The organism is Bacillus sp. NH11B (assembly GCF_001884205.1).
GTDB lineage: Bacteria > Bacillota > Bacilli > Bacillales > Bacillaceae_G > Bacillus_A > Bacillus_A proteolyticus.
In genome coordinates this window covers 1-44,606 of record NZ_MAOG01000052.1, presented here as the reverse complement: position 1 = coordinate 44,606, position 44,606 = coordinate 1, and the positions used below count along the sequence as shown (strand labels likewise).

Below are 44,606 nucleotides of genomic sequence, written 5' to 3'. Positions count from 1 at the left end.
AGATAGCCTAATAAATTAGAGTTCGATAGAACTCTTTACTTAGGAATCCCCCTCTTCTAAACGAAGTGAAAGGGGGGGTAGTTCAAATCAGAATGGACCATATCCTATGAAGTGAGCTATGATAACAGCTACTAATCCGATGAGATAGTGAATGAACACAAGTGGCAGAATCCACTTTGCCCATTTTGTCCAAGAAATTCCTGCAATCGCCAAGCCTGCCATTAAGGTCGTAGCGGTCGGAAAAATCATATTTCCGATTCCATCAGCAAAAGAGAAAGATAACACTGCAGTTTGGCGTGTAATACCCAATAAGTCTGCAAGTGGCACCATAATCGGCATTGTCAGCATCGCATGACCAGTGCCAGATGCTAGAACAAAATGAATAAGAGCCTGGAAATTGTACATGCCAACAACGCTTAAATAGTCCGGAATATGCTTGATTGATACAGATAATTGGTGCAGCATAGGGTCAACGATATGTCCCTCATTCAATACAACAAGAATGGCGCGCGATACACCAATAATCAAAGCACCGCCGAGCAAGGATGCAGAGCCGTTAATAAAAGAGTTAACAATCTGATCTGCAGATAGCTTGCCGATGATTCCAATTATTATTGTCAATAAAAGGAATAAAGATGTAATTTCTGTAATATACCATTGGAATTTGATTACACCAAACGCCAAAACGATATAATTAATTACAAAAGCTCCTAAGATGAACTTATGTCTTGTTGTTAACTTCCCACTTGATTGCAGTAACTTTTTCGCGTCTTCTTTTGTGTACTTTCCGTAGATTCCTATAGAAGGATTTTTCTTTACCTTCATTGCGTAACGATAGATATAAAGAACTGAAACAACGTAGATGATAACAAATAAAATAAGACGAAACACTATGCCTGAGAACATCGGTAATTCTGCGATTCCTTGGGCAAGTCCTACTGTGAAAGGATTCATGATGGCAGTTGTAAACCCTGACAATGCTCCTACTATGACGATAGCAGTTCCTGTAATTGCATCAAATCCCAGAGCCAACGCCAGCGGAATGATAAGAGGAAGGTAAGCCAGTGTTTCTTCCGCCATCCCCATTAAAGAGCCACCTACAGCGAAAAACAGCGTCACGACAGGAATCAATAGTTTTTCACGTGTCGCCAACTTCCTAGCCATTGTAGCGATAAGCACATCAACCGTACCTGTTGCTCTTAAGACGCCGAAAAATCCTCCGATAATCAATAAGAAAAATATAATATTGCCGGCTTCTACCATTCCCGTATGAACAGCTTTTATCATATCGAAAAATCCGACCGGAGTTGATGCTATCGATTTAAAAGAATTTGGGTCTACAGTTGTCCGGTCATTTACTTCAATCCGTGCATATTCTCCGGTCGGCAAAAAATAAGTTAATAGGGTCGCTATTACGAGAATGCCGAACAGCAATACAAAAACATTAATTTTTTTCTCTTTTTTTCCAAGCGAAATAGTCTGTTCGTGTAGTTGGCTCATATGTGTTCCTCCTTTGTATTTAAAATAAATGGGTTGAAATAGAATGCTTACCGTGCCGCCAATAGACTATGTTCTTTTTCGCGTATTCTGCTGTTTACCTCCTTTTCATAACCTCGGACACTTCATCGATTTATATATGCAATATCTGTGCCAGTATTAATAGATTGATTTTTAAGGGGATTTTTATGGTAAGATTCGAGTTTTTGGTTTTTATTGTTCTTTTTTGGCGATATAATAGAACCAATTTAAACGTAGGCAGGTGTTTTAATGTCAAAATTTTCACTTACACTCATAGCTGGAAGCTTAAAAACAAAGCAAGCCTTACAGGAGCAACTGGAACAATTGCTTGGGGACTATGTTCATATTAAAAGCTATGCTGCGGATGAGGGAATACCGCAGTCCCTTGAAGATACAATTATCTTGTATTCATCAGCTTCTGTTTATGATCAAACAAATGATATGTATAGCGTGAATGCTGAGGAAATAATTGTGGGAAAGAGAACAGTTCATCATGAATATATTGATAAACTTTTAAGAATACCTGAAGATTCATCAGTTCTGGTGGTGAATGATAATGATGATGCAACTATAAATCTTATTGAATCCTTATATCAACTTGGTATCGATCATATTCAATTTATCCCTTTTCGGAAGGGGGTATTGTTTTATGATGATGTTCGAATTGCCGTTTCGCCAGGAGAAACACATCTGTGCCCTTCTTACATAAAAGAAGTAATCGATATAGGCGTACGTCTTTTTGATATGACAACAATCCTGGAGGTTGTAGAATGTTGCGGTTTGAACAAGGATATATCCTCGAAGGTTTCAGAAAGGTATATTAGCAATATCATTGAATTACAACGTAAGCTATTACATGCAGAGCGGGATGCTAAGCAGATGAGCGAGCATATCCAAAATGTGTTGGGAACTGTCGATGATGGAATATTGGTCGTTAACCAGGAAGGACGGATTACGGTAATCAATGAACGTCTTACGGCATTGTTTCATATTGTGGCACAAGATGTGGTTAATGAGCATATAGAACATGTGATGAGCCGTCGGGATATTACCGATTTCATCATGAATGGAAAGGATGAAAGCAAGTTCTTCAACATAGATGGCGTGGATGTTGTAATTTTTCGATTGCAAATGGTGCAAGAAAATACAATTGTCGCAACTTTTAAGAGTGTACATCAAGCCTTTGAAATTGAAAAAACAGCGCAAAGAGAAATGCGTAATAAAGGATTTCATACTAAATACGGATTTCAGGATATTATCGGCGAACATACTATAATGAAAGAGCGTAAGCGAATCGCCAAGAAACTTGCATTATCAGAACATCCAATTTTAATTCAGGGTGATACAGGAACAGGAAAAGAACTGTTTGCCCATGCTATTCATGAGCATTCATTGCGAAAAAACGGACCGTTTCTGGCTGTAAACTGTAGCGCATTAACAGAGAACCTGCTTGAAAGTGAATTGTTCGGTTACGAAGAAGGGACATTTACAGGAGCACAAAAGGGGGGCAAGAAAGGTCTGTTTGAATTAGCGGATAACGGAACTATCTTTTTGGATGAAATCGGCGACATAAGTCTTACAGTTCAATCACATCTGCTGCGCGTTCTGCAGGAGGGAGAAATCCGAAGAATCGGCGGTGTAAGAATTATACCTGTTAATGTTCGAGTGATTACCGCAACAAATAAAGATCTTCAAGGAAAGATACGTGCCGGTTCATTCAAAGCCGATTTATTTTACCGACTGAATGTACTTAATCTCTGTATTCCACCACTCATTGAGAGAAGGGCGGATATACCAATTTTGATTAAGCATTTCATCACAAAGAGCGGAAAATGGGTAAAGATAGAACAAGATGTACTGGAGTATTTCATGCAATATGAATGGCCTGGAAATATACGAGAACTAAAAAGCACAATTGATTATATGCTAACGATTTGTGAGGGAAATATCGTGACGATAGGAGATCTTCCGTCCATGATGGGACAAGAGGGGGGCAGCGTGACATCCGAACATTCCATATGTGGAAGTATACTGGAAATGAAGGAGCATGTTTTTATCTTGGAAGTAATCAAGCAATGCAACGAAAAGGGAAAAGCGGCAAGCAGAGATCTGCTTTCAAATAAAAGCAAAGAATCAGACTTTATTTTATCTCCTCAGCAAATTCGCCGTCGCCTGGATATTTTAGAAAGTGAAGGATTCGTCGTAAAAGGCAGAGGACGGGCAGGTACAAAGATCACTGATGCAGGAATAGAGTATTTGTATTATCTTAAATCAAAGTCTGCTGTGTATTGCTAAAGAAATCATTCCTATATTTTGATTGTGAATGGAAATGATATAATTAGCCATTACTAAAAGCGATAATACGAACATTTGAACTTTTTTATAGCCGTATAACAAAAAAGCGCTATTCTTTCTGTAGAATCAAAGGAAAGGATGGCGTTTTTTTTAGGTACTGGGCCATAAAAGATGGTTGATGTTAAGCCATCTTTTATTTTTTATTTAGCTGTAGAGATAAATAAATTTCACGTACCGCATTTTATATTAATAAAAAAAATTCAGTAATACGTGGAGCAGTTAGCATTTTAAAGTTGAGAGACTTGTATGATGAGCCCTATATTATAATTATATATGTTATGAAACCTATGTCTAAAAAGGAGTGATTTTGATATGTACAAACTTAAAACAAAAGAAACTAACAATAGTGTAATTGAATTTATTGAAAGTGTTAAAAATCTTAAAAAACGAGAAAACGCATATCAATTATTAGATATATTTACTGAAACAACAGGTTATACAGCAAAAATGTGGGGACCAAGCATTATCGGCTTTGGAACATACCATTATAAGTATGCATCTGGTCATGAGGGAGATGCTCCATTAGTAGGCTTTTCCCCAAGAAAGGCTAAAATTAGTTTATATTTTGCAGCTGGTGATCCTAAGAGAGAGGAACTATTAAAAAGCTTTGGAAAATACACCTCTGGAAAATCGTGTATTTATATTAATAAAATGGCAGACGTTGATAGCAATGTTCTAAAAGCGCTAATCAAACAATCTGTAAGTTTTTTGAAGGAAACGTATCAAAATCATTAATGAATTTTATAGAATTACTTTGAACATTTTCCTAGAGTGCCCCTTCATACCCAGAATCGTGTCCGTATTCCTTAAGGCGTAAGTATCAACATAAGGAGACGATAAAAATATTATGTTAACAATGTAAGGTGTCACAAATTTTTAACGTATTCCCCGAAAGAATTCTCCTTCCTCAAGCGTGTGAAGGGCGTAGCCCAACGATAGGTGGGAGATGAATTTCGGTTTGGTGTAGCCAAAAGGCTTTGCTTTTTATTTTGCCTCTGATAGAATCAGTCTTATAGAGAATAAAGGTTGGTATACAAATGAAATTAGATAGCAATAATCATTCAGTGTTCTTGTTGTATTATCATCTTGTGTTGGTCGTGAAATACAGAAGAAATGTGTTCGATGATGATATATCAGACTATGCAAAAGACATGTTTGTCAGGTTATCCGAGAATTACAACATAACACTGATAGAGTGGAATCATGATGTAGACCATGTTCATATTTTGTTCAAGGCACATCCGAATACAGAAATGACAAAATTTATTAATGCTTATAAAAGTGCAAGTTCTCGACTAATCAAGAGAGACTTTCCACAAGTGAAAAAGAAACTTTGGAAAGAGATGTTTTGGTCAAGAAGTTTTTGCTTACTAACTACTGGTGGTTCTCCAATAGATGTAGTAAAGAAATATATTGAAAACCAAGGTGAAAAGTGAGGTGAAATGATATGACAAAGCATAATAAAGCATAATAAAGCAATGTACATAATTAAAGATTATTTTTCACTTTTTCACCAAGCATTACACAAAAACACCCAAGAGCTATCAAAGGTTCTCCTTCGTCTGTTTAACCTCCTACAGCACAACGGACGAAAATCTCATCGATACGAGAAAAAGACAGTCTTTGATATTTTGGGTGTTGTGTATGAGTATATCACTTCTACTCATCAGGTAGCATAGTAAAAAAATTCAAACCCGTCAGGGTTTATTTGATATGCCTACTTTTATAACATCTATAAACGATAATAAAATACTACGTGGAAAGATCGCATTTTGTATAAAAATATCCCTTAAGTTGATGGGTGTGGGGTACCACCACATGCCCATCAACTTGGGATGCCGCCCACATTTTAACGAAAATATACTCTAAGCAAATTTCGACATAAAATGAGCCGGATTTTCTACTCTAAGAAAAATCCGGCTCTTATTTTTAGGCTTGTTGTAAAGGACGAAGAGATTCTAACGTTATAGTATCTTTCATATTAAATCGGTACTCACCTAAAAAATTGATATGCACCCATCCTAGTGGTGAGAGATGTTTTAATAGTTCTTCGTTAAACCCTTGCGTACTTTTTAACATCTCTACAGCCTTACTTAAATATACGGTGTTCCATATAATGATGGCATTAATGAGAATACTTAATACACTTGCTCGTTGCAACTGATCTTGGAGAGCACGTTCACGGAATTCCCCGTGTTTCCCCAAAAATATTGCTTGCTAGTGAATTCATTGCTTCCCCTTTGTTTAATCCTCGTTGAACTTTTCTACGTAACGTTTTATCTGAAAGATAATCTAAAATAAAGATAGTCTTTTCAATTCTACCCATTTCTCTTAATGCCTTTGCTACTTTATTCTGGCGAGTATAAGAACTTAACTTTCCCATAATTAGTGCACCGGACACATAATCATGTCATTATCAATGAAAGATTAAATTGTCTAAAAATAACATTGTCAAAGTAACTTAAATTGGTTATCATAAAAACGAATAAAACAGGAGATGAGCAGATGAATATAAACTCAAAAAAGTCTTTTTCGAAAGTTTCTCATAGGAAGTTAGTGGATGAGGTCTTAGAACGTCTACAAGAAAAAATTTTTTCTGGTGAGTACGCAGTAGGCGATCGACTTCCTACAGAGCCACAATTAATGGAAGAGCTAGGCGTAGGACGCTCGACGCTAAGAGAAAGTATAAAAATCTTAGTACATGCCGGCATACTAGAGGTTCGGCAAGGACACGGTACTCGTATTGTATCACTAAGTATGGTACAAGATTCATTTGAAAAACGGTTACAAGATGCCAATATAGACCATGTGTATGAAGCAAGAAATATGTTAGATAAAGAAGTAGCTATGCTGGCTGCAAAACGCCGCGATGAGGAAGACCTTTTACTCCTAAAAGGATATTTAAATAAGAGGAAGAACGCTTTTCACGAGGGAAATTATTTAGAATATATAGATGCAGATATTCAATTTCATCTATCTATTGTAAAAGCAAGTAAGAACCAGGTTATGTTGGATTTGTATCAATCATTTGTACCCGTTCTTCGTCATATCCTAACCCAATTGATATTAAATACAAATGACTATCAAGACAACTCTGTTATTCATGAAAAATTGTTCCAGGCTATTTCAAATCAAAATGCAGAGAAAGCACAAACATACGCTATTCAAAATTTGGAGCTGAAATAAGCTCCTTAAATAACAACTAAAAACATCAGATGATATTATGAATTATGAAGGGAGATAGAAAATGTCAGGAACTATTTTTCAAGTAAAGTCCATCAATATTGGCAAAGTTGAAAATCTAAGCTATGGAAAAACTGTTATTTCAACAGCGATAAGAAAGCGTTCTGTCCAAGGAAGGATTTTTTTAACGAAAATAGGTTTACTTGGAGATGAACAAGCCTATAAAGACCATGGCGGAAAGGATAAAGCTTTGTGTGTGTATTCTTATAATCGTTACGCCTATTGGAACAATATAATCCATAACATGATAGATGATTCACTCTTTGGAGAAAATATCACGGTATACGGTTTGACTGAAGAAAAGGTTCATATTGGGGATATCTTCGCTTTCGGAGAAGCAGTCATACAGGTTTCCGAGCCAAGGAATCCATGTTATAAGCTTGCTAAAAAATATGACGTTCCTAATCTAGCGTTTGAAATGCAACAAACAGGATATACCGGTTTCCTATGTCGAGTGCTACAAGAAGGTAATGTGTCGGCAAGTGATTGTTTACAACTTGTTGCATCGCATCCTAAAAGGGTATCGATTTCACAAGTCAATCATGTTAAATTCCACAATAAATACAATAAAGAAGCACTAGAAAGAATTATTGAGGTGGATGCACTATCGGACAGTTTAAGAGAGTTACTATTGAAACGATTAAATAAATAATTACACCGTAAAACATCAGATGATATACTCAATATTGATGTTTTGAGAGAGGAGATATATAATTTGAAAAATAGAAAACGAACCTATATCTATATATTGGCATTATTTTTTGCTTCTATTAATTTACGTATAGGAATCACATCAATCTCACCTTTATTAGAGACAATTCGTCAGGACTTAAACATGAGCAACTTTTCCGTTAGTTTTCTGACATCTATTCCCGTATTATGTATGGGTGTGTTTGCATTACTTACAGGTAAGGTGAACAAGAAGTATGGAGCAGAAAAGGCAATTTTAGCTTGTCTTATTTTAATTGGAGTTGCAACATGTATGAGAGTTTTTACTTATTCAGTTCTCACATTGCTTATTAGCTCTCTATTTATTGGTATTGGTATTGCGGTTGCTGGTCCATTGCTATCCGGATTTATTAAGGAGAAGTTTCCTACTAAGATTGGTTTAATGATAGGAGTATATTCAGTTGGAATGGGAACAGGTGCTTCCTTAAGCGCAGGGATGACTATCCCTTTACAACATGTATTGAAAGACTCTTGGAATATGGCACTTGCATTTTGGAGTGTGTTTACCATTGTTGCTCTTCTCTTCTGGTATCCCGTTATGAGACTAGATAAAACTACTAAAACACATAATAAACAAAACAATATATTACCATTAAAAAATAAGAAGGTATGGTTGTTTACAGTCTTTTTTGGACTGCAATCAGGTATTTTTTATTGTATTACCACTTGGCTTGCTCCAGCAACTCAAAGTGTAGGGTTAAATAGTCAGCAAGCTGGAACTCTGGTTACCGTCTTTACATTTGTTCAAATGGTATGTAGCTTTGTCATTCCAACTTTAGCGGATTTTTATAAAAATCGAACATTTTGGTTATTAGGTAGTGTGTGTTTTGTGGTAATAGGTTTGTCACTCATGATATATCCATTGACTACAGCATGGATCCCTTCTATTTTACTTGGAATTGGGCTTGGTGGGTTATTTCCGTTGGCTCTTATGTTACCGTTGGATGAAACAAATACACCGGAAGATGCAAGTGCATGGACTGCCATGATGCAGTCAGGAGGATATATGATTGGTGGACTTATTCCTGTTTTAGCAGGTATTATACGTGACTTTTCTCAAGGTTATCAACAGGTGTTTCTCATGATATTATTTTTAAGCGTGATTTTGTTCATTTTAACTTTAGTAATGAATCAGAGAAAAGTAGAAACTAAGGTCTTACAGTGATATCCAGTTGTTATAATAAAAACTTAGAGTAGGCTTTTCCTTAGAGTAGAAAGCCCATATTCTTTTTTATCGAATTTGCTTAGCGTATATTTTCGTTAAAATGTGGGTGGTACCCCATTGCTATCAACTTAAGAAATACATTCTTCCCCAAAATGAAAAAATAAGTTGAATGTCCACAAATAAGCGTAAAGATATAAAATTTTCTTTTTGGGATATTTCAAAATCTTAGTGTGATGAGTATGTGATTGCATCCCGAATGCTTTTATTTCATTTCATGTAAGATTACAAAATCGTAATCTTTTTGTAATCTTATTCGATTTTCCAATTATTAAAACAGCTATATACTCTCTGAAGGAACATAAAAAGGAGTGAATGGCATGAAAAGAATTTTAACTATCTTTGCAGTATTTATACTGTTTTCTAGTTTAGTTATAGGATGTGAAAGAGCTTCTCTAAATAGGATTGGAAAAGATATGTATTATGTACAAATAAAAGGAGAAGGTGAAGTAGAAAAGATAGAGGGCTACACCTTACGTAATTACACCTTACCTGCCTATGATGAAAATGGAGTGAAAAAAAAGGTTACATTTAGAAGTAAAAAAGCATCAAAAGATCATAAATTAAATGAAAATGCATTTTTATGTCTTTATATTAGCCAAGCTGATGAAAACAAAACAGAGATATCTTCTAAGGAAGTTAAATCCTATGAAGAAATTCAAAAAGATGATGTACCTTCAAAAGTAAAAGAAAAGTTAAATGTTAAATAATTATATAACTAATACAAAAATAGTTAACATATAAGCATCTTTTGTATTATCTTCTCAAAATAAGTTCGGAGCCATTCATTTATAATCACTTCAATAACAAACACATGTAAATGCTACTATTTAGATTTTAAGCTTCTTTAGGAGCACATCACTATCAATCTAAGGTTTTGTACTATCCATAAAGCGAAAAAGACGTTATCCTTTCTGTATAATCATGGGAAAGGGTGGCGTTTTTTTTATGAATTTGTCAATTTCTGATGAACTAGAATTGTTTTCTAAAGAGTTACTGCATTTCTTAGCTTGATGGTGATGGGGTGGTACCCCTACTAGAAAAATTGTCTCCGCGTGAACGTGAAGAACTTGAAAAATTTAAAAAAGAAGCAAGTATCTCTAAACTAGAGGAAAGTAAAAATAAAGAAAAGAGGTTGCCCAAAAGTAACTATTCAGCGATTTTTGAGACAACCTCTTCTTTTTGTTCTATACTTTCAAGAAAATTTAGAATAAAATAAAAATACAGCCATCTACCTATTATTCACTAATGAAAAGAAAAGGGGTAGCGAAATGCACTTGAAGTATGGGAAGCACATTAATATATCATCTATTGTTCTAACTTTGTTCTCTTTTTTAGCAATTGTAAGTTTCTCTACCTGGTTGAGTAAATATTCAATTCCCAACCTTTCTAATATGCTTAAGGTAACGATGTTGAGTGCATTTATTCTTGGAATTATAGGGTTTAGACAAGAGAAAAGCGCACTAGCGATTATTATTATGGGAATATGTGCCTTTGCCCTAGTCGTTCTATATACTTATGCGGTTATAAGTTTTCTTGAGCATTAAACACCATGAAAAAGAAACGAACATTTTTGTTCGTTTCTTTTTTTGAGATGATTATTATAAAATAGCCTCTTCTAATAATTGAGTGCTGAATCCAAGAATTGATTTTTGAGTGTTATTTTCATGATCTTTTACAATGATATATGGAACGCCCTGTATTATACTTTTCTTTTCCTTCTGGGGTATTAGGGGTACCACCCCATCGCCATCAAGCTAAAATTTTATAACACCCCAAAACAAAAAAATGTACATTTTCACATGAAGATGTCAATTCTCTCGTTTTGGGGGTATTTGTATTTCTTAGCTTGATAGCGATGGAGCGTGCCCCCCTTTTAGAACAAAAAAATAGGATTCCCCTGGCCAGGAAAATCCTATTATATACCTTGAAATTATAAAAAAAATATATCGCAAATAAATTATTTTATCAAGTGAAAATCACTGATTACAGCTTTTTTCGTACAAATATTGACACCTAGCAAGCGTTAAATGGATAAAAAGACTTTTCTTTAATTGGCTCAAAAAAGAAGGAATTCTTGCCGTACTCCTTTTTGAATTCCGTTTCTATAACTTAGGAATCCCATGATTATGGAAAAATTCTATAATTCTACTTATTTGAATGCTTTTCCGATGGGATATTCCGCTGCAACTCATTAATAAATTTATAAGTTAATGGAGCTTTTTCTTCTAACTCAGCCTTCGTGTCTGGACCAGCATAAAAATAGGCAAAGGCTTCGGCGAAATATTCTTCCTTGTAATCGAAATATGGATTGTCATTAAAATCATCATGCTCCAAAGCGTGAATTTCAGTAAACTCATCCGAATAACTAATATTGTCAAATACATAACGATCAATGGAATGGGCTGTTTCATGCAGCTCAAGGCTTACAGAATTATGCATCTTTTTATAGCTGTAACCGATTCGAGCAACAACTGTTTGCCCACCTGCACCTGGAACATCATCCCACGTATATGGAGTATGTTCCCATCCCCTTGGAACGGTTCCCCTTAAATATTCATACTCCGGCAAATCAGTAAGAGGGAAATTAATCAGTTTAACCTGAACTCCCTGTTTATGCATGGTGATCAATATATTAGTTGGGATGCTCCAGAGACGATCAACCATATTTTGGGTCTCTTCATGATCAAATGCACCCTTTGTTTCAACCGTCACAACCCTTTCAAGAACATTGTTCATTTTAAGTGATTGGGTAGTTCCGGATTCTCCAAATGCAGCAGTAGAAAATGAGAATGTTAAAACTGTGGTCAATAATAACGCGGAAAATGCTTTTTTCAATAAAATCCTTTTCATAAGCTCCTCCTAAATTTAGTATATTATAGTTAAATATTCGAAAATTAATTCTTTTTCCCTTTATGGGGTACGACGCATGCCCATAAACTTAAGAAAACAAAGCCACCCCAAAACGAAAAAATGAGCTTTTTTATTACAAATTAGGACAAAATCTCGTTCTGGGAGAGTTGTATTTTTCTTAGCTTGATAGCGATGGGGTACCGCCAGCATTTCGGAAAAACCCACGTTAGGCAAAAAATAAAATAAGCCATCGATATGGACAGCTCATTTACATAATTATCGTTGTAGGAAGTTAGTTATTCACCGACATAAAACAGACTTTGTGCAATACTCGTAAAAAATTCTGGTTCTTGTATAGGAGAATCCTCTTCTATCTCTAAGTATGTTTTAAACCATTCTGATGTCTTCATTCTCCACCTTGCTATTTCTTTACCTTGATAATAAAATTTTGCCCAATCCATTGGTGCTTTCTTTATTGTGAGTTCACAGGACTCAGATTTAATAAGAAGCTCAGGGGTTATAACTTGCCATGTAATATAACTTACTTCATATTTTTTACTCGTCAGACAGTTAATAACTTTATACGTAGGTTTTCCTAACCATTTGGTATTCTTTATGCACTGATAAACTATATCTCTATCGTTGGAATAAACATCGATTTGAACGTTCCAATCAATATTCCATACATAGGTTGCCATTCTTGTTAATATATTTTTGTAATTTCTTTTAAATGTGAATACTTTATTTCCAGATTCATCCATAACATCAACCGATTTAGTAGAGTCTTTTACCTTAGGAGGTAAGTATGTATATTTCTTCATTTTATAGAAGCTATTTTGAACGTAAGTAATTTGTAATAAATGGGTAAGAAAAAAGAAATTTCCATTTTGTATGATAAAAATATAAAGAGGCGTGAAAGGCGGAACAGATATGACTTATATATGAAAAACAAACCAGTAACAAGAGTGTTTCAAGGAAAAGAAGTAATTTCTGTGGTTAACATTTATGTGGAAAAAGAGGGATTTACCCAGGACAGAATGACATTTGTAAAAATAATAATTATGAAGATGATTACGAATTCAATGTTGACCTTTTGTCATTGGTGGAGATGGTAGCTGTGTGGTTAATACGAAATAGCAAGCAACTAACTATACAATATAAATAGAGAAGAGGAATACCTTATGAAAACACGTAGCCAAATTACATTTGCAAGTCTTGCCCTTTTAATAGCTGGAAGTTCCCTGTTATACACAATGCCAACCTTAATTGTAAAAGCAGAACTTACTCAAAGTGTATCTAGTTCGTTACAAACAAGTACTCAACAAGATCGTAATTCTGTCAAGCAAGCAATGCGGGATACATTGCAACTTGGATTCCCGGGGATACTTGCTAAAACTTCTGAGGGTGGAAAAACATGGAGTTATGCCGCTGGGGTAGCGAATCTGAGCAGTAAAAAACCAATGAAAACAGATTTTCGCTTTCGCATTGGTAGCGTGACGAAGACGTTCACTGCAACAGTTGTACTTCAATTAGCCGAAGAGAACCGCTTGAATCTAGACGACTCTATTGAAAAATGGTTGCCTGGTGTCATTAAAGGAAACGGGTATGATGATAAACAGATTACTATCCGACAATTATTGAACCACACAAGTGGTATTGCTGAATACACAAGGTCAAAAGACTTTAATCTTATGGATACTAAAAAATCGTATACGGCTGAAGAACTAGTAAAGATGGGGATTTCTCTTCCACCAGACTTTGCTCCAGGAAAGGGCTGGTCTTATTCAAACACAGGATACGTATTACTGGGTCTCCTTATTGAAAAAGTAACTGGAAACAGCTATGCGGAAGTGATTGAAAATCGGATTATTGAACCGCTTGAATTGTCGAATACATTCCTACCTGGCAATTCAAGCGTTATTCCAGGTACCAAGCATGCCCGTGGATATGTTCAACTGGACGGAGCAAGTGAGCTAAAAGACGTTACTTATTACAACCCAAGTATGGGTAGCTCGGCTGGAGATATGATTTCTACTGCTGACGACTTAAACAAATTCTTCTCTTACTTACTTGGAGGTAAATTACTGAAAGAACAGCAACTAAAACAAATGCTTACTACAGTTCCTACAGGAGAAGCTGAACTCGGGAGATATGGTCTTGGAATCTATGAAACTAAGCTTCCAAACGGTGTCTCAATATGGGGACACGGAGGTAGTATTCCAGGGTTTGTTACTTTTGTTGGAGGCACACTGGGAGGCAAGCATACATTGGCCGTCAATTTGAACTGCCTTAAAGCTGATAGTCCTGATCCTTTTAAAAATATTTTACTTGCTGAATTTAGCAAGTAGGCCAAAAGGAAGAACGGATAAATTTTATCATATTTTCATGGTTAAACAAATAAATGATGAAATCGATCACTTATCTAAGGAGGAAATTCCCTCATGAAAAATAAGCTAACTGGTGTGTTAGCCGCTTCATTAGCGCTAACTATGATCCTACCAACAGGGGCGAAAGCATTTTCTGACAGTAAGACTACAGTTGTATCTAACGAAGAAGTAGCTAGCCAAGAACTGAAGAAGATTGCAGCAGAGAAGGCTGAGCTACTCACGAAGTCCCATGGGACGACTAGCGTGCAGTATGCGCTAATTGATAATGGCAAACTTACTTTGTCGGGGCAGGCTGGAAAGAACGATATGGAAGGGGAACAGCCGCTAACCAAAGATACTCTATACGGGATTGGTTCAGTCAGTAAAATGTATGCAACAGCGGCTGTAATGAAATTGGTCGACGAAGGAAAAGTCGATTTGGATGCCCCTGTCGTCAACTATGTTCCTGATTTTAAGATGAAAGATGGGCGATACAAACGCATTACCCCGCGTATGTTGTTGAATCACTCCTCTGGCTTGCAAGGTTCCACGTTAAGTAATGCATTTTTATTTAACGATAATGATACCTATTCCCATGATTTCTTGTTGCAGCAATTGTCCAACCAGAGCCTGAAAGCAGACCCTGGCGAGTTCTCGGTATACTGCAATGATGGCTTTACGCTGGCCGAAATTTTGGTGGAAAGAGTCAGTGGTATGAGCTTTACCGAATTTCTACATCAACGGTTTACAGAACCCTTAAAGATGGATCATACAAGAACGCCGCAGGACAAATGGAGAGATGAAAAGCGGGCTGGACTTTATTTTCCGGCGTACCAAGGGCAGCTTCCAATTGAATCGGTGAATGTGATTGGTACGGGAGGGATCTCTTCCACTGCAGAAGATATGGTGCGATTCTCACAATTATTTATGGGACAGGGAAAAGGGATCCTCTCTGATAAGGTAGTCAAGGCGATGGAGCAAGAGGAATATAAAAAAGGAATGTGGCCGGGGGATGGAGATAATATTTTTAACTATGGTCTTGGCTGGGATAGTGTGAAACTATACCCATTCAGTGAATATGGGATAAAAGGCTTGGCTAAGGGCGGCGACACGGCACTGCAACATGCTATACTGGTCGTGCTTCCGGAACAGAAAATGGCAGCAGCTGTGTTGTCATCCGGTGGACGAAGCTCTACAAATCAACTGATGGCAACTGAATTGCTGCTCGCCGCACTTAAAGAGAGGGGTACAATTAAGAACATCAAGCCGAATAAATCTTTTGGCAAGCCGGTCAAGGTCAGGATGCCTCAAGACGTGGCAAAGAAAGCGGGCTTTTATGGCAATAGCGAAACTCATTTCAAAATTGAAATTACGAATAATGGAGAGCTGTTCTTACCATCTAATCGAGAAGAAAAATATGTATATACTGCGGATGGAAGCTTTATTAATGAGAAGGGTACTTCTAAGCTCAACTTCGTCACCGAGAAGAATGGAAGAATTTATTTGAGGGAGAGCACATATAAATCGACACCAGACTTAGGGCAAGGTGCGATGACTCACTATTTAGCCGAGAAACTAGAAGACAATGTGCTATCAAAGAAAACTGCTGCCGCATGGGCGAAGCGGGAAGGTGTCAAGTTCTATCTCGTGAATGAGAAATTTAGTTCTATTGAATATCTTGTACAACCGAAACTTATTACCACACAAATTACTCGTAAGGAAGGTCTGGCGGGCTATTGGGAGGGCAGAAAAATTACAGGTCCGAACACCGCGACGCATCAGCTCCAGATCCCCGTGATGAATGGCCGTGATACGACGGAAACGCATTTCTATACAGAAGGCGGCAATGAATATATGGAAATGGCCGGGTTGTTATATGTAAGTGGAACCAACGTAAAACCACTTGATGCAGGCCAATCATCCAAAGTTACGCTGCAAGCAAATGGGCATGCTAAATGGTTTACGATCCCGCAAGCGGCAGCAGGGAAAAGGATGACCGTGACATTGCCATCAAAGGGTGCGTTCGCGGTGTATGATGAGAATGGAGTATGCGTCAACTTTACCATCGTGAGCGGCAATAACAAAGTAAAACTGCCGAAGAACGGAACGGTTGTAATTGCTGGGGCACCGAACTCAGAATTTGCAATTACGTTGAACTAGGTAAAATTCAAGATGGACTTCAACAAAACCAGTACGACATAGGGACGGTGTTTTGCTGGTTTTGTTTGTATTTACGTATTAACTTTAAGAATAGAATTTCAACGAATAATATCGCGCTCAAACTCTGCAAAAACAGCTATCATACCAATTCTGGGCAATCATCATTTGCTCCATTAATCTTCTTGATGTAAATACGTTCGCAGCCGGTATTATGATGTACAAGCCCTATAGGATACAGGAATTATCCGAGGTGTTTCAGCTACTAAGTTTACCCCATATGGCAAACTCACACGTCAACAGGCTGCACTTATGTTAGAACGAACTTTAGAATATTTAGGTGTAGAAAAAGAGTCAAATATAGGGCCCTACCACATCTCCATCAAGCTAATATTTAGAGTACCCCCAAAACGAAAAAACAAGCCATTTTCTGTCAAAAATACACGGAATTTTCATACTGGGGATTTTATAAAATTTTTAAATTGATGGCTATGGGATAATGATTTATCTTAGCTTGATGGGCATGTGGCGGTACCCAAATATTACTTAACATGGTAAAATAATATTTGGATGGGAGTCCAATACATATTATTAAAATTAAGATGGTTCAAGTCGGAGGAAGGCACCTTAGGGTGTCTTTTTTTTATTTTCAAAAGGACCTGCTCAATTCATGCGTTAAAACATAAAGTAAATTGAATCCATTAAAATACATGAGTGACCCCGTGTTTTCCCCTCTTATCTAAAGGAGGAACTATTATGGGCTTTGGTGGTAGTTGTGGCGGCTTTGCTGGAGGATTTGCTTTAGTAGTTGTATTATTTATTTTATTAATCATAGTTGGAGCTGCTTGCTTCTGCTAAAAAAACTATCAGAAAAGACACTCATATAAGAGTGTCTTTTCTTTAATTAATTTACATTAAATTAATTAAACCTAATAAATATATATAAAATGTAAATTAGGTGGGAACCTAGATATATTTGTGCTGTATCCTTAATAAGAACATAGAAATTCCTTTGAATCAGGTCAGAAAGATAACGAGCGGAAAGCCGTTGCAAAATTTCTTAACAAATAAAAAGGTGTTTTCAAGTATGGAAAGTACCTTTTCAGTCTACAACTATTTTTTAAAACAAACATTAAAGTACAGAAAATCGGATGATTTGTCTCTAAATTATATCTAAACTTACAATTTCCCCAAAATGATATAGTGACTCTTATTAAGGGCTTTGGTGGTAGTTGTGGAGGATTTGCCTTAGTAGTTATATTATTTATTTTATTAATTATAGTTGGAGCTGCTTGCTTCTGCTAAAAAAACTATCAGAAAAGACACTCTTATATGGGTGTCTTTTCTTTATGGGGTACTGAAGGCAAAATGCAGATTTTATACGCTAAGGATATGCAGGATTTCATGCAGACTAAAAGAACGGTTTGAACTGCCAGATGCTGTTGTGACAGGAATGTATGAAATTTTGCATACAGAGAAGGGAACGGAAAGCTAGAAAACTATTGATATGAATGACTTTCTGGGATTTGGTTACTACTTATAATTGATGCGTTATGTTTACTTCACATGTATGGAATATACAGGGATTTAAAACTTGATATAGAACATAAAAAGAGGAGTTTATACTGTAAAAAAGGGGACATACATATGGAACTAGAATCCGAGATTAAAGCAATCGTTTTAGATTTAGATGGTACTTTATTAGATTCACAAAAGAAAGTGTCAGAAAGAAATAGAAAGGCTATACTGGCCTGTCTGAAGAAAGGAATAAAAGTTATTTTTGCTACGGCAAGGGCACCACGATCAGTTAAAGTTTTTCTTCCTCACGAACTTCAAAACATTGCAACTATGATTTACTACAATGGAGCTTTGATAGTAGATAACACATTAGGTTAGAGACAACATTACCCAATTGAATCAGCAATCACAGATGAAATTATAGAATTTGTTATTACTCACCAGGCTAATGCATGCCTCTCAGTTGAATCGGAAGATACATGGTACAGTAATAAAACATTGGATTACAACAAAACCATGAATGCAGTTGTAAATCCAATTGTAGTTCCATTAAATGAATTAAAAAAAGTTAGTGCTTCAAAATTATTAATCTCACAATATACTCATTATGAAAAACTACAAAAACAGTTTGCACATAAAGTAAGTACGATATGTACCGATGCAGGAACTTTAACTCAAATCATGGCAAAAGGTGTTTCTAAAGAACGGGCTGTAAGGGAAATCTGCACCCAAAATAATATCCCTATGGGTAACATGATGGTCTTTGGAGACGATTGGAATGATTTAGAGCTATTCTATACGTGTGGTTTTCCAATTGCTATGGGGAATGCAATACCTAAATTGAAGGATGCTGCATATTTTATTACCGATACCAATGATAAAGATGGTGTAGCTCAAGTATTAGAAAAATTAATTTGTACTGTTAACAACAGTTAAAAGGATAGAATGGTTACTTCCTATATCGAGAAGTATGTGAAATATGCCCTTTTTATAAAAACTATTAAGTTAGGATTTTTATTTTTGGATATATTATACCATTTATTTAATGGTATAATATGGTTTGTATTCTATGGACCGGAGTTGAATGAGTGAGTATTATAAATCCAAAAGTTAAAATTAAAAAAACAAAAAGAAAAGTATTAATAACTATACTTACTATGTTAGTAATTATAATTGGATTTGGATATTGGAAATTTTTTAGTTTGCAAGGTGTTCCAAAAGGTGAATTAATCCGAACAGTGAAATCTCCAGATGGAAAATATCTCATTAAGACTTATTTTCATAATGCAGGATCATTAAGTGCGGATGCTGTTAGGGGTGAATTAGTTAACCTTGATACAGATTCAGAGAAAAATATATATTGGAACTATCCAGATACGGATCCATATATTCAATGGGTAAATAAGAATATTGTTAGAATTGGAGATCAAACTTTAGATATTTCACAGAAAGAAACCTATGATTGGCGTGATGATGATAAGCACGTTAAAGAAATGCCTAAACAATTTATTAGATAAAACAAGAAAAATTAAATTTATTCAATCTTATTTGTTTAACTATAGATAGGATTATATGAGTGAAAAGGGTTCTGTTGCAAAGTTTCAACAGCATAAACAGGTGTTGATAAATGGTGGAACCATTTAGGCAGTGATTAATAATTTGTGTAATTCATTATACGCTGAAAAACCGAAGTCTGAGCCAAGACTTCGGTTTCTTTTATATAGAGCATGAATGGTTTCGATTCCTTTTATTGTACGTGAAGCATGCCGAAGGTTCTGAAATCCTGCGGATTTGGCAAAACGCCTCTTGACATGCCTATGATCCTGTTCGATGAGATTGTTCAAATGTTTGATTGTACAATGCGTTTTATTTGAATAAAAACCTTGTTTTCTTAATTTCTTAAATGCGCAAAGTAATGCCGGCGCTTTGTCTGTTATTAGAGCCGTTGGTTCGCCAAATGTTTTCATAAATCTATAAGCAGCCTGATAATCACGTTCTTTTAAAATTTCAGAGACATCACGATAACTTAAAGAAAAACGACAGCAGTAGCCGACGGCTACCAAAATAATATCTTTCTTGAACTGTTTTCATCGCACTTGTGTTTCGCCTTACTCTTTTTGTAGAGTGTAGTCTCATTTAGAAAAATTTGCAACAGAACCTCTTAATTTATATGTAATAAATCTCATTTTAAAGCTTTATTGCTATAACAAATAAAACTTTCTCAATATTATTTTGTTTAATAACTATATTCATCTGCTTTCCAATCCATTACAATAATTTCACATTGAAAATACATGAATATTCCCAATGTTTTAAAAGGTTTATATTTTATGGGATTACTCAGGAAAAGGATGTGAAATGCTCAATAAAAAATAGTGTTTTATGATGAAATAAAAGATTTTAAAGAAAAAAAGTTATTTTATTATCCTCAGGCGGTCTTGAAGTACATGCATTCATAGTTGCTATGGGACAAGAAATACAATCTGAAATTTTGTGGATTGGAAGTAAAATAAGTTAATCATTTATGGAGGGGAATATGAGCGAGCAAATTTATTACTGGTCTCCTATTAAGCATTGGGAGAAGTTGCATAATGAAGTTTTGATAGGAGAAACGAGATTTACAGGCGTTTTATCTGAGTGGTTTCCTGAGTTTTATTTTTTGACTCAAAAAGGTGTGACGATTAACGAGCTAGTAGATCGTTTTTCGTTAGGAAATGAAGAAGAGACACAAAAAATAATAGAACTTATGATCAAAAATCGTGTGTTAGTAAGTAACATATTACATCCAAGAGAAGTATTTTCCACACAAGAAAAAATTTTTCCGAATCCATATAGCAATAAGATTCGCTTTTCTAAAGAGGACTTAGATAAGTATATTAGTGAACAATTAAATCGAACGCACCATGCTGCGCGGTCAGCCGAAATTCAACTTGAAACAACAAATGAGTTACCCACTATAATCAAGGAGCGTAGGTCTTGTCGCCAATTTGATATGAAAAAACATATTAGTTTTTCGGAATTTTCCCAATTCATATCCACTCTAAAACAGGTTAAAGAAGAAAAAATAAACTATCATTACGCAAGTGCAGGCGGGCTCTATCCTATTGATATCTTTGTTTATATAAAACCAAAACGTATAGAAGGTATGAAAGCTGGTTTTTATTATTTTAACCCATCAAAGAATAGTCTTGTGATTGTAAACAATATTGATCAAGTAATCAAAAGTGATCATGAGTTAATTAACCAGGAGTTATTTACTCAGTCTGCCTTTTCAGTTTATTTAGTATATAATGCGAGCGCTTCCATGCCGAAATACGGTTCAGATGGATATTTATTTGCTTGTATTGAGTCAGGCATCATCACTGCTACCTTAAATATGGTAGCTGAGACATTAAATTTAGGAGTTTGTTCCGTTGGTCATATGAAATTTGAAGAGATTCAGCGCTTTTTAAGTTTAGATAACCATCAAGTATTTCTCCATGGGCTTGAAGTTGGCTTAAAAGTTAACGAATAGATGAAATGAATATTAGGGGGCTAAAGATAAAAATGCACATTAAAGATCGAACTTCAATTCATGAGAATAAAAGGATAGAAACGTTTTGGAAGGAGCAATTATCTTCCGAGGTTCTCGATTTTTCTTTATTTAATAGTGGTTATCAATTGAATAAAGACAATCCGTGCGACCATATTCAAGTCATTATGGATTCAGAGCTTAGTCAAATTATACAAAAAGAAAGTAAGTCTCAGGATATACTTTTATTTAGCTGGTTACAGACAACTTTAAGGGTTTGCTTGGCACATTATACAGATCAAGAAAGGATTACAATTGGGGTTCCTGTAATTGGAAAAAATGATGAACAAAGGAAAAATCATAATAATTTTCTTCCTATAGGAAGTGAAATCCAACCGAATCACTCTTTTAAGCAAGTGGTAGATCAAGTTGAACAAACGACTTTATTTGGGTATGACAATCAGAGTTATCCACTCTCTGAATTATTAGCGAAACACCATTTAACTCCTTTTCAAATCGTTATTGGGATGGAAGGATTGCATAATAAAAATTCGCTAGAAGAATATGCAGAGAATAATTTATCCATCTGGATACGGAGAAAATGGAATGAAATACATAATGAATTTGAATTTCAAATCTCTTTCAAGTCTCATTCATTCTCTTCTTTGCAACAGTTTGCAAATTCTTATCTTTATGTTCTAAAGCAAGTATCAAAAAATCCGAATCTGGCGGTGAAAGATATTTGTATTATTTCAGAAGAAGAGAAAGAGTTGCTAGAAGAATTGAATCAAGGTCAGACGGGCATAGACTTGTCTCAAACATTTCAAGATTTATTTGAAGAGCAAGTGTTAAAAACCCCAGATCAAATTGCTGTTGTTTGTAATGATCAATCTTTGACATATAGAGAATTGAATAAGAAAGCACATCAATTGGCTTCTATTCTTCAAAGTAAAGGTGTATCGAAAGAAAGTATTATTGGGGTTATGGTAGATCGGTCATTGGAAATGATCATTGGCATGATGGGAATTTTAAAATCAGGGGCAGCTTATCTACCAATCGACCCTCACTATCCAAGTGAACGAATTGAATATATGTTACAAGATAGTCAAGCAAAATGTTTACTGAGCAAGCGAACAGAGGTAGAATTACCGCAATTTGCTGGTGAAGTGCTATATCTTGATGAAGAACATCACTTCCAAGGTGAAGAATGCAATTTAGTTCGAGAAAGTGATCCTAATGATTTAGCTTATGTTATTTACACATCAGGATCAACAGGTAATCCAAAAGGCGTAATGGTGGAACAGAAATCTCTTGTCCATTTTTTAAGTGTTATGAGAGACAAAGTAAAAGATAATCAGTCGTTCTTGTTTCTTGCTAGTATTTCTTTTGATATTTCCTTGTTAGAAATATGTCTGCCTTTAACGCAAGGTTCGAAAGTAGTCATTGCTACAGAGGACCAGTTTGCAACAAAAGAATTGGCTCATTTGGTCAAAGAACATAAAGTGGATTTATGGGAATCAACGCCATCGCGAATGGAAGTGATTTTGAGTGATCCAGAAGGGGCAAATTTTCTAAAAGATTTAAAATCCATTTTGTTAGCAGGAGAAGCGTTTTCCATTGATTTGGTAGGGAAAATTCGATGTATCAGTGAAGCGACAATTTTAAATATCTATGGTCCTACAGAAACGACCATTTGTGCAGCAGTAAAAGATATGAGCTCTGCCAAAGAAGTGACGATTGGAAATCCCAATCCCAATTATCGTTCCTATATATTGAATAAGTATGGTCAATTAAAGCCATTTGGGATACCGGGTGAGCTCTGCATTGCTGGCGTTGCGGTAGCCCGAGGGTATCTTGGTAAACCTAAACTGACAGATGAAAAATTTGTACCGAATCCTTTTGCGACAGGAGAAATGATGTATCATACGGGTGATCTCGTTCGTTGGTTGCCTAATGGCGAATTTGAATATCTAGGTCGAATGGATCATCAAGTGAAAATTCGAGGGTATCGGATTGAATTAAGAGAAATCGAAACTCAGTTAAGGGAATATCCAGAGATAAACCAAGCTATCGTTGTTGATCAGGTATATGGAAACAGGAAATTATTAGCCGCTTACTATGTATCGGATAATAAGGTCCCTTTTGGTGAGCTTAGAAAATATTTAAGCAATAAATTACCTGAGTTTATGATTCCTGAAAAAATGATTCAGGTGGAAGAGGTTCCGTTGAATCCAAATGGGAAAGTAGATCGGAAAAGATTATTGGATATAACGCAAACGGAGTATTTATCAATTCCATACGTTGCCCCGCGCAATGAAATTGAACAAAAATTGGTGCATGCATGGGAAAAAGTTATAGAGATTGAGGGAATCGGTATTCATGATAATTTTTTTGCTTTAAAAGGAGAATCGATTAAAGCACTACAGATAATTAATTTATTAAGAAAAGACTGTTTGAAAATAAGTACAACAGATTTTTTCAAACATCCTACGATTGCTCAGCTTAGTTCTTGTGTAGAGGTAGAGCATACAGAGGAAAACTTTGAAAATATACCAACTCGTGTTAAAGATTTGTCTAAGCCATTTCCCTTAACAGAGGTTCAAACAGCTTACATGTTAGGACGGAATTCACAGTTTGAATTAAGTGGTATTTCACCTCAAACTTATTTTGAATATGAAACAAAATTGGATATCAATCGTCTTTCGAAAAGTTTTCAAAAGGTAATTCATCGTCATCCAATGTTACGAGCTATGATCTTGCCAGAGGGAAAACAACAAATCTTACAAAGCGTTCCTGATTACGAGATTGAAATAGAAAGTCTCATTGATTTAGATGATGGGGAACAAAACGCTCACTTGCAAGAAGAACGCTCTCGAATGACTAACCATGTATTCCCTTTGGGGCAATGGCCTTTGTTTGAATTAAAAGCCTTTCTTTTAAAAGAAGACACGTATTTGTTATGTTTTCGATACGATGCTTTGTTAATGGACGGAGCCAGCATGAACATCGTTGGACATGATTTGTTTCATTATTATTACAAACCAGAGGAAAGATTAGAATCTCTATCTTTTGATTTTCAAGATTACATGTTTATCTATGATGAAATGGAGCAAAGCAAAGAATATAAAACAGCAATAGATTATTGGACAAGTAAGCTTCCTGACTTTCCGTTCGCACCTTCTTTGCTATTAAAAAAGGATCCGGCAGAGATTGCTACTCCTAAATTCCAATCACTTACTAAGATCCTGGACAATGAAAAATGGACAAAGTTACGGAAGTTAGCACAAGAGAAAGAAGTAACTCCTTCCGCTCTACTATGTACGATATATGGAGATGTGTTGGCATATTGGAGTAACCAACGTAAATTGGCTATTAACTTGACTGTATTTAACCGTTATCCTGTTCATGAAGAAGTAGAGCAGATTGTGGGAGATTTCACTTCGCTCATCTTGTTGGATGTTGATGTAAAACCAGAGCAATCTTTTTTTACTAGAGTAAAACAAACGCAATCTACTTTATTAGATGGCCTTGAACATCGGCATTACGATGGAGTTAACTTTATTCGAGATTTCACTCGATATCACCAAATGACGCCAAAAGCAGTTATGCCAATTGTTTTCACCTCGATGCTAGCAGGTGCGGGTGCTTTTGCTTGGGAACAACTTGGTTCTCTTCGCCATATTCATGCTCGGACTCCACAAGTGTATTTGGATAATGTGGTAATTGAAAAAAATGGAGAGTTATTAATTAGCTGGAACTATGTAGAAGAATTGTTTGATGTTGATGTAATAGAAGCAATGTTTTCCCAATTTGTTGACTTGTTGGAACAATTGGTGAAACAAAGTGACGTAACCTCTTTGCAAATGAAAGAATCGGATCAAACTTTAATTGAGCAATACAATCAGACAACAGAAAAAATACCTTCAACTACTCTGTATCAATTATTTACAGATCAAGTAAAGCGTACACCAGATGAAGTAGCAGTGGTCTTTGAACAAGAATGGTTAACTTACTCGGAGCTTCATAAGCGCTCCAATCAAGTTGCGCACTACTTGCAAAAACAAGGAATTGGTCTAGGTGACAAAGTTGGGATTTTGGCGCAGAGACGAGTTAACACAATTGCTAATATGATAGGGATTTTAAAAGCAGGTGCCGCTTATGTACCGATTGATCCCGACCATCCTTTAGATCGCCAAACATATATTTTAGAAAATAGCTCATGTAAACTTTTATTAGAACCTAGTCTTTATGAAGAAAATCACTTGTCATTATATACAACAGTAGATCTTCCTGCCATTGCTGGTCCGGAAGATCTTGCCTATATTATCTACACTTCAGGAAGTACAGGAAAGCCAAAAGGAGTAATTATTACTCACCAAGCGGTTGCAAATACCATTCAAGATATTAATCAAAAATATCAGGTAAATGAAGATGATCGTATTATTGGTATCTCTTCCATGTGTTTTGACCTATCTGTATACGATATTTTCGGAACGTTAAGCACAGGTGCAATGTTGGTAATGATTCGTGATCCAAGAGACATGCAAGAATTAATCCGTACCGTCGAACGTAGAGGAATTACAATTTGGAATACAGTACCTGCAATCATGGATTTGGCATTGGAGCAAGTAGGTTCTCATTTTGAACATTCTTCCTTGCGTTTAGTTTTACATAGTGGAGATTGGATTCCACTCTCTTTACCAGAAAAAATAAAACGACATTTTCCGATTGCGGAAGTAGTTTCACTAGGAGGAGCAACAGAAGCATCGATTTGGTCAATTTATTATCCTGTCAAACAGGTGGAATCACAATGGAATAGTATTCCATATGGGATGCCATTGGCAAACCAAACGTATTATGTGTTGAACTATGAAAAGAAAATGTGCCCTGTTGGTGTAATTGGGGATTTATATATTGGGGGAGTGGGCCTTGCTAAAGGATATTTAAATGATGAACAGAAAACGAATGAAGCATTTGTGTCACATCCGGATTTTGGTCTTATTTACAAGACAGGAGACTGTGGCAAAATGCATCCTGAAGGGTATATTGAATTTTTAGGACGCCAAGATCATCAAGTCAAAATTCAAGGATATCGAGTAGAGTTAGAAGAAATCGCCCATTGTCTTCTCACTTACAAACAAGTCGAACATGCTGTAGTGATTGATCAGACAGATGAGAATGGAATAAAATTTTTAGTCGCATATGTGGTAACTGAGCAAAATATTAGTACAACAGAACTACGAAAGCATTTGCGAGACTACTTGCCAGATTACATGATTCCTTCTTATTTTGTTTATTTGGAACAACTGCCCTTGACTCCAAACGGGAAATTAGATAGAAAAGCGCTCCCTGCTCCGGAGAAACAAAAAAGTGAAGTATTTATTGCTCCAAAAACTGAAATGGAAAAAATATTAACTAATGTTTGGCAAGAAGTACTCAAAGTAGATCGGATTGGAGTAAATGATCATTTCTTTGCCTTAGGTGGAGATTCGATAAAAGCGATTCAAGTTTCCGTCAGACTGTATAGACAAGGATTTGAGCTAGAGCCAAAAAATCTATTTTCATTTCCTGTATTAGGAGACATGGTTCAATTTGTTAAAAAGCTAGACCATCTTTCAAGTTCACAAACAAATGATGTAAAGAAATTGAACGAAAATAAAGTTACATTACTAAAGGTTAAAGATAAACAACTTAATCAGCATACACTTACCAAAATACAAGAAAAAATACCGGGTATAAAAATAGAACGAATTTACCCATTGGCACCTTTCCAGGAAGTTATTTATGAACATGCTGCCACTGAACCTGATACAAATGCATATTTTGAACAAACAATTTGGACACTAAAGGGGGAGCTGGATATTGATCTCTTTATTCAGTGTTTCCAACAATTAGTTAATCGTCATGATTCTTTAAGAACGATTATTGTGCAAGATGAACAAGCACAACCTTGGCAAGCTGTTCTACATGATGTTCAAATGATTTCAGTGACAAAAAGCTTGATCGAGATGACGAAACAAGAGCAGCAAGAATTCCTAGACCAGTGGATAAATGAAAATTTAAGTCGAGGATTCAAAACCGATGAACTAATGACCCGTCTCTGTATATTCCAACTAGGGAATGACGAGCATAAGGTGGTTTGGAGTTCCCATCATCTATTATGTGATGGTTGGAGCGTCAGCATTTTGATAGACGAATTATTCCAACTCTACGAAACAATAAATGCGGGAACTACAGTGGAGTTACCTATGGTAAAACCTTTTGAAACATTCATAGACTGGACTTTAGCACAAGATCATGAAAAAGCACGTCATTTTTGGCGGGATTATTTATCAGGATACAATCAAAAAATTAGTATTCCTAAAAAGAAATTACCAACTCAAAGTGAAGGGTTAAATTTCACATTTATGGATTTAACATTAGATAAGGGTTTGACTAATCAGTTACAGACATTTGTGAATAAAAACAATACAACTATGAATTCGGCATTACTAGCTGTATGGGGAATATTGCTTGGCAAATACAACGGAATGAGAGAAGTAGTATTACCTAATCTAGTATCTGTCAGACCTCACGAAGTAGAAGGAATTGAAAATATGTTTGGTCTGTTCACAAATGTTTTGCCTATCCGACTAGCATGGACAGAAACGCAATCTTTTGTGGACTTTATGCAAAAAGTACAACTAGAAACATTGAAATGTAATGAGTATGCATACTATTCATTTGTTGAGATACAAAAACAAAGTGAAATGATGAATCAGCTTACCGACCATCTTTGGGTTTTTGAAAACTATCCAACTAACCAGGCTATTTTTTCTTCAAATGAAAACAGAAATTTTGCCATCACAGATTACCAAGTCGTTGATGAGCCACATGTAAAGTATGGAATTATGTGCTTCCCTGAAGAGCAACTTACAATAAAGTTTGGATATGATCAAACTGTATATGAAGCGGAGAAAATACAGGGAATATTGAATCATATCCATCAGTTAATCAACATAATTCTGCAAAATCCAACACAGGCAATCGGTGATTACAAATTATAAAAAATGAAAAGGCGAGTAAGAACTCGCCTTTTTAAATAGAATAGGAGTAAACAAAATGACGAAAAACCTGCAGTTATCAGCCGAAGAGATGCGTCAGTTAGGATATCAAGCGGTTGATTTGATTGTTGATCATATGAATCATTTAAAAAGTAAACCAGTATCTGAAACGATTGATATTAATATTTTTAGAGACAAGCTAACTGAAACAATTCCAGAAAACGGATCCAACCCGAAAGAATTACTTAATTTTCTTAATAGCAATGTGTTTAATCAAATTACTCATGTGGATCATCCTCATTTTATGGCTTTTGTGCCCGGTCCTAATAATTATGTTGGTGTAGTAGCAGATTTTTTAGCAAGTGGGTTCAATGTATTTCCTACAGCTTGGATAGTAGGTGCCGGTGCTGAACAAATCGAATTAACGACAATCAACTGGTTAAAATCAATGCTAGGATTCCCTGATTCAGCCGAAGGGATATTTGTAAGTGGAGGTTCCATGGCTAATTTGACTGCACTTACTGTAGCGAGACAGGTCAAGCTGAATAATGACATAGAAAATGCAGTTGTGTATTTCTCTAACCAAACTCATTTTTCTGTAGATCGAGCACTTAAAGTATTAGGGTTTAAACATCATCAAATTTGCCGAATTGAAACAGATGAAGATTTAAGAATTTCAGTTAGTACTTTAAAAAAGCAAATAAAAGAAGATCGATTAAAAGGGAAAAAACCATTCTGTGTTATTGCTAATGCAGGGACAACTAATTGCGGAGCGGTTGATTCCCTCAATGAATTGGCGGATCTCTGTAATGATGAAGATGTATGGCTGCACGCGGATGGGGCTTATGGGGCTGCAGCAATTCTCAGTGAAAAAGGAAGTGAGTTGTTAAGAGGAATTCATCGTGTCGATTCTTTGACGTTAGACCCGCACAAATGGCTTTTTCAACCTTATGATGTTGGTTGTGTACTCATTCGAAACAGCCAATACTTAAGCAAAACGTTCCGTATGATCCCAGAGTATATTAAGGATACGGAAACTAATATAGAAGAAAAGGTGAATTTTGGGGAGCGTGGAATTGAACTTTCTCGTAGATTTAGGGCATTAAAGGTATGGCTTTCTTTTAAAGTATTTGGAGTCACAGCTTTTCGCGAGGCAATTGATCATGGCATTATGTTAGCTGAACAAGTTGAAGAGTTTTTAAGGAAAGAAAAAGATTGGGAAGTGGTAACACCTGCCCAGTTAGGGATTGTTACTTTTCGTTATATTCCTTGTGGACTAACATCTACAGATACAATTCATGAAATAAACAAAAAACTGGTGGAAGAGATTAATCATAGAGGATTCGCTATGCTAAGTACGACCAAATTAAAAGAAATAATGGTAATTCGACTTTGTTCCATCAACCCAAGGACGACAACAGAAGAAATGAATCAAATTATGATGAAAATCAAAGAACTTGCAGAGGAAGTAAACATATCGTCTAAACATCTTATTTCAATTCCGCAACTTTAAATAAAACGGAATGAAAGCACTAAAAAATGTACAACAACAAACACACTCTCTTTTTAATAAGAGAGTGTGTTTGTTGTTAAGATAATAGAATATGTAAAGAGATTAAGCCTCTACCTTAGCTACTCTTTCGAAACCGGTCTTTACTGCTTGTATCATTTCATTCACAGCATAAATAGATACTTCGGCATTTGGATTTAATCCTTCGAACCAGTGATAGGACCTAGGATATAAATGAAATTCGACATCAACACCAGCTTGCGCAAGTTTGGTTACATAGGTTAATGTTTCGCTGCGGAATGGATCTAATTGACCAACAAACGTGTAGGTGTATGGCAGATTACTATAATCCTCTGCTCGAGCAGGGGCTGCATAGGCAGGAATATTATCCGTCCCATATATTTCTCCTAAATACATTTTCCAGCCAGCTTCATTTGTCTTTTGATTCCAAACAAATCCTTCTTTAATTTCATTCGTAGAAGGTGTATTATTTCGATCATCAATCATTGGATAAAGTGGCATTTGAAAACAAATAGAAGGATATTTTCGATCGCGAGCTAATAATGTCAATGCTGCTGTTAGTCCACCGCCAGCGCTCGCTCCTGCAACACCAATTCGATTCGAATCAATGTTTAATGACTCTGCGTTATCAGCAATCCATTTTAATGCTGCATAACAATCCTCAATTGGTGCTGGATAAGGATGCTCTGGAGCTAAACGGTAGTCTACAGACACGACCACACAGCCAGCTTCTTTTGCAAACCTCATACAAGTATCATCATTATCATCTATAGACCCTAAGATATAACCACCACCATGTATCCATAACAGGACAGGTAAGGATCCATTATTTAATTTAGGACGATAAATTCTTAATGGTAATGGATTAGCGTCAGGTCCAACAATGACTTCATCTGTTAATGAAAGGGATTCATCAACAACAGTAGGTGGTCTCATTTGCGATATTCCTTCTCTGATTGTTTGTAAGTTCTCTGGGCGTAAATCGAGATCAGGAAACATTTCTAAACCTGGTAATAAATCTGCATTTACTCGGTTCTTCATTTTAACACCCCTATTTTTATTGTTTTTACATATGTAAAGTAGATTCTAAGTAGTTTAATTGTGAGAAAATCATCACCATTAAATTGTAAAGTGGATATGTCATAATCGTCAACTGAATATTCGAAAAATAAACCTTCTTTTAGGAGAAAGTTTCATGCAACTAATTATACAAGAAGGTGATTTAGGGCCAAAGTGGTTTTATGTCGCTGTATTTATTTACACTTGGTTTTCCAAATGAACCAAGTGATGATCCTTTATATTTTCATGATACATTGCAAGAAGTACCTGTTCGAATTCATGCTCGGAAAGGATTAACACATTTGTATTCCTTAAAAGAATTTTGGTATTTATTTCAGGTAAATGCTCATGCGCAGGTATTGATATAAGAGAACAGTACAAATATTATGTTAACAGGGTATAGGTCCAAAGGCCTCTGAATTTATTCAATCTTATTTGTTTAACTATAGATAGGATTATATGAGTGAAAAGTCCCTTTAGATCTTCTAAATGGACTTTTTTAGGTTTCTAGATACGACTACTGATAAATTGGTGTTATATTAAGAAGTCTCGCCACATCGTCATCAAGCTTAGAAATCGATGGTTCCCCAAAACGAAAAAACGAGCTAACTTCTCATAGATAACTGTGGAGAGATAATAATTTTGTTTTGTGAGTCCTTCAAAATATTGAAAACTGGAGATGGTGTTATTTAGTGTTTAAGTTGATGACTCTAAGATACCAGTTTAGTTGATCTGATAGCGATGAATCCGTACTCCTAAAAAATTCACCTTTGGCATCAGGGAAATTAAATAGGGTGATAATTATTACAAGTGGATTAGGTTTCTTGTGAATTTTAAATTAAAGGTCTTATCCAAAGTTGAGAAAAATCCACATATCCAAAATATTTCATCTTAATATTCGTTAAATCTGATGAAAAAGGAATTTGACGTGTATCGTAGTATAAGGGAATCATAATAGAGGATTCTATCAGTTCTTTTTCAAGATTCTTATTTAATGAAGCCCACTCCTCAAAATGTGTATGTTTGTATTTAGAAAGGTGGTTTTTTAGTGATTTATTTGTTTTTAAAACCTTAGCCAATGGTGAATATCTAGCTGTTAAAAAATAATAAAATGATATCTCTTGATTCATCTCGAATACTTCACCATGAATAAAGAGATCGACTTGTTCATTAAGTTTTTCATCCCTAAGATAGTTTTCAAATGGAACCCATTTAACTTGAAAAGGTATATTTTCTTTTTCTAAGATATTCATTAACCATTTTGTTGTCGCTTCTGTATACTGAGTAGCTTTTATAATAAGTGGTTCTTTAAATTCGGGACGTTTTCTTTTTGGAATATTGATTTGATGATCTATGTCTTTCAAACAGCTTTTAATATTTGGGATTTTTTGAGAATCATATTCATGAATATGATTCATATTGCTAGCGATAATAGAATGTAAGTAATTACGAACATCTATGTGTTGAATTGAGGAATTACGCCAAGCATTCATAATTATAACACCGAAACCTGAATTCCTTTCTACTTGAAAGGTAGAATTACATTTATGGTGTTTGGAAGATTGATAAATAGTATCAAATTCTAGAGGGACCTGAATGAATTCTACTGTATCTAGCAAAGGTCTTTCTTGAAAATAATCATGAAATGCTATCAATGATGTTTTCTCCAGGTTATTCTCTCCTATATAAAAACCACCGGTTCCTATGATTTGGCCGTTATTTTCTTTATAAATGCTTGTATTTATCATGCATAACATTTGTAAACAATAACTACAACTATCTGGATAATGTATATCAATAATTAATGGTGATACAATCTCTATTTTTTCTATGGGTGCCCATAAGTCTTTATAGTATTTATGATTACGTAGTTTTGAGAGACATAGTTTCACGTCAGCTGCTGTTAAGATGGATCCATCATGAAATTTTATAGACTTTTTTAAATATAGTCTAAGCTTGGATTGAGTTAAATCCCAACTGTGAGCTATTTCAGGGAATATGTTCCCCTTTTCATCCATATAAACAAGTCGATTGAAAACGTTCGCGACAATATGTGCACTATGTACATCGGTAGCCTCGAGCGGGTGTGTTGTTAAAAAGGGCTTTCTTCTAGGAATAATTAATTTATCATCCGAATTATGTATATAGCCAAATTTCGAATGAAACTTAGTCATCAAGCGTAGTTTACTGTTTGGAGACCAATTATATAGTAAATATTTACTACTTTTTTCAACGGGTTGTTGATCCATAATTTCCATTACTTGTGACTCATAGATTTGTTCTATATTTTTCAACCATTGGAGAGAAGAGGAATTTCCTCTACCTTTTCCAGAAATGAAAGTCAGCCAACCTTCATCCATCCATTTATGTAAGTAACGTACTGTTTGCTTTGTACTTAAATTTAAAAAATCTGCTAGGTCTTGTATTTTTATATTTCCTGAAGAAAATGATTGCCATAGATTCAGTAAATTTTTATCCATTTTCCTATCTCCTTTTATAAGTGGACATGTTTTTCTGAATATGTCCATTTTTAGTTTGATAAGTCTAGTTTAATATAACATTAGACAAAGGGAGGAGATACGATGAATTGGAAAGACTTTGAGCAAAATATAAAAGTACGCTTAATTACATCGTTTTTTAATCGTGCTGTTACATCAGCAGTAATGCCTTTCATGGCATTGTTTTTTGCTCAAGAAATAAATAAAGTATGGGCCGGGTTATTTTTAATCTTAACGGTTATTTTAAGTTTTTTTTCAAATTTAATTGGAGGTTACATTTCAGATCGCTTTCAACGAAAGAAAATCTTATTGTTAACTTCTTTTTCTAGTACTTTGATGTTTTTATTCATGACTTTAAGCTTATATCCTACAGATAAGATGATTTGGTTATTTGCAATCGCTTATGTAGGTTTTATAATAACTAGCAGTCTTGGGCGCCCATCCATGCAAGCTATCATCATAGACTCAACTACACCAGAAAATCGAAAAGCTGTTTATACAATTGACTATTGGCTTATGAATCTTTCTATGGCAATTGGTGCAGCATTAGGTGGTTTTTTATACATTAATCACCAAAAAGAGTTGTTTATATTACTGACTTTTGTTTCTGCTACATTACCGATTGCTTATAAAATTTGGTTAGTTGCAGAAGTTAAAGAGTGCTTAGAAAAAAGGCAGGGAAATATAGTACTTGATCTAATTCAAAACTATAAAGTTGCTATTCAAGATAGAGCATTTTTAAGAGTTGTAATAGGGTCTACCTGCATATTTGCGGCAGAGTTTTCTTTAAACAGTTATATTGGTGTACGACTTTCAGAAACATTCAATCCAATAAGCATTGGGAACTTTGAAATAGTAGGAGTGAGGATGCTAAGTATTCTTAACATACAAAATATGCTTTTAGTAGTATGTTTAACGTTTATTGTAAATAAATTTACAGATCGTCTAAGTGGAAAAAAAGCGTTACTTTTAGGTCTTGTGCTCTATGGTGTAGGCTATGTGACAGTAACATCTGCAAACACTTGGTACGTACTGATTATTTTTAATTTTATTGCCACTGTTGGTGAACTTGTCTACTCCCCAATCAGAAATGCAGAACAAGCTAATATGATTCCGGCTGATAAAAGAGGATCGTATTCAGCTTTTGCAGGTCTAGCATATATTGGAGCGGATCTAACTGCAAGAATGACTATTATCATTGGTGCATTTTTGGTTCCTACGATGATGTCCGTTTACATTGGTATCATTGCAATAATGGGGACATTCCTCTTATACACTGGACTGTTTGTTAGAACCAACATTCAATCTCAGGAAAGGTTGAATAAAATGTCATCATAATATAATACTTTAAATGAAATAATACGCTATTCTTTCTATAGAATCGTAGGATAGATTTGTAAAAAGGGATTATACAACTTTGGAGGAATTATTATGGTAAAATATATTTCAATTCTTGGTTCAACTGGTTCAGTTGGTACGTCTGCATTAGATGTAGTCACTTCTCATCCGGAACATTTTAAAATTATTGGTTTAACAGCAAATCACAATATTGACCTTCTCGAAAAACAAATATATACATTTCACCCTCGAATTGTAAGTGTAAGTACAAAAGAATTAGCAGATGCTCTTCGGAAGCGAATTCCTACGGACACAAAAGTCACATATGGAACAGATGGATTAATTGAAGTTGCAACTCACCCTGATTCTAATCTTGTATTATCTTCAGTTGTCGGTGTCTCTGGTCTCCTTCCAACAATTGAAGCATTAAAAGCGAAAAAAGATATAGCAATTGCTAACAAAGAAACATTAGTTGCGGCAGGGCATATTGTGACAGATTTAGCGAAACAAAACGGCTGCCGCTTAATTCCAGTAGACAGTGAACACTCTGCCATTTTTCAATGTTTAAATGGGGAAAATACTCAAGAAATCGAGAGGCTTATTGTTACTGCTTCCGGCGGTGCATTTCGAGATAAAATGCGCGAAGAAATGGAAATCTTACAAGCTAAAGATGCCTTAAAGCATCCAAACTGGTTAATGGGAGCAAAACTAACCATTGATTCAGCTACATTAATGAACAAAGGCTTTGAAGTCATGGAAGCACGTTGGTTATTTGATATCCCTTATGAGAAAATTGATGTTTTAATTCATAAAGAAAGTGTTATTCATTCTTTAGTTGAATTTATAGACGGCTCTATCATGGCACAGCTCGGTGCCCCTGACATGAGAATGCCGATTCAATATGCATTCCATTATCCAACTAGATTACAATCAAACTATAAAAAATTAAACCTACTAGAGATAGCTAGCCTACACTTTGAAAAACCAAATTTCAAAAAATTCCCTTGCTTACATTATGCGTATGAATCAGGAAAAATTGGTGGTACAACACCAGCTGTATTAAATGCAGCGAATGAAATTGCAAATGCGCTATATTTACAAAATGTAATTTCATTTTTTGATATTGAAAAGACAATTTATTCCACTCTTGAAGCTCATCATAGCATTGCAAATCCAGATTTAGAAACAGTATTAGATGCCGATCGCTGGGCTCGTGAATATGCAAACGAATTATTAATTAAAAAATGAAAAAAGAACTAGAACAGAACGCGTCTGTTTTAGCACTCTTTTTTACGTGTTCTATTATTTTATTACATAATACATTTTCGTTCACGGAATTGTAAAGAAACGTATTTAAGATATCGCATGTAGAAGGCTTTATAGTGAGTATTAGTTATGGTCATCGGGAAAGTTTATTAAAATTAATATAAGCTATATATGGAATAAAGAAACTTAAAAAGTTGGAGGTAATTATGAAAACTTTCATATATATGGTGAGACACGGGGAATCACCAAAATCTGGTAAAGAACAAACGAGAGGATTAACTGAAAAAGGAAAATTAGATGTTCAACGAATAACAGATGCATTACAAGATGAGGGAATCGACGTAGTTATCTCAAGTCCATACAATCGTTCAATTCTAACTGTTCAGCAGTTAGCGAAGCAAATAGGACAAGAAGTTTTAGTATTTGAGGACTTAAAAGAGAGAATCTTTATTGCTGAAGAGGAACGAATGTCGGATAAAGAATTATTCCCTTTGATAAAAAAGTCATTCTTAGACCCCGACTTTGCTTTAATGGGAGGAGAGTCTAATGTCGACTGTCAGAAACGTGCTATAAAAGTCTTAAAAGAATTATTAAACACCTATCGAGGACAGAAAGTAGTATTAGGCACTCATGGAGCTGTTATGACTTTGATGATGGGGTATTATGACAGTAAGTATGATTTGAATTTTTTACTACAGACATCAAAACCAGATATATATAGAATGGAATTCAATGGACAGGAATTGGTGGAGGTAAAAAGATTGTGGGAAATTTCATAGATTGACTTTATTCATCCATAGCTTCTCCCAATGACGTGTATTATAAGCAATAGGGTTACTGCGGTAACTCTTTTTCTTATGGCACTGACGGGGGATTGATTTCAACAATCTAAAAAATTCGGTTCCTTAGCGTACAAAATTCATGTTTTGTTCTTGCTATCCCGAGGTGAAATGGGAGGGAATGTTTTTGGGCAGGATACCTTTAAAGTTATTTTTTAAATCAACCCTATTTTTTTCTTATGTGGTATTGTTGTTTATTTTATATTTCAGATTATTTTTGTCTGGAGTGTTTCGATAGGATTAGGGAGGGATGATATTGTCGGATTTTCTGATAATAAGTATATAATTGGCCGTCTACCTGTTAGCTATAATTTATATAAAAAAGATAGTGGAGAAACTATATTAGATAATATTATTTGTTATTCAACTAACTGATGCAATAATAATTTAAGAGCTGCGATTGTAGCTCTTTTTCTTATGCAGCTAACGATGCAGTTTAGTAAAAGAAGGATTTTAATTTTCTATGATGAAAAATGTAATCAAGATAAAATCTAAGAAGGAGGTTTAAATACTATAAAAAAATGTTTTGTAGTATGAATGTAAGGGAGGAGAGCTAACTTGGAAATCACAACCGAAAGATTAATAATTAGACCTTTTAAGAGTACTGATTTACAGGATGTATTTGCTATTTATAATAATGATGATACATGTAAGTTCCTATTACATAATAAGTGGACTCATGAAGATATGCAGAAAAGATTTAATAAGAAGCTAGCAAACAATGTACTCACTAAAGAATCACTATTAAGTTTGGCAGTTATATACAAGACTAAAGTAGTTGGTGATTTATCCGTATGGTACACAGATATGAAAGACACTGTTGAGATTGGTTATAGTTTTTCAAATGAAGTAGCTGGGAGAGGTTTGGCAACAGAAGCAGTAAGTAGTTTGGTATTTAAATTATTTAATGAATTAAATGTACATCGTATACAAGCTAATCTTGATGCACGTAATACAGCTTCACAAAAATTGTGTGAACGAATAGGCATGAGAAAGGAAGCCCATTTCATACAAGATTTTTGGAATAAAAATGAATGGACAGATAGTATTGTATATGGAATGTTACCCTCCGACTTGTAGTAATAGACTTAGTATTTTATGATACTATCGGGTGAGTTTGTCGAATAACAAAGGGCGTAACATATTATATATGACTAATATGTTATGCCCTTTAATTTATTAATCTTTTTTTTATTTAGGTCTTGATAACGTACGAAATCCGCGTTTTGTTGGTGCTACCGCATGCCCATCAAGCTAAGGTTATATAAGTTTAATTTCAGGTGAGATTTTTTCTTTTTCTAAAGATTCAGTGTATTTTCTTTAAAGATTTGCATACCAAATAAATGAGCTCTATTTTCAAGTTCACAACACTTATTCCTTCTTAATTAACTCTTTTTAGAGCAAACTTCGCAACTTGCTTCCGAGTTCTAAACCCCAATGCGATAGCAGCGCCAATACAACTAGAAAAACAACCAGCAAACAAATACAATGATGGGTCGGACTCACCGATTAAAACGGAAGCTATTCCTCCAATTACCGGGAAAAGTGCAACCATATAGCCACTTCGAGCTCCTCCAATTTTTTCTACAAGCTTTAAATAGAATAACCATGCTACAAATGAAGCAACCAAAGTTAAATATAGCAACACAAATAAATATGAAAACGATGTTGGAAATATAAATTCTTGTCCTTGAAATAATACAATTACTCCCATCAATATACTGCCCACTGTAAATCCAATGGCATTTGCATAGATAGGATTCACCTTGTGACTTGCATTTCGTGCCGAGCAGGCATCACCTATTGCTGTAACAAGCGTACCTAAGAACGCAAACATAATTCCTTTTATGTCATTGGACCCTTGAAAGTTGTTCAAATTCGGATAGATGAGAATACATACGCCTAATACACCAAAAATCCCCCCAACCAAAACGCGTGAATGTAACTCTTCTTTTAAAAAAATCCGAAGGGTAATCGGGGTCAAAATCACTTTTAATGAAAAAACCAATGTTACGATTGCGGCAGAACTCAAAATTGTGGCGTAATAAAGGCATAAATAGCTTAATGCAAAGTTACACACACCAAAAACTATTACAAATGGGATATCTTTCCTTGTTGGCATCCCTCTTGGTCGAAGGAACCAAACAAGAATCAAAAATAAAAAGGCTGTCATAACTAGACGATAAGTTAAGGATAATTCTAAGCTGACAGGAGTTCCTTGGATTTTTACTGCAATAAAGTTGAGTCCCCATACAATTAAACAAAATATGTACATAAATATTGTCATAAGTTTTCTCCCAAATCAATGTTTTTCTAAATTCATTATGCATTTATACTGTCATTTCTAAAAGGTACAGTTTACAATAAACACAAATGACAGATGAGGTATTACAATGATGAATGAACTAATATTTAATATCAATCGAGAAAGTAACACTCCTATGTACCAACAAGTTTATCAATACATACGTACTCAGATTTTATCTGGTAAATTAGAAAAGGGTACAAAATTGCCATCGATTAGACAACTTGCTATCCAATTAGAGGTCAGCAGAAACACAACACAAGTAGCCTATGAACAACTGCAATCGGAAGGATATATTCGAAGTGAGAACAAAAAGGGATTTTTTGTAGAGGCTACTATATCGGATGAGACACTTAATTATGAACCCATTAGAGAACAGCATCATGAAACAAATCGCACTGCCACGAAAACTATTGACTTTAAGATTGGGACAGTGGATCAAGAAAACTTCCCTTTGAAAAAATGGAGAATGCTTACAAACAAAGTCATTAAAGACTCTAGCATGTTTTCATACGGAGAAAAACAAGGCGACATTGAATTAAGGAAGGTACTAACAGATTACTTGTTTCAATCAAGAGGAGTTAATACTTCTGCAGAACAAATTATTATTGGCAGTAGCACACAGCACTTGTTATTACTTTTGTCGCTGTTGCTAAAGCAAGACTATCATTATCTGGCAGTAGAAGACCCTGGATATAATGTGGCAAGGGAACTTTTTGTTCTTCAATCATTTATCATTGATCCAATCCCGGTAAAAGAACAAGGCATCCAAGTCGATCTCCTTTTAAAATCGCCTTCCAGACTTTTATATGTCACTCCTACTCACCACTTTCCATATGGAGTGACTATCCCCGTCAATGAAAGATTAAAGTTAATTCAATGGGCAAAAAGGGTGGACGGATATATTATTGAGGATGATTATGATAGTGAATTTCGATACATCCATCAACCTATACCATCGCTTCAAAGTTTAGATTCTAATGATAGGGTGGTTTATTTAGGAACTTTTTCAAAAGCACTGCTACCCTCTATCCGTGTCAGTTATATGGTTTTGCCTAGGAGGCTAACAAGTGAATATAAAAAGATACTCCCTTTGCTGGAGCAAACATCCTCATCTATTCATCAGCGAACACTGGCGACCTTTATGAATGAAGGATATTGGTACTCACACTTAAGGAAGATGAAAGCTTTGTATAAACGTAAAATGAATCTATTGAATAGGGAATTATTAAAAAATTTTAAGAATCATGTTGAAATAAAAGGTGGTAACTCCGGAATTTTCGTTATTATTGAAGTGAAAACAGAAATGAGTGAAAAAATGCTAATTGAAAGGGCATATGAACACGGAATTGTAGTTTATCCTTGTTCAACATATTTCTCGAACTACATACCACGATATCCCCATATTCAACTGGGATTGGGTAATTTATGTGAAAAAAAGATAATAGAAGGAGTTTCTCAATTAGCAAAAATTTGGCTGTAATCTTGATTTTTACCCTGAAAAAAATTTTTTCGTTCTTCCTAATATGAAAAGAGAGCCCAAAGGCTCTCCTTAGTAATTATGGGATTCGCCAGCAAAATGAAAAGCTTCAAGTACATCAATACATTAAAAATTTTGTGAACATGAAGTACAAGGTCCACCAGTAGGCTGAAATACAACATTGTCAACAAAAGCTGTTGCGCCTTCTCCACCTGTAGCAATATTTTGGAAAGCAACACATGCTGTAGTCACACCAGCAGGTATACACACAACAAGAGTATAATGTTGGAAACTAGATTGCGGTTGATTTCCAACAGGTATAATATGTGGAATATTTAATGTACCGAGAGTTGTAGCGAGAGGAGGACATCCATGTCCAAGTTCTGGAAAAGATACAGAAGCTATAAGAAATGCTCTTGTAGACTACAAGCCAAACACGGTACGTAGGGTAGAAATACCTAAACCAAATGGAAAGAAACGCCCATTAGGAATACCTACAATGAGAGATAGATTGATTCAACAAATGTTCAAGCAGGTTCTAGAGCCAAAGATTCATTACAATTGTCCTTAAGTTTTTGCACCAGAACCCTAGTTATGTAGCTTTAAAATATTGTTCGGTTAAATTAACTTTTTGAACTTTACCTGCTAATAAAATAGTCAGAATCAAAGGTGAATTGGATATAAAGGTGCTGAACGAAACGTATAATTGAATAAATTAGAGGATCAGTAAAGTATGAAATAAACATAAAATAAACCAGCTGCAAGAAAGCTATGCTTGTAGCTGGTTTATTTTTAAATATATTTTTTAAAATATATATGTTGTGTCTCTTTTTACGTTGAATATGAATTAAGAAGTTGTCTTATTTGTTCTAGAAAATAATGATGGTGTATATTATTTTTTGATACTCGACTAGCCATAATAGCTCCCTGCATAGAAGAAGAAAGAAAAGAAGCAAGTGATAAAACATCTATATCATCAGTAAATTCCCTTTTTTCTATTCCATCTCTAATAAGAGACTCCATTAGTATTACTGTATTATCATATCCCTTTGCTGCTGCCTTATGTAACTCAGGAAAGACATCTGTACTTTCAATTGCAACATTAAGTAAAGGACACCCACCAGGTATTGGAGGGTTGTTGGCTGCATCTTGGTATACAAGGAAAATGGCAATGATTTTATCAATGACTTTCTCTTTATTTTCTATAGCTTTATAAAAATGTCTCCATATGATTTCTCCACCTTTATGAAATGCAGCCAATGCAATTTCTTCTTTACCTTTAAATCGGCGATAAATAGCACCTTTAGGCAGAGAAGTAGCATCCATTATATCTTGAATTGATGTACGGGAAATCCCTTGCGTATTAAATAGATATAAAGATTTTTCAATTATTTTTTCTTTTATCTTATCTACCTTAGCCATAATCAATGTTCCTCTCAAATTTAAAAAAATGAATTATTAATCTTTTTTATTCTGGATTTTTTCTATACTCTTAAAAATAGATTTTTTACATTATTTGTTGTTATATAAGTTTACTCTAAAATGATAAATGTAAAGTAAGTCATAAGTTTTTTGTTTCTCTCACACTACAAGAATTAAATGTTACTTATATATTATTATATACATATTTATTTAAAGCAAGTGATAAGTCTGTAAATATATTTGTTTCTGCATTGGATACTCATATATAATATGGTGTGTATATTTATGCCAATCATGTTATTTTATAATTTAATAAAAAAGTACTTAGAAACAAAGGGGAATATATGATTATACCCGGATTATTCGGTCTGTTTGTGTAATTGTGATCATTATAATTTAAATTATTTAAGCCTTCATAAGTAATTATAGTGGAAAGAAATTTTTTTAACGTATGTATAACCTTTTATATGCTGAGTATCTATTGGTAGCCGTAGTTAATTCAAATGTCTTAAGGGAATGAGTAGGAAACGGAATGCCTACTGTATATATTAAAAGGTTTATTAATATAAAAAAGAATTTTTTATATGTGAAATTTCATTGGATATAAAACCTGATTTTATATTTTTTTGTTTTTTAGAATAATGATTTTATGATATATTAGTTGATTTCTATATATGTTTACTCATGAAAAAGAGAATTTATTTAGGTGAATTTATATCGATAGAATATACAAAAAGTAGAAAATTCCATTTTATTATGATATTGTAATCAATTGTAGATGATAGAGGTTTGCCAAATTTCCGGAGAGGTGAACATTTATTATGGAATCCAAACGAAAGAATTGTCGCTGGATTACGTTTAATCTGAGTTTAGTAGAATAACTATTGTTACGCCAGTTATAAATATAGACAATAGTACAATTGTTGTACTAGCAACGCGCAAAATAACCCAAAAAGTAGTTTTAAGGATAAAATTACTTTTGAGGAATCTTAATTTTAATTGCATTATTAATAATGGTCTCCAAGCGAAAAAAGTATAATTAAAATTGTTAAATAATAAAGTGCTTTTGATCTTTGTGGTTTTTGGAACATAAAGGGCTATATAAAAAAATTATGAAAAGCATTACTATTCTACAAGTCAGTGAATAATATATATTGAGAATTATTATGGTGAATTAGAGATTGTGTTAAAATGTACAAATATATTTTAATGAATAATGTTGGAATGATGTTGAAATGATGTTGGAATGATGTTGAAATGATGTTGTGATAGTGTGTAATAAATGATATAATCAAAATGATAGAATTGAAAAAGACTTGATTGTAACTGTTAATCATTAGAGAAAACAGCTAAAGGAGATACAAGAACCAATTCTATAAGCGAAGTAAAACTAAAGAATTTTAAAATTTAAACAGACCGAACGGTTCGGTTTGATAACTGCTACAAATGAATAATATTATAATAGCGTATAATAAATGGTTGAATCAAAATGATGAAGTTGGAAAAACTTCATGTGAAATTTAGGGATAAATAATATTAGGACCCTTGCTACTATAACTAGCTTATATCATTGGTTTTATATTTGAATAGTTAGAAATGCGCTAATAACACCTCTCTAATTAATTAGAGAGGTGTTATCGCCTTTAGGGGATAAGTTGTCTATATAATCATATAGGATTAACTAACTTAATATATTTAATTAATAATCTATAATGTTATTAATTACAGGATAAGGAAAAACTTTTTTTAATATTTCTATTTTTAAAAAGAAGCTTATATAAAAAAATTGTTGCAATAGATTTAAGGAGGTGGGTATAGGTTTATTCGAATGTTGTAACGAGGAGTAAAAATTTCATAATGATAATAGGAGGAAACATGAATATTAATTTTAAAAAATGGCTTTCAACTTTTTTAATTTTTATGGTTGTTATGGCCCAAAGTTTAATACCAACAATCGCTAAGGCGCAAGAAGTAAATACAGCAGGACTTGTGGATAGTTTTCAGATTGGTAAAACAAATCTAAGTACCACAGAACGGACTAAAGTAACTGTAAACTTCAGTGAAAAAGATGGACTTAGGCTGAAGCCTGGAGACACACTAACATTAACACTGCCTCCAGAATTAAAAGGATTAGATAGAGAGTTTCCATTAAATGACTATGGCACTTGTAAAGTTACAGCAGGTACTGTGGTATGTACATTTAATGATAAAGTGGATACATATGAAGATATTCAAGGGTATTTAAACTTTTTCGTGGAAGCTACTAATGTAGGAACGGATCAAAAGAAAGAGATTGAAACTAATTTCGGTACAACTGTAGATAAGCAGTCTGTAACAATTACCGGTCCAAGTA

General features: G+C 34.7%; 30 protein-coding genes and 6 pseudogenes. 26 read left to right on the top strand and 10 right to left on the bottom strand.

The features are described 5' to 3' along the window. Positions 1-87: 87 nt before the first annotated feature. Positions 88-1,500 (bottom strand): YfcC family protein, encoded by a 1,413-nt coding sequence (locus BAU27_RS08545; RefSeq protein ID WP_071770658.1) that lies wholly within the window; start codon positions 1,498-1,500, stop codon positions 88-90. A gap of 267 nt (positions 1,501-1,767) precedes the next feature. Here BAU27_RS08545 and BAU27_RS08540 point away from each other — a divergent pair, with 267 nt between their 5' ends. The 4 genes and pseudogenes from BAU27_RS08540 to BAU27_RS08525 form a co-directional block, all read left to right on the top strand. Continuing rightward, positions 1,768-3,813 carry a sigma-54 interaction domain-containing protein gene (locus BAU27_RS08540; protein WP_071770657.1) on the top strand — a complete coding sequence of 682 codons (2,046 nt, stop codon included), beginning with the start codon at positions 1,768-1,770 and terminating at the stop codon, positions 3,811-3,813. A gap of 372 nt (positions 3,814-4,185) precedes the next feature. After that, positions 4,186-4,608, top strand: coding sequence for a DUF1801 domain-containing protein (locus tag BAU27_RS08535; protein ID WP_071770656.1), 423 nt, complete (start codon positions 4,186-4,188; stop codon positions 4,606-4,608). Between the two features lie 302 nt (positions 4,609-4,910). Further along, complete coding sequence (gene tnpA, locus BAU27_RS08530; RefSeq protein WP_070142913.1) at positions 4,911-5,309, top strand: IS200/IS605 family transposase; 399 nt, start codon at positions 4,911-4,913, stop codon at positions 5,307-5,309. A gap of 36 nt (positions 5,310-5,345) precedes the next feature. Then, a pseudogene (locus BAU27_RS08525) lies at positions 5,346-5,552 on the top strand (IS4 family transposase); the annotation flags it as partial. Between the two features lie 250 nt (positions 5,553-5,802). Here the strand turns inward: BAU27_RS08525 and BAU27_RS08520 are convergent. Further along, positions 5,803-6,274 (bottom strand): annotated as a pseudogene (locus BAU27_RS08520) (Tn3 family transposase); the annotation flags it as partial. A 104-nt stretch (positions 6,275-6,378) separates the two neighbouring features. On the opposite strand from BAU27_RS08520, the gene BAU27_RS08515 reads away from it, so the two are divergent. The 5 genes from BAU27_RS08515 to BAU27_RS08495 all read left to right on the top strand — a co-directional run bounded on the left by BAU27_RS08515 (position 6,379) and on the right by BAU27_RS08495 (position 10,614). Next, positions 6,379-7,059, top strand: coding sequence for a FadR/GntR family transcriptional regulator (locus BAU27_RS08515; RefSeq protein WP_071770655.1), 681 nt, complete (start codon positions 6,379-6,381; stop codon positions 7,057-7,059). A 61-nt stretch (positions 7,060-7,120) separates the two neighbouring features. After that, entirely contained in the window at positions 7,121-7,768 is a 648-nt protein-coding gene (locus BAU27_RS08510; protein ID WP_071770654.1) for an MOSC domain-containing protein, read from the top strand. 63 nt (positions 7,769-7,831) lie between these two features. Beyond that, positions 7,832-9,010, top strand: coding sequence for an MFS transporter (locus BAU27_RS08505; RefSeq protein WP_071770653.1), 1,179 nt, complete (start codon positions 7,832-7,834; stop codon positions 9,008-9,010). 377 nt (positions 9,011-9,387) lie between these two features. Next, the gene (locus BAU27_RS08500) at positions 9,388-9,777 is read left to right on the top strand and encodes a YxeA family protein (RefSeq protein WP_071770652.1); all 390 of its coding nucleotides are present in this window, start codon (positions 9,388-9,390) and stop codon (positions 9,775-9,777) included. Positions 9,778-10,338: 561 nt separating this feature from the next. Then, positions 10,339-10,614 carry a hypothetical protein gene (locus BAU27_RS08495; protein WP_000550339.1) on the top strand — a complete coding sequence of 92 codons (276 nt, stop codon included), beginning with the start codon at positions 10,339-10,341 and terminating at the stop codon, positions 10,612-10,614. 601 nt (positions 10,615-11,215) lie between these two features. Here BAU27_RS08495 and BAU27_RS08485 read toward each other — a convergent pair. Next, entirely contained in the window at positions 11,216-11,920 is a 705-nt protein-coding gene (locus tag BAU27_RS08485) for an anthrax toxin lethal factor-related metalloendopeptidase (RefSeq protein ID WP_071770651.1), read from the bottom strand. Positions 11,921-12,216: 296 nt separating this feature from the next. Next, positions 12,217-12,741, bottom strand: a complete 525-nt coding sequence (locus tag BAU27_RS08480; RefSeq protein ID WP_071770650.1) for a tubby C-terminal domain-like protein — start codon at positions 12,739-12,741, stop codon at positions 12,217-12,219. Between the two features lie 360 nt (positions 12,742-13,101). Here BAU27_RS08480 and BAU27_RS08470 point away from each other — a divergent pair, with 360 nt between their 5' ends. The 6 genes and pseudogenes from BAU27_RS08470 (at position 13,102) to BAU27_RS08445 (ending at position 19,478) form a co-directional block, all read left to right on the top strand. Further along, positions 13,102-14,268, top strand: coding sequence for a serine hydrolase domain-containing protein (locus tag BAU27_RS08470; protein ID WP_071770648.1), 1,167 nt, complete (start codon positions 13,102-13,104; stop codon positions 14,266-14,268). 93 nt (positions 14,269-14,361) lie between these two features. Next, a complete protein-coding gene (locus BAU27_RS08465; RefSeq protein WP_071770647.1) occupies positions 14,362-16,446 on the top strand; it encodes a serine hydrolase domain-containing protein in 2,085 nt (694 codons plus the stop codon). A gap of 753 nt (positions 16,447-17,199) precedes the next feature. After that, the gene (locus tag BAU27_RS08460) at positions 17,200-17,301 is read left to right on the top strand and encodes a YjcZ family sporulation protein (protein WP_000505675.1); all 102 of its coding nucleotides are present in this window, start codon (positions 17,200-17,202) and stop codon (positions 17,299-17,301) included. 342 nt (positions 17,302-17,643) lie between these two features. Beyond that, positions 17,644-17,748, top strand: a complete 105-nt coding sequence (locus BAU27_RS08455) for a YjcZ family sporulation protein (RefSeq protein WP_071770645.1) — start codon at positions 17,644-17,646, stop codon at positions 17,746-17,748. Between the two features lie 342 nt (positions 17,749-18,090). Then, positions 18,091-18,897 (top strand): annotated as a pseudogene (locus BAU27_RS08450) (HAD family hydrolase). 152 nt (positions 18,898-19,049) lie between these two features. Then, positions 19,050-19,478, top strand: coding sequence for a DUF5412 domain-containing protein (locus tag BAU27_RS08445; RefSeq protein ID WP_071770644.1), 429 nt, complete (start codon positions 19,050-19,052; stop codon positions 19,476-19,478). Positions 19,479-19,601: 123 nt separating this feature from the next. On the opposite strand, the gene BAU27_RS08440 is transcribed toward BAU27_RS08445, so the two are convergent. Further along, positions 19,602-20,030: a DDE-type integrase/transposase/recombinase gene (locus BAU27_RS08440; RefSeq protein WP_139254629.1), complete on the bottom strand. Its 429-nt coding sequence runs from the start codon at positions 20,028-20,030 to the stop codon at positions 19,602-19,604. A 467-nt stretch (positions 20,031-20,497) separates the two neighbouring features. Between BAU27_RS08440 and BAU27_RS08435 the strand changes: the two genes are divergently transcribed. From BAU27_RS08435 to BAU27_RS08425, 3 genes are read left to right on the top strand one after another with little or no spacing between them, the layout of a single operon-like run. Then, positions 20,498-21,475, top strand: coding sequence for a SagB/ThcOx family dehydrogenase (locus tag BAU27_RS08435; RefSeq protein WP_071770642.1), 978 nt, complete (start codon positions 20,498-20,500; stop codon positions 21,473-21,475). Between the two features lie 32 nt (positions 21,476-21,507). Further along, the gene (locus BAU27_RS08430) at positions 21,508-28,518 is read left to right on the top strand and encodes a non-ribosomal peptide synthetase (protein ID WP_071770641.1); all 7,011 of its coding nucleotides are present in this window, start codon (positions 21,508-21,510) and stop codon (positions 28,516-28,518) included. Between the two features lie 55 nt (positions 28,519-28,573). Beyond that, positions 28,574-30,028 carry a pyridoxal phosphate-dependent decarboxylase family protein gene (locus BAU27_RS08425; protein ID WP_071770640.1) on the top strand — a complete coding sequence of 485 codons (1,455 nt, stop codon included), beginning with the start codon at positions 28,574-28,576 and terminating at the stop codon, positions 30,026-30,028. Positions 30,029-30,130: 102 nt separating this feature from the next. On the opposite strand, the gene BAU27_RS08420 is transcribed toward BAU27_RS08425, so the two are convergent. Further along, the gene (locus BAU27_RS08420; protein ID WP_071770639.1) at positions 30,131-31,087 is read right to left on the bottom strand and encodes an alpha/beta hydrolase; all 957 of its coding nucleotides are present in this window, start codon (positions 31,085-31,087) and stop codon (positions 30,131-30,133) included. Between the two features lie 200 nt (positions 31,088-31,287). Between BAU27_RS08420 and BAU27_RS08415 the strand changes: the two are divergent. Then, a pseudogene (locus BAU27_RS08415) lies at positions 31,288-31,473 on the top strand (hypothetical protein); the annotation flags it as partial. Positions 31,474-31,938: 465 nt separating this feature from the next. On the opposite strand, the gene BAU27_RS08410 reads toward BAU27_RS08415, so the two are convergent. Beyond that, the gene (locus BAU27_RS08410; RefSeq protein WP_071770638.1) at positions 31,939-33,585 is read right to left on the bottom strand and encodes an ABC transporter substrate-binding protein; all 1,647 of its coding nucleotides are present in this window, start codon (positions 33,583-33,585) and stop codon (positions 31,939-31,941) included. 102 nt (positions 33,586-33,687) lie between these two features. On the opposite strand from BAU27_RS08410, the gene BAU27_RS08405 reads away from it, so the two are divergent. From BAU27_RS08405 to BAU27_RS08385, 5 genes and pseudogenes are all read left to right on the top strand, one after another. Then, complete coding sequence (locus BAU27_RS08405) at positions 33,688-34,941, top strand: MDR family MFS transporter (protein ID WP_071770637.1); 1,254 nt, start codon at positions 33,688-33,690, stop codon at positions 34,939-34,941. Between the two features lie 93 nt (positions 34,942-35,034). Beyond that, entirely contained in the window at positions 35,035-36,189 is a 1,155-nt protein-coding gene (locus BAU27_RS08400) for a 1-deoxy-D-xylulose-5-phosphate reductoisomerase (RefSeq protein ID WP_071770636.1), read from the top strand. A 224-nt stretch (positions 36,190-36,413) separates the two neighbouring features. Then, positions 36,414-36,986, top strand: a complete 573-nt coding sequence (locus tag BAU27_RS08395; protein ID WP_071770635.1) for a histidine phosphatase family protein — start codon at positions 36,414-36,416, stop codon at positions 36,984-36,986. Between the two features lie 187 nt (positions 36,987-37,173). Beyond that, positions 37,174-37,409 (top strand): annotated as a pseudogene (locus tag BAU27_RS08390) (hypothetical protein); the annotation flags it as partial. 195 nt (positions 37,410-37,604) lie between these two features. Continuing rightward, positions 37,605-38,126 carry a GNAT family N-acetyltransferase gene (locus tag BAU27_RS08385; protein ID WP_071748180.1) on the top strand — a complete coding sequence of 174 codons (522 nt, stop codon included), beginning with the start codon at positions 37,605-37,607 and terminating at the stop codon, positions 38,124-38,126. A gap of 301 nt (positions 38,127-38,427) precedes the next feature. On the opposite strand, the gene BAU27_RS08380 is transcribed toward BAU27_RS08385, so the two are convergent. Then, the gene (locus BAU27_RS08380; RefSeq protein WP_071748181.1) at positions 38,428-39,333 is read right to left on the bottom strand and encodes a DMT family transporter; all 906 of its coding nucleotides are present in this window, start codon (positions 39,331-39,333) and stop codon (positions 38,428-38,430) included. Positions 39,334-39,442: 109 nt separating this feature from the next. Here BAU27_RS08380 and pdxR point away from each other — a divergent pair, with 109 nt between their 5' ends. Next, on the top strand, positions 39,443-40,834 hold the full coding sequence (gene pdxR / locus BAU27_RS08375) for a MocR-like pyridoxine biosynthesis transcription factor PdxR (RefSeq protein ID WP_071770659.1): 1,392 nt from the start codon (positions 39,443-39,445) through the stop codon (positions 40,832-40,834). 123 nt (positions 40,835-40,957) lie between these two features. Here the strand turns inward: pdxR and BAU27_RS32845 are convergent. Together BAU27_RS32845 and BAU27_RS08360 are read right to left on the bottom strand one after the other, a co-directional pair. Further along, positions 40,958-41,245, bottom strand: a pseudogene (locus tag BAU27_RS32845) (collagen-like protein); the annotation flags it as partial. Positions 41,246-41,662: 417 nt separating this feature from the next. Next, positions 41,663-42,253: a TetR/AcrR family transcriptional regulator gene (locus tag BAU27_RS08360; RefSeq protein WP_071770634.1), complete on the bottom strand. Its 591-nt coding sequence runs from the start codon at positions 42,251-42,253 to the stop codon at positions 41,663-41,665. 1,875 nt (positions 42,254-44,128) lie between these two features. On the opposite strand from BAU27_RS08360, the gene BAU27_RS08355 reads away from it, so the two are divergent. Continuing rightward, a partial coding sequence (locus BAU27_RS08355; protein ID WP_071770633.1) for an Ig-like domain-containing protein occupies positions 44,129-44,606 on the top strand: 478 nt, incomplete at its 3' end.

Coding starts and splice junctions, on each gene's coding strand:
- BAU27_RS08515 (WP_071770655.1), top strand. CDS start 6,379: ATGAATATAAACTCAAAAAAGTCTTTTTCGAAAGTTTCTCATAGGAAG.
- pdxR (WP_071770659.1), top strand. CDS start 39,443: ATGAATGAACTAATATTTAATATCAATCGAGAAAGTAACACTCCTATG.
- BAU27_RS08470 (WP_071770648.1), top strand. CDS start 13,102: ATGAAAACACGTAGCCAAATTACATTTGCAAGTCTTGCCCTTTTAATA.
- BAU27_RS08465 (WP_071770647.1), top strand. CDS start 14,362: ATGAAAAATAAGCTAACTGGTGTGTTAGCCGCTTCATTAGCGCTAACT.
- BAU27_RS08405 (WP_071770637.1), top strand. CDS start 33,688: ATGAATTGGAAAGACTTTGAGCAAAATATAAAAGTACGCTTAATTACA.
- BAU27_RS08360 (WP_071770634.1), bottom strand. CDS start 42,253: ATGGCTAAGGTAGATAAGATAAAAGAAAAAATAATTGAAAAATCTTTA.
- BAU27_RS08540 (WP_071770657.1), top strand. CDS start 1,768: ATGTCAAAATTTTCACTTACACTCATAGCTGGAAGCTTAAAAACAAAG.
- BAU27_RS08410 (WP_071770638.1), bottom strand. CDS start 33,585: ATGGATAAAAATTTACTGAATCTATGGCAATCATTTTCTTCAGGAAAT.
- BAU27_RS08535 (WP_071770656.1), top strand. CDS start 4,186: ATGTACAAACTTAAAACAAAAGAAACTAACAATAGTGTAATTGAATTT.
- BAU27_RS08495 (WP_000550339.1), top strand. CDS start 10,339: ATGCACTTGAAGTATGGGAAGCACATTAATATATCATCTATTGTTCTA.
- BAU27_RS08400 (WP_071770636.1), top strand. CDS start 35,035: ATGGTAAAATATATTTCAATTCTTGGTTCAACTGGTTCAGTTGGTACG.
- BAU27_RS08380 (WP_071748181.1), bottom strand. CDS start 39,333: ATGACAATATTTATGTACATATTTTGTTTAATTGTATGGGGACTCAAC.
- BAU27_RS08460 (WP_000505675.1), top strand. CDS start 17,200: ATGGGCTTTGGTGGTAGTTGTGGCGGCTTTGCTGGAGGATTTGCTTTA.
- BAU27_RS08420 (WP_071770639.1), bottom strand. CDS start 31,087: ATGAAGAACCGAGTAAATGCAGATTTATTACCAGGTTTAGAAATGTTT.
- BAU27_RS08480 (WP_071770650.1), bottom strand. CDS start 12,741: ATGAAGAAATATACATACTTACCTCCTAAGGTAAAAGACTCTACTAAA.
- BAU27_RS08430 (WP_071770641.1), top strand. CDS start 21,508: ATGCACATTAAAGATCGAACTTCAATTCATGAGAATAAAAGGATAGAA.
- BAU27_RS08500 (WP_071770652.1), top strand. CDS start 9,388: ATGAAAAGAATTTTAACTATCTTTGCAGTATTTATACTGTTTTCTAGT.
- BAU27_RS08545 (WP_071770658.1), bottom strand. CDS start 1,500: ATGAGCCAACTACACGAACAGACTATTTCGCTTGGAAAAAAAGAGAAA.
- BAU27_RS08425 (WP_071770640.1), top strand. CDS start 28,574: ATGACGAAAAACCTGCAGTTATCAGCCGAAGAGATGCGTCAGTTAGGA.
- BAU27_RS08395 (WP_071770635.1), top strand. CDS start 36,414: ATGAAAACTTTCATATATATGGTGAGACACGGGGAATCACCAAAATCT.
- BAU27_RS08510 (WP_071770654.1), top strand. CDS start 7,121: ATGTCAGGAACTATTTTTCAAGTAAAGTCCATCAATATTGGCAAAGTT.
- BAU27_RS08485 (WP_071770651.1), bottom strand. CDS start 11,920: ATGAAAAGGATTTTATTGAAAAAAGCATTTTCCGCGTTATTATTGACC.
- tnpA (WP_070142913.1), top strand. CDS start 4,911: ATGAAATTAGATAGCAATAATCATTCAGTGTTCTTGTTGTATTATCAT.
- BAU27_RS08435 (WP_071770642.1), top strand. CDS start 20,498: ATGAGCGAGCAAATTTATTACTGGTCTCCTATTAAGCATTGGGAGAAG.